Below are 53,670 nucleotides of genomic sequence, written 5' to 3'. Positions count from 1 at the left end.
GGAGAAAGGAGAATAATCCATTACCCTCAAAAGAGGATAATTGGATTATACGTAGATAGTATGAAAAGAATGAAATGTATGATAGTATTTCTTTTGGTTGCTGGGCTTGCAGTTTCAGCACCGAAATCAAATGCAATGTCAAAGAAGGTAAAAAAACAATATACTAAGGTCTTGCAGAAGTATGTAGGAAAAGGTAACGATGAATATTCGATACCTAAGTTTGCTCTTGTTGACATAGACCGAAATGGAATTCCGGAGCTTATGATTCAAAAAGATGGTCAAATAACAGGGGAAATGCTTTATTATACATGCAAAAAGAGCAATAAGAAACTGGTGAAAATAAAAGGACCTAGTTCAAAAGATAATTATCCGTGTTTTGGCGGACTTTCACGGATGCCTTCCAGAAAAAGTTATGCATTTTACAGAGGAGGCCCCGGATATACGGATGATAACGGAAATGGCATTATGCCTTATCTTTATGCAGAATATAAAATCAAGAAAAATAGAATTGTCTGTGTAAGCCTCGTCAACAAAAAAGAATACATGGACAAAAATAAGGTTGAGTACAGTGGAACATATTTAGGAAAAAAGAAAGTCACAAAGGCAGATTATAACAGAATAGAAAAAGCGTGCCGAGGCGAAATAAAATTTAAAAATATTACAAATAAAAATATTGCTAAAATGAAATAGCAAAAAAAAGCTGTTTGTAACGCAGATAGAGAAGTTTATCGCGTACAGGCAGCTCTTTTTTTTTGGCTCGCCGTTAAAAATTAGGAAAAAAGTTGAATACATGGCGTGATAAAATGGAACGAGAAAAAATGAGGGTGCTAGACTGGGATGAAAGTTAAAGGAGTTATAGATGAAAAAAACAAGTTATGAAATTTCCTATGATGTGATAACAAGCATAGGGGAACGAAAAACGAATGAAGATGCTTATGGAATCCTCGAACTGCCGGAAAAAAAATACTTTCTTGTATGTGACGGGCTTGGTGGACACGGTGATGGTGAAGTGGCGTCCTCTTTTGTTGTGGAGACCATGAAACAGTGTTTGGCAGAGGGACTTTCGGTAGCAGACAGTATTATGAAAAGTCAGAACCAATTACTGGAAAAGCAGCGGCAGGAACATAAAGAAAGCGGCATGAAAACGACATTAACTTGTCTGGAAATCAAGGATGAAAAAGCAAAGTTTTCTTATGTGGGAGATTCCAGAATCTACTGGTTTGAAAAAAATAAATATAAGCTGCGTACAAAAGACCACAGCGTTCCACAAATGTTAGTAAACAGCGGTGCAATAAAAGAGAAGGATATTCGCCATCATGAGGATAGAAGCCGCCTTTTGCGGGTAATGGGAACGGAATGGAATACACCCAAATATCAAATCATGGATGAATTTGATATATCAGCGAAAAGCAGTTTTTTATTATGTACCGATGGATTTTGGGAATTGATTGAGGAAAAAGAGATGGGGATGTGTTTGAAAAAATCCCGTTCGCCAAAGGAATGGCTGTCTTCCATGGAGCAGATTATCAGGCAGAACGGAAAAGGAACTAACATGGATAATTACACGGCAATTGCTGTTTTTGTTCGGTAAATAAACGGCAGAGAAAGGAGAAACCATGGCTGTTAAATGTAAAAATGGACATTGGTATGACCCGAATGTGTTTCGGAGTTGTCCACATTGTAAGAAAAAGAATGAAACGCTGAGTTTGATGGTTGACAATGTTGAGGAGGATGATAAAACGGTATCCATCATGGATGCAGATTTATCACTTGGCGAACAGTTAGGTGAAATCGTGCAGGAAAACATCGGGGGTGAAATACCGGTGGATGCACTTGGTGGATTTTCGGATGATGACAAAACCGTTTCCTTTGGATTCTTTGGCATGGCAGGTGTTCAGCCGGTAACCGGATGGCTGGTATGTCAGACGGGGGAGGAGAGAGGAAAAGATTACAGACTTCATGCCGGAAAAAATTTTATCGGAAGAAGCAATACGATGGATGTTGTGTTGATTGATGATAAAACGATTGCAAGGAATAAGCATGCATCGGTTACCTATGACCCGAAAGGAAATACCTTTTATGTGACGCCGGAGGGAGGAAATACCGTCTATGTGGCAGGTGAGTTAGCTGGGGAAGCAGTCAAACTTTCGGCAGGTGATGTTATTACAATTGGAAAAACGGAATTGGTATTCATTCCATATTGTGAGGAGGAGAGAAAATGGCAGGAGTAAAGAAAATATTACAAAACAGTTGTCTGATTTTTGCAGTGTGCCTGATTTGCTGCACAATCAAAGTGCAGGCAAAATATTTTAAAACACCGTATTTGTTGGAAATGGCAAAAAGTGATGCAGCACCTTATGTAACCAGTTACATTGTTGGAGCAAAGGCTTCTGACAGCATGGTTTTTAATGGAACAATCGGAAATACCATTTCTTTAAAACAGAGTGATTTGGCAGTCTCCTTTAAAGAGAGTAAAGAAGGACTCCATACCATTATTCTTGTGGATAACTCCGGGTCTGTAGATAAGGGGCAGTTTTCAGAGGCCAAAAAACATATTGCAGCACTGAGAAAGTCCATGAAAGCACAGGACAAAATGACATTATATACAGTGGGAACTTTGCGTGCGAGCGGTCAAAAGAGTAATGTGCTAAGAAATGGAAATCAGGCAGTGTCGGGAAATGAAACAAAGACGCTCAAATCAGATATCAAGAAAATAAACAAGATTCCGTATCATAAAGAAGCCAAAAGCAGAACGGTACTGTATCGTTCTTTAAATGAAGTGTTGACAGCATATGCCGATGCACAGCCAAGCCAGAGGACCGTTGTTTTACTGGTGACAGACGGGGAAGATGACTCTTTGGGAAAAGATAATTCCAAAGAAAGCACACTCGAAAATGTAAAAAAATCGATGGTTCCGGTGTATGGAATTCTATTAAAGAATAAAGCAAAAAAGCCAAACAAGAAAAAAATGAATGCGACCTATCAAATTTTAGAAGAAAAGAACAGTCGTGGCTACAATTTTGATAAGTGTCACTGGAATACGTCAAAAAAACAGGTAAAAGAAGGATTTAAAACATTTTCAGATATTGTGTGGAATCATACGTATGTTGTGAAAATGGAAGCACCAAACAATAAAAAACTGGATGGTATCAGTGCAATTACCTTAAGTGAAAAACGCGGCAGTGGTAATGTGAGCGGACGTATTGACTACAGTCGTTCGACACCGGATAAAGAAGCACCGGTTATTCGTAACATAAAAAAGAGTAAAAGCAATGCGATTACGTTTGAATTGACGGACAATTCGGGCAGTGTAGTTGGCGCGGACAAAGTTTCCAATTATGTTGTGAAATCAAAAAGTAAAGATGACAATGGCAGGGTGTGGGCAATTAACAATGTAAATTACAATAGCGTGGATAACACAGTTGTGCTTACGTTTAAGGAAGATTTGTATACGGGTGAATATACCCTGATATGTTCCAATATTCATGATGACACACAAGAGGCAAATCCGATTAATCAGGAATACAATTTTAAATTTACCGGTTTAGATGAAAAGTCTGAACAGACGAAACAGTTTGTCCGTTCGTATTGGTGGATTGCCCTTATTGCACTGGTTCTTATTATCGGTGTTATCGTAATTAACATTACAAAGCGAAAACCGGAAAAAGTTGTTGAAATAAATCCGGATGATTTATTAAAAGCAGATTCCAAACTAATTCGGCTTACCATTACCGACCGTGCCGGAAAAATTCAGGATGTGGAATGGAATGTCGAGGGCAGTTTGTTTATTGGGCGTTCGGATATATGTAATATTTATTTTGATGATGAGCGTCTTTCAAAACAGCATTTTGTGATAGAAGTAACGAAAATGGCATGCTACATTGAAGATTTGGAATCTACGAACGGAACATTTGTCAATGGTGTGAAAATGACGAACCGCCGGATGCTCTTGGATGGTGATATCATTACTGCCGGACGTGAAAAATTTGTTTTCCATACGATGAAAGCAGAAGCTGTTTCAGAGGCAGAGGAAGAATAGAGCGGCTAGGAAAGAGGGAAAAAGATGAAAACAAATTTGTTTTGCCCTAATTGTTTTCAAAGTGATTGTTTTAATGGTCGTTTATGTTACCAATGTGGTTATGAACAAAAGGCGGCTGTTGATTCACGGGCTATGCGAGCCGGGGTACTGCTGAAAAACCGATATTTTCTGGGGCGTGTACTGGGAATTGGCGGATTTGGAATTACCTATCTGGCATTTGACAGTCGACTCAGACAGCGGTGTGCAGTCAAAGAATATTTTCCTGTTGAATGGGCGGTGCGTATGGCAGGAACCAATCAGATTGAGCCAAACAGCCAGTTAAAGGATGAATTGTACTATCACGGGAAAGATGTGTTTGTGAAAGAGGCAAATATCCTGCTGGAATTTCAAAGAGAATCACACATTGTGAATGTCAGAGATTTTTTTGAGCAGAATGGAACCGCCTATCTTGTTATGGAGTATGTGCAGGGTGTTACATTGAGCCGCTATATGAGAGAACAAAACAAGCCCTTGTCAATTGCCCTTGCCAATCAGATGGTTCAGGAAATTGGAGATTCGCTGCATCGTGTACATAAGAAAAATCTTCTGCACCGAGACATCAGTCCGGACAATATTATGTATGACAATAAAGGGGAAATGAAACTGATTGATTTTGGTGCAACGAGAGAATTTGCACTCAATTCCCCACAAAGCATTTCCGTTATGGTTAAACCCGGTTTTGCACCGATTGAACAATATTCCCGTTCAGGCAGACAGGGACCGCATACGGATGTGTATGGTCTTGCTGCCACTTACTACTATGTGGTAAGTGGGAAGAAGCTGCCGACGGCACCGGACCGGGAAGCAGGAGTTGAAATAAAGCCACTTAAAGAATTGCTGCCTCACATACCAAGCCATATCAATGCGGCAATAAATCATGCACTGCAAAAAAAGTGGCAGACTCGTACAAGGAACATGAAAGAATTTGTACATGAAATGCATCTGTCACATCGAATTGTGTCAGATGGCAGACAGAAAAGTTTTGCTTTCATCATATTGCAGGGACAAGGAGAAAATCAAAGAATTGATTTGATACACAATCAGATAAAAATTGGAAGAAACCGAGCGAAATGCCAGTACGTCATAACGAATCCGCAAATCAGCGGCGAACATTGTGAGGTTACTTACGATACAGAAAACAATCAGTTTTATGTAAAAAACTATTCCAGAAATTACACATATACCAAATTTGGAGCACTTTTGATGGGACAATCCGTCACATTGAAAGCGGGGGAATGGTTTTATTTACAGACACAGAGTCAGAGATATTTATTTTTTTTGGAGGTGAATGAATCGTGTTTGGAAAGAAAAAAGAGGTAAAAAAGGAGCCGGTTAGCTCACCGTCAACCGGTAGAGTACAGCGTATGGTGCCGGAACTAGCAACGTTATCGTATACCGTTACCGGAAATCGTCAGTACCAGCAGGATGCTGTTTATGTATCCAAAGGCAAGAAACTGGCAGCAAATAAAAAGACCAGAGTATTAGCTGTGGTATGTGACGGAATGGGCGGGATGGCGGATGGCGGCAAAGCAAGTCAGACGGCAATCCAGATGTTAGTTTCAGCATTTAAGCAGATAGAGAAAAGTGCTTCAGTGGATATTCCTACATTTTTCAGACAAGGGATTTTAGCAATTGATGAGGCAATCTACAATTTTCCAAAAGAAAACGGAAAAGGTTCCGGTACAACAATGGTTGCGGTGATTGCAGAAGATAATAAATTATACTGGGCATCCGTTGGTGACAGTAGAATTTATATTATCCGTGGAAGCCAGATGAGACAGGTAACAAGAGACCATAATTACTGGCTCCGTTTACAGGAGATGGTTGCCAACGGTCAGATGACAAAAGAAGAAGCGATGGCAAAACGGCAAAAAGAAGCATTAATAAGTTTTCTTGGAATTGGAAATGTAAATCTTATGGATGTGAATACACAGCCATTTGAGATGCAGTACGGTGATGTAGTTATGCTTTGCAGCGATGGGATTACAAAGACCCTGTCGGATGAGCAGATTCACGGGATTATAGTGAGTGATATTGTTTCGATGGAAGATAAGGCAAAAACACTTGTGAATGCCGCTATCACAGGAAACACTCACTCGCAGGATAATACCCTCCGTAGCGATACTGCAATATAAAGAATCTATTATTAACAAAGAAAGATAAGCACAAAGGTGCAGGCGCAAAAGCGCAGAAAGGAGTAATTATGAATTTAAGCAGATGCGAAAAGGGGCACTTTTTTGACAAGGAAAAATATGCGGTATGTCCACATTGTCAGGGGGGAGCTGGTTCAGATGACAGCCTCACAACAGTATTTACAGAGGATATGACAACACCGTCACCGGTACCGGTGCCACAGGAACCGGTAAATCAGTGGGGGCAGGCACCGGTTATGCCGGCCGATGAAGTAACACTTCCGACCGGAGGAACGCCGATTGAACAGCCAACAATACCTTATGCAGATGATTATAATGAGCAGCCGACAATTCCGTTGACACAGGATACATTTGCCGCAACTGAAACAGTGCCGACTGTTAATCAGCCGGAGTGGACAGAAGATGATGACCATACGGTAGCATTTTATGATGATTTGTTTTCAGGTGTTACCGGCGCAAATGCCGCAAGCCCGAATCCATCCGTAGTAAATGCACCACAGGTGAATACCATTTCTTCTCCATGTGTGGGATGGTTAATTGCGATGGGTGGTGCTCATGTAGGTCAGGATTTCCATTTGAAAGTTGGTAAAAATTTCATTGGACGTGACATCCAGATGGATATTGCCTTAGTTGGTGATAAAAGCGTATCCAGAAACCGCCATGCCATTGTTGTATATGAACCGAAAAAACATTTGTATTTGGTTCAGCCGGGAGATTCCAGTGGTTTGGTATATCGAAACAATGAAGTTGTGCTCAGTCCGGTAAAACTGGAAGCTTATGACATGATTACGGTTGGCGATGTAAATCTGTTATTCATGCCATTGTGTGGAGAGCGATTTAATTGGAGCACTTTACTGGAAGAATTAAGTAAAAAAAATAACGAGTAATTCAAAGGAAAAACAGGAGGAAAATGATGGACCGTAGTGCAAAAGGAATAAGAATAGCAGGAGCATTACTGCTCTTTGTGAATTTGGCGGTATTTTTTCTGCCTATGACCAAAATTGTACATACCAATTATGGAACAAAGGAATTTTCAGCATTTCAGTATTTACAAAATGTAATTCACCCGGATTCGGCGAATCCGCATGTGTTTGGAGTTTCGGTCATGTTTGTTGTGTGGGGACTTTTAGTTCTGCCGGTGATATTGTCACTTGCTGCAGGAATTATTGGTTTAGTAGGGAGCGCCAAACAAATTTTATCCGGGATTTTCTCCCTTGTAATTGCGGGGGCTTACATTACGCTGTTTTTTGTGATTGATTCTCTGGCACCAATTTGGAATATTTCAGGGGAAACTTCTGTTAGCTGGGGATATGCCTTTTTTATCAGTTTGTCCGTTTCTATAGCAGCGGCGGTTCTTGGGATTGTGAGTTTCTTTGTGCGGCCACGCAGAAAGAAACCGGTCACCTCCGATGTGATTCCTAAGGTGCAGGAAATTAAAAATGAACAGCAAAATATGAGATATAACATTGTCAGTCCGGCAGAGAAAACCGGCGATGAAAATATGAAGATTGAGACGGTAAGAGGTGTTCTGGTCGGTCTTGCCGGTATTTATAAGGGAGCAGAAATTCCAATTCAGGATGGAGAAACCATTCGGATTGGACGAACTGCGGATAATGATTTAGTTTTTGAAAACCAGCAGAAAGTCAGTCGAAAACATTGTGTCATAAGTTTTCATAGAGATAAAGAGTGTTTTAAAATTGTTGACACATCCAGCAACGGCAGTTTTACAAATGGTTCGCAGGAGTGTCTTCCGCAGAACATGGAGATTTGCCTGAAACCGGGAACTATTCTTGATTTTGGTAGTGAAGAAAATCGGTTTCGACTGGAATAATGAAAGAGGTAGAATATGGCAAGCGAATTATGTATGAATTGTTTTAGCGTAAAAGGACAATATGAGGTATGTCCTTTTTGCGGATATGTAGAGGGAACAAAACCTAAGCAGCCTCATTATCTGACACCGGGTACAATCCTTGCAAATCATTTTATTGTGGGAAATGCCATTGGATTTGGTGGATTTGGAATTACCTATAAGTGTTTTGATACAACACTTGGTGTTGTTGTCGCGGTAAAAGAGTTTTATCCGGCAGGTTTAGTAAACCGTGCGCCGGGTGAATGTAGTGTAGGACTTTTATCAGGGGATAAACAAAATCAGTATCAGGCACAGTTGAAGCGGTTCCTTATGGAGGCTCAGAGTATTGCCCAGTTTGGAAAAGCAAAAGATATTGTGAATGTATATGACTTTTTTGAGGCAAATAATACGGCATATATCATTATGGAATATGTCGATGGTGTATTGTTAAAAGATTATTTGGATAGACAGGGGCGGATGGAGCCGGAAGTTGCATTAAATGTAATTCATCCGATTATTGAAGCGGTCAAAAAAATTCATGCAAAAGGAATTATTCACCGTGATATCAGTCCGGATAATATATTTATTTCGGATGAGAGAAATGTTAAAATATTTGACTTTGGTGCGGCTCAGTTAAATGACAGCTCTGAGGGAATGGCAGGAGAGAAAATCATCAAAGTCGGATATTCTGCACCGGAGCAGTACCGCGATAAAAGTAAGCAGGGATTTTTTACGGACATTTATTCGGTTGGCGCTATTTTATACCAGATGGTTACGGGTATCAAACCAATGGAAGCCACAGAAAGAGAATTTAAAGATAGTCTTAAATCTCCGGCAGAACTGGGAGTGGATATTGAACCGAACATTGACCGTGCTATTATGGAGGCAATGGCAGTTCGTCCGGAACTGCGTTTTCAGAGTATACAGCAGTTTGAGGATGCCTTAGAAAGTAAACGAATGGCGGAATATCCAAAAGTAAAACAGAAAAAACGCAGAAGGAGAAGAAACTGGACAATTAGTCTGGTATCCGTTTTGGTGTTAGCGGTTGTAGTAGGTTTTACACTTTTTTCTACCGTATTAAAAAAAGAAAGCAGGATTTTTAATACAACCTTACATAAGGATACCATTACAATCTGGGTGGAAAATGAAAAGCAGAAGGAGATGCTCGATTCCGTTGCATCGAAGAATTTTGTCTCAAGTGAGAATGCAAGTGAGCGGGTAAATCAGATGCTTCAGGACAATAAAAAAATCACAGTGAATGTCGTTAATATTACAAAGGATAATCCGGATGCAACGATGTCACAGGAATTGAAAAAGGCAAAAGAAAATAAATCAATGCCGGATATGTTTTTCTCTGATAATGTATCGGATTTGGATTCTTACAAACTGGTATCTTATCAGGATAACGTGTTAGAGGAACTTGAGCGGGAGGATTATTTGTACTTAACGGAGTATGAAAAATGTTTCCCACAAATGAATGAAATGCCTACCGGTATCAATACACTTTTGCTTTTTGGCAAACAGTATGAACAAAAACCGGAAAACAGCTTAAAGGACAGTGTTTTTTATACAGATGAAAAGTATAAAAACAGTGATGCCGTTGAGATAGCAGATGTAGTGAAAGAAAATAAAGCTGCTGATTCTACGGAATATACTTTTGCGAAGTATTATGGTGCGATTGCAAAGATGGCAGTTCTTGCCGGCCCGGATTGTTTTGATTTTTCTACCGGGAAATTGCAGCCGGATACCAATATGGTCACAAATCTTTCTTCTTACCTTTTTGATGTTTCGAGGCGTGGAGAGGCAACAAGCGGAATGGTGACAGCAGCAAATAATGTGCTTGACCAGGGAAATAGTACAATTGCCAATGTTGAGTACCGTTATTTTCTGTATAACTTTATTCAGCGCAAAGCAGTTTCTGAGGAAATTCAGAAAAATTCAGTCACGGATTACCGTGCGCATGTTTTAACACAGGATGGAAAGATGTTTGTGCAGTTTGATGAAAAATATGCCATTAGTGCACAATCGTCTGAAAACAAACAGAATGCCTGTATGCGTTTTATGTGGATTTTGATGAGTGAAGCGGCTGAGGGAAATTTCTATGCGGCAGATGGCACAACGCCATTTCCAATTCAGAAAAAAGCATTTGAAGAATTTTTTAAGTATAATGAGTCCTTAAGCTGTTTTCAGAAGCTGGTAAACCAGAAAAGAGATTGTGTGCTGGTTGGAAAAGGGATAGCGGAAATGGAAGAATTTCAGAGTAAGTTATATGTAAATGATGTAAGCGATTCGCTGGGGGTAAAAACTTTCTGCCAGCAGTACGTGAAGGAGAAAAAGGAAAACTAAGTCACTTGGATAAAGGGAGCAGGTTATGGAACAGCTACAACAAACACAATATGTAGGAAGTCCGCATTCGGAAAACAGGCAGACAAGCCGGATGATTGTACTTGCTGGTACAAACTTTTATGATTACGATTTGAAGGTATTTGGAAAAGACCGTATTTTGTTCGGAAGAGACCCAGACCGTTGTGATATTGTAATCCCCATGTCGACCATTTCGGGAGTCCATGGAAAAATTAAATTTGCAAATGGAAAAACCTATGTTGGTGATGTGGGAAGTACCAATGGAACGTATTTATACCGTGGTGAAATTTATGAATGTATGAAGCCGAGAAAGTATTATCAGAAAGAATCGGGAGACTGGATTCTCCGTATTGATGCAAAAAATCATGTGTCAAATCAATCGGCAGTTATTATACTGACAGATTCACTGCAAAAAAGTGCATGGCAGTGCCAGACTTTATCCGAGGGACTTACACTGATTGGACGTGGCAATGACAATACGATTGTGATGGACAGCCCTGGAATTTCGAGAAAGCATGCAGCAATCATGAACCAGAATGGTGTGTATACCATCATCGATTATGGCAGCATGAATGGCGTATATGTCAATGGCAAAAGAGTAAACCGCGATGAGCAGATTGCAGAAAAAGACATGATTCAGATTGCAAACTTTTTATTCTTTGTTGTCGATGGAAAATTGTTGTACCAAGGGGCTATGAGCGGTGTGTCTCTCCGGCTTGAAAATATTTCCAAAGAGGTAGGCAGAGGTGCCGGACGAAAGAAAATTCTTAATCAGGTTTATGGCGATATTGGCAGCAATGAGTTTGTAGCAATTATCGGAGGTTCCGGTGCTGGAAAAACGACGGTAATGAATGCTATGAGCGGCTTTGACCGAGATATTGAAGGAAATGTTTTCTGTAATGGAATTGACCTTAGAAGGAATTTCAATAGTTTGAAAAACATGATTGGCTTTGTTCCGCAGCAGGATATTATTTACGAAAATCTGAAACTGAAAAAGATGCTGTTATATACAGCAAAAATGAAAATGCCATCCGACACAACAAGGGCAGAAATGGAACTGCGGATTTATAAGGTGCTTGAGATGGTAGACCTTACGCAACATGCGGATACCTATATCAGAAAATTAAGCGGTGGTCAGAAAAAGAGAGCTAGTATAGCCGTTGAATTGCTGGCTGACCCCGGATTATTTTTCTTAGATGAACCAACATCCGGTTTAGATCCGGATACGGAACAAAGTCTGATGCATACATTGGCTTCGTTGTCAAAGAGTGAAGGCAAGACAATCATCATGGTAACACATACTACACAGAGTATTCACTTGTGCGACAAGGTGATTTTTATGGGACCGAGAGGAAAGATTTGTTATTGTGGACCACCTTCGGAAATGAATGAATATTTCGGAAAACAGGATTTAGTGGAAATCTACAATGAACTTGCTGTAAATACAGATAACTGGAATGGCTATTATCTGCAAAATTACTGGCAGAAAAGGCAGGAAGAACCCGCACTTACAAAGGCAGAAGATATGTTTATAAAAAATTCCGCAAGGCGAAATGTTTCGTGGTTTAAGCAGCTGCGAGTCTTGACGGCACGGTATATGAACTTAATTAAAAATGATTATTCAAGACTGCTTTTGTTATTGGTTCAGCCGGTTGCCATTGCACTTTTATTGTTTTTGGTGGCGCAGGAAGGAACTTTTGTAAACTTTGATGATACAAAGTCAATTTTATTTGCCCTTTCCTGTTCCGGCATATGGATTGGATTGTTTAACACGATTCAGGAAGTGTGTAAGGAGAGAGCCATTCTCAAAAGAGAGTATATGGGAAATTTGCGGTTGTCCGGCTATGTGTTGTCCAAATACATTGTTCAGGGAATTATTTGTCTTATACAGGCGACGCTTTTGACCACTATTTTCTTGAACTTATTAGAGCATACTGCCAAAGGAGGAACTATTTGGGGCAGTCATCCGGGAATGGAAATCTGGCTGACTATGGTGCTTACGATATTTGCTTCGGCATCGATGGGATTGATTGTATCGTCTCTTGTGCGCAATGCAGACCGGGCTATGGCATTTGCACCGTTTGTGTTAATTGTTCAGTTATTATTTTCCGGAGTTTTATTTGCGCTAGGTGACGGGGCACTTGTCATTTCCAAAATCACGGTCAGCCGATGGTCGATGGAGTGTCTTGGAAATACAGCAGATTTGAATGCTCTTCCGTATAAAGAAATTGAGACAGAAACCGGGAAATTGATGAAAATTCCGGCAAAACCATATGAAGACTTTTTTGTAAGAACATCGGAGCATTTATGGCATACTTGGCTTATTTTGCTTCTTATCATGCTGATATGCGGTGTGGCAAGTACCTTTGTTCTTAGAAATTTGAAAAAAGATAAACGTTAAAAGAAAGGATTGGTAAGAGAAATGAGAAAACAGATTTTATCAGGTTTTATGATGTTCGCCCTTGTGGCAGGCAGTTTAGCTCCGGCAGGTGAGGTACGTGCGGAAGAATTTCAAGTTGTAGATTCGGACAATGCCCCTGTTTATAATGAAGCGAAAGACCAGTTTGAGACTAAAGTTGAGTTGACGGGGGTTAATGCAGGCAAATTCCGTTTCCAAAAAGACGGAGGAAACTGGCTGGAAACGACTAAAAACAGTGCTGTTTTTGGTGTAGAGCCAATTGGTATATCCCTATATCGCTGTGCCTATACAGAAACCGATTCTTCGGAAGAAAAAGAGTGGCGCCTCATCAATGTTTCTTATATTGACAATGGAAAATTGACACTTAATAAAAATTTGTCATTAGAGTATTTCTTTGGAAAACTTCCGCAAAAAGAAAATTTATGGTTGGATGTTTCGCTTACTAAAGGTGATGAAAAATATCTTACTTACAGTAAATTGGGAAATTTTCTCCGTTTGAAAAAATGTTTTCTGGGAGAAAAAAATCTTTCTGTAAAACTGATGGAGACCAAAGAGGGAGAGACAAAAGAACTGGCGGCACTTCCGGTCACCTTATCCTGTAATCTGCCGACACCGAAAATTAAATATGTACGGGGAAAGGCAAAGCGATATATTGAAGGCGTGTACCGTTCATTCAAATTGTCGTATTCCTATGGGAAAGGTTTTGCAAAACCAGGGAAAATAGAAGTGTTAGTAGGAAAGAAAAAGAGTCAGTTAAAAGTAGTGAAATCCATAAGTAAGAAAAGCGGTGCAAAAATCAATATGAAAAAAGGAACTTACCGCTATTTCAAACTTCGTGCAAAATATGGAGATATAACCGTTGAGTCAAAACCGGTGAAGATAAAGGCATAGAAAAAGGAGGAAGTCAGACATGAAATTATGTATGGGTTGTATGACGAATATAGAGGATAATTGTACGACATGTCCGCATTGTGGTTACGATGAAACGACACTGCGTCAGGAGTCGTATTATCTAGACCCGGGAACCGTAGTGGGTGGAAAATATATTGTGGGGCGTGTTATCCGCTATGGTGGATATACGGTTACCTATTTGGGAATGGATGCTGAGCACAACCGGAAAGTGTTTGTGAAAGAGTATCTACCAAGCGATTTTTCAACCCGCGCAGAAGGGGAAACAGAAGTTACGATTTACTCCGGTGATGCGCTTGAACAGTTTGAGCAGGGACTTACGACATTTTTGAATGAGGCAAACCGGATACAGCACTTAAATGCGGTAGAAGGAATTGCCAAGGTATATGACTGTGTTGCGGAAAATGATACCGGTTATGTAATCTCTGAATATGTGGAAGGGGAAACGTTGCAGCAGATTCTTGATGATGGCAAGGTTTTTTCTGCTGAGGAAGCGAAAGCATTTATTGTTAAAATTCTCACCGGCTTATGTCAGGTGCATCCGCTTGACATTATCCATTGTGATATCTCACCGGAAACTATTGTTGTTACGGCGGAGGGAGAGATTAAACTGATGGACTTTGGAGCAACCCGTTATGTTACGACGGCAAATTCCAAGAGCCTTGCGATTATTTTGAAACAGGGTTATGCACCGGAGGAGCAGTATCGAAGCCGTGGCGTCCGCGGCCCATGGACCGATGTTTATGCACTGGGAGCAGTGATGTATCGAATGATTACAGGCAAGGTGCCGGTAGAGTCTGTCGATAGAGCTTTGTTAGATGAATTAAAAACACCAACGCAGTTAGGAATCTCCATTCCGCAAAATATAGAGAATGCGATGATGAATGCACTTAATGTGTATCAGAAAGACCGTACGCCGTCGGCACAGGTATTTTTAGAAGAATTAAACAGTGCTCAGGTTAAGCGGATTCATGTAAAAAATAAGAAAAATGATGTGGGTAAATTCCCGAAGTGGGCAAAAGGCTTAGTTGCTGTGTTAGCCTGTGTGATTGTCGGTGTTGGCGGAGTTGTTACTTACCAGAAAATGACGGATACCATTGACACGGGAGACAGTACGGAAGTGAGAGCTGCCAATATCATTGGTAAGACGTATGGAAATGCGGAAGAACTTGTGAAAAAAGATGGGGTTTCTCTGAAAGTAAATGCCGTTATGTATGACCCAAATCAAGAGGATGAAATTATATCTGTGCAGAATCCGGTAAGCGGAAGAACACTGGGAAAAGATAAAAAGATTCTGTGCTCTTTAGTTACGAGTAAACGCTGTAACTATGGAACGGTGGCGGAAAATATGAATGGTAACGTGGACTCGTTAGCGACGTATTTAAAACTTAGCAGTGACAAATGTAAAGAGGCAACGGAAGGGTTAGGTGAGGATGCGGTTGACAGTAACCGCCAGAATTACCGGGATGTTTATGGCATAACAGTTAAAGGAAAATTTATTTCTGCCAAAGAGATTCGCGGTCAAAAGAAAGATACCTTTTTTGATTTAAAAGATGTGGATGCCATTTACTATTATGTGAGCCCATATTTTAAGGATGTTATGAAGAATTTCCGTGGAAGATATATTAACAGTGTAAAACTTGCTAAGTACAGAGGCAAGAAATTCATTGGAAAGGAAACTCCTTCTTATAATGCTGCTTATGTATCGTTAGATTCCGTCAAAGGGGTTGGCTATATTGTAAACCAGAATATTGCAGCGGGACAGACGTTTGATGACAGTAAAACAAGTGAACTTCCATTTGATACGGTTTATAAACTGGTTTCCTGGTCCGGAAAAAGTCCGGTAGCGGTAAAGAGTGCTTTAAAGGATATTTCATATAGCTATGATGTGACGATAAAAGGTCCGGAAAGTAATGCGGTGATTACAAATGTATATGCACTTGTGGATGGAAAACCGGAAAAGGTATTTAAAAAGGATGGAAAGTATAAGATTGTGATTGAGACAAAGGCAAATGCAACGCCGGTGCCACAGGCAACTAGTGTGCCTAAGCAGAGGGATTCACAACCTGCAAAGCCAAAAACGACCCAAAAACCTGATAGTGCGAGTAAAGATGTTGATACTGTAATAAATGAATAGAAACTATCGTCAAAGAAAGGAATCTTATGAAACGATGTTACGGCTGTATGCAGCCAATAGAAAATGAAAAATTACATACTTGTCCACACTGTGGAGCATCTTTGGATTTGGAAGCCGTACCGCCGCAGTTTTTACAGCCGGGAACGGTGCTGCAGAACAAATTTATTGTGGGGAAGGCAATTGGTTCCGGTGGATTTGGAAACACATACATTGGCTGGAACGAGACGCTTTTATGCAAAGTGGCAATTAAGGAATTTTATCCCGGACAGATTTGTGAAAGGGATTCGGATGGAATTACCGTTCGACCAAAAGATGCAAAATCGGCTCACCATTTCCGGACAGGACTTCAAAGCTTTTTGGAGGAAGCAAGGAGTGTTGCAAACCTTCAGGACATCAAAGGCGTAGTGGCAATATATACGTTTTTTGAGCAGAATGGAACCGGTTATATTGTGATGGAGTATTTAGAGGGAATGGATGTAAAATCAATTCTCAAACAGTCCGGTAACAAGAAGGATTATGAGTGGTGCAGAAGAGTTATTCTTACGGTACTGCATACGTTAAAAGACATTCATAAAAGAGGTGTGCTTCATCGTGATATTGCACCGGATAATGTATTTGTCACCAATGAAGGTGTTATCAAATTAATTGATTTTGGTGCCGCAAAACATGCGTCAGAGCTTGCTAATATACGAACAGAAATCGTATTGAAACAGGGCTACGCACCGATTGAGCAGTACAGTAAAACGGCACCACAGGGGCCTTATACGGATTTGTATGCTGTGGCAGCATTGTTTTATCGTATGTTGACAGGAATGAAACCGATTCCGGCAAATAACCGGGTAAACGAGGACTCACTGATTCCACCATCCAGTATGGGAATTGAACTTCCGGAGCAGGCAGAACTTGCTATGATGTGCTGTCTTAATGTGAAGCCACAGTATCGTTTGCAGACGGCAGGGGATTTTATGGAGGCGCTTGGTGGACAGAACTTCCAGCCGGTATATGAGCCGGAGTGGATTTTACCACCGCCGCCACCGGAGCATGGGCGATTGGTTTCACATCTTTTGGCAATGAAAACAGGTACGAAAGTGCTCTTAATCTTATGCGTCATAGGACTGGCAGGTGCGATGGCAGGAGCGGTGACATGGTATGTGAAACAAAACAATGCGAAGGTTCAGACTTCAGAACAGATGAAGGCAATGCCGGACTGCACTGGAAAAAGTTTGGAGGAAGCCAAGCAGTTGTTAAACAATACGGGAATTAAAAATATTTCCGAGCCAATCTATGAGTACGATACACAAAAAGAAGAGGACACGGTAATTGAGCAGAGTGTAGTCGAAGGAAGTGCTGTGTCAGGCGATACATCGGTACAGTTTACGGTAAGTGGTGGTACGAATAAATTTACAATGAAGGATTGTGCTTCTATGACAAGAGAGGATGCGGTTCGCTATTTTGAGGATAAGGGAATTGCAGTGACGGTAGAAGAGACTTATTCGGATGAAATCCCGAATAGGTCACTGGTATCGCAGACCGTTGGTGCGGGAGAAGTGTATACCAAGGGAGAATCGGCTTCCCCGGTTGTGCTCGTTTATTCGGTTGGTAAAAAAAGTGATTACGAGAAAAAAATGCCAAAACTTACAGGACTGTCTGTAAATGAGGCTAAGGCACTTTTGAAGGCGCGAGGAATAACGGTTCCTGTTGTTGTAAAAAGTGGTAAGAATTATTCGACTGTATCAAAAGGAAAAGTGGATTCCCAGCTTCCTGAGAAAGGACAAATCATTAATATCCGGGAGGACAAACAGATTACCTTAGTAAAGAGCAAAGGGGTAGAGCCGACACCGGAGCCTACACAGACACCGGTGCCAAGTTCGGCTACAACAAAGCCCAAAAGCATGAAAAAGAAAAGTGTGAAAAAGAAACCATCCGATGAAGATGAAGTAGATTTTACAGAAGGAGATGCCGATGAAGTTGTGGATGGTTAATGACAGCAGACGGGAGAGTGAAAAATAATGGCAAAAAGACTGGTAGACCCCAATGTTTTATGCATGGGATGCATGAAAGAATTAAATATGCCAAAAGAACCCTGTCCATACTGCGGATTTTATTTGCCGGCGTATCAGCAGGTGAAAAATAGTCTGCCGCCTTATGAGATATTAAATGGTAAATATCTTGTAGGAAAAGTGATTGGTGTAGGTGGCTTTGGTATTACTTATATTGGCTGGGATTTTTATCAGAGCAAGCGGGTGTGTATTAAAGAATATTTTCCAAGAGGAGTTGCTTCGCGGGGAATTACGGAAACGATATCACACTCGTCCTTAACCGCCACCTTAAACGTTTTTACAGAAAATACGGAGCAGGCAAAATACGCGTATCAGCATGGGCTGCAAACATATATCAAAGAAGCAGAAAATTTATCGCATTTTTATACGATGTCCGGAATTGTTTCGGTCCGTGATTTTTTCTATGGAAATAATACGGCATATATTGTTATGGAATATATTGAAGGAATTGATTTGCGCCGGTATGCCAAGCAATTGGGCGGTAAGATTCCACCCGATGTTTTATTTCCGATGTTAAAAGAAGTGATTGCGGCACTCAACGAGGTACACAAGGAAAATATTATCCACCGGGATATTAGCCCAGATAATATTATGGTAACCAGAGAGGGAAGAGCAAAAGTTATTGATTTTGGTGCAGCCAAAGAATACCACTCAGGAAAGGATCATTCCGTTTTACTGAAGCATGGTTATGCACCGATTGAGCAATATGACTCTCATGGAAAACAAGGTCCATGGACCGATGTTTACAGTTTGTGCGGCAGCATTTTTTATCTGCTGACCGGCAGGAAACCACAGCGTGCCTATGAACGGGTGAGTGAAGACAAAATGGTTAGTCTGCAGCAAATGGGTGTGAATGTTTCGGAAGAAAAATCTCAGGCCGTTAAAAAGGGATTATCGGTGCAGATAGAGGATAGGTATCAGCGAATGGCAGATTTGTATTATGACTTATACGGTGAGGTACTTTCAGGAGAAAAGGAAAAACAATCATAGGAGGATGGCATGGAGGTAAAGGCTTGCATGGGCTGTTTTGTGGAATGGGACAGAGAAAGAGACGAATGTCCGGTTTGTGGCTGGAGTCCGCAAAAGCCCTTAGAAGAAGACAAAAACGGCTGGCATCAGGGGAAAATTATTGCTAAACGATTTTTGCTTGGGAATTGTTATTTAAAGAAAAAAGATTTTGTAATCTGGCGCACCTATGACAGTTTACTGGATATCCGATGCTATATGATAACTTCGGTTGGCGGAAGTCTTACACAATTGTTACAGATTGCGTGGGGATTTTCACAGCAAAGAGATAAGGAAGGATGTCCTGTGGTGCTCTCCATGTTTCCGGTTGAACAAGTCTATGTGCTGGTATTTTCCATGAAGGAAGATATGGATAAAAAAGATTTTTTGTCATGGATTATGCTGCCAAAAGAAAATCCCAAACAGGTCATTCAAAAACTGGAATACTTAAATGAAAAACAAAAGCCGGAACATGTACTTTCAGAAGATACTCTTTTAGATGAAAGATACCGGGTGATTGGCTGCATTGGTGTGGGTGGTTTTGGAATCACTTATCTTTGTGAGGATTTACTGCTTCAGAGAAATGTGGCGGTAAAGGAGTATTTTCCGTCGGAATGGGCAGAGCGGGAAGCGGATGCTTTGGAGGTGAAAAATTCCAGATATTTAAATGCTTTTCTTTATGGAAAAAAGAGTTTTTTGAAAGAAGCCAAAATAACTGCCAAATTCATTCATGCACAAAATATTGTTACGATATATGATGTGTTTTCAGCCAATGATACGGTGTACCTTGTGATGGAATATTTGCAGGGAGACAGTGTGGGAAGAAGAATGAAAAAAAGACAGTATGAGCCTTATTCCGAAAGGAAAGCGGTGGAGATTATTCTGTCGGTCATGAAAGCTCTTTGTACGATTCATGAAAACTATGTTGTGCATGGTGATATTTCGCCGGGCAATCTTATTTGTACCAAAGAGGGTACAGTGGTTTTAATTGATTTCGGAGCGGCAAAGTATATGACGGACAAACAACCGGTTTTGCAGGCTGCCTTTTTAAAAAAGAATTATGCTGCGCCGGAGCAGTATCGCACGGCAAAAGAAGGCATTCCGAAAGATGAAGGAGCTTGGACGGATATTTACGCTATGGGAGCAACATTTTATTATTTATTGACGGGGCATGTCCCGACAGACGCACTCACAAGATTGTCGTCAAAAAAAACAGAATTAATACCACCTAAAAAGCATGGAGTAAAAATTCGAAAAGGTTATTTTCAACTGATATGCCGGATGATGGAATTGGATAAGAATTTGCGGATTAAAAATGACCGGGTGGTAATCGATACGTTGGAAAAACTTTGTTGTAAGGAAAAGTAGGTGGTGTAAGTGACAGAAGGCAAAAAAATCGGACAGTGGATTGTTGGAATGGTGTTGTTATTTTTGTTTCTTGTAACCGCATTTATTCCATGGATAACATTATCCGGAAATGATTATGTGGATGCTGCGGTAAACGTACATGAATATGCAAGAAAACAGGATGCTGTTACAGCAGATGCCGCCGGTGCATTTACGTTTATTTCAAATTATCAAAAAGATAGTGAATTAAGAAATGCATGGGTAGCGTCTTATGAAAAAGAAATGAAAAGCAGGTTTGGAAATAAGACTTCATTTTCCGGCTTTACATGGGGAAGATGGTGTTTGAGAGAAAATACGCCGCTTGTGTTGCCGCAAATTCAGTTTGAAAAGTATTTTTCAAATCAAAAGAATGCAGGAAGAAAGATATTTTTCCTTATGGGGTGTTTCATTTATCTGCCGGTTCTCATAGCAGCCGGATTTCTCGTTTTTTGTATTGTAAAAAGACGGTTGTATTCTTTTGGCGTAATGCTTACCGGAACTTTGGCAGTTTTGTTTGACTTAATTTTGTATTTTGCAGTACCGGGAGCAATCTGGCGGGCGGCAGGAGGCAGTATTCATTCTTTTTCGCTGATTTCTGAAAAAATGCTTGCCATTCGCGGTGTCGGTTCACAGTTTATCAAAGAAGTTTATCATCATGCAGGGGGAATCGGTGCTTATGCCAATTTTATTCTGGCATGTATGCTGTGTGTTACAGGAAGTGTTTTCTTTATCCTTACTTGTGTTCAGAAAAGGCGGGAGAAGAAAGTGGAATTTTTTCAAAATCAAAGTTTAGAGAATATGCCATTACCGGGGGATGCAAAAGCAGCTGCTTGTGGAACTTTAACAGGAATCTGTGGACAATATGCAGGGCAGTCTCTCACAGTAAATGCAGGAGAGGAAATCGTACTGGGAAGAGACCCGGCATACAGTATGCTTGTTTTTGATAATCGGGGAATCAGCAGACGGCACTGTGGAATTCGCTACGATGACAAGACGGGGAATTATTTTGTGATTGATTATTCTTCAACAGGTACAAAAATGGCAGATGGCAGACTGGTAACGGCTTCTTCTTATTCGATGGCAGAACCGGGAACGGTATTGCTTTTGGGAGATGGAGAGGAACAGTTTTTATTAAAGTAATGGGAGGCTCTGAGATGAAACGCAGGATACTCAAAGTCTGGCAGTTTGTATTGCTGCTTGCGATGCTTATGCTGATACCGCAAACGATGTTCTTTTGCTTCAAGAGAACTAAGTTTGTACCTATTATTGCAGCCGGTGTATATGGGCTTTTTGGTATTATTTGCAGCAGTATTTTTTTGTGGGGTGTTCCTGGACAGATTTTATCAGGGTTTAAACCGGCAGAAAATATTCTCCGCTTTCTGTGGAAAGAAATACTTTCTGTGGGAATGTACATAACATTTAGTCTGTGTATTTTGCTTTTGGTTGTTTTAGTGCTTATAACTGTTACCGGCAATCAAGGCATAACGATTAAAAAAAGAGAATTATCCGCCTCCGCTGACAAAGAGGTGGCGGTAATCAATACATATTTTAAGGAGGAATTTACTATGAGTAAGAGTTGTCCAAAGTGTGGAAATGTGTTAAATGATAACGCAGCATTTTGTAATAAATGTGGTTATCAATTTGGTACGAATGCGCAGCAAAGAAATTATCAGCAGCAAGGGTATCAACAGGGATATCAGCAGCCGGCATCCGGAGGAAATGAATTAATCGTTGATTCGGATGAGCAGATTGTTATGAATCTTCAGAATTCATATGTCTCGACAATGGCTGCGGATGGAAGTATTGGTTCTACCAGAGTGTTTTTTACAAACAAAAGGTTTTATGCGAAAGAAAATCGGTTTACTCTATCGAGAGGACTTGATACGAAAAACACCATTGTAGAATTACAAGAAATTTCCGGCACACAGATTCTGCACGAAAATCCAATTTCGTATTTTATATGGGGTGGTCTTCTGCTTATATTTAATCTTATTATTGGAGCAATTGCAGGGGGTGAAGCTTTAGTGGGAGCTCTTATTTCGGGATTGTTCTATGCCGGTTTATTTACCTTGTTGTATTTTCTGCGGCGGGGAACTTATTTGCTTATATCCTTTGCCGGTGAAACTGTAAAACTGCGGGTAAAAATGTATAACTATAATTCGGTTGTTACATTTTTGCGAGGTTTGCAATCCTATATTGCAAGGTTGAAAAAATAAGAAGGTTTTAGAAAGCCGGGGGAGATGCTGTATGAAGAATGAAAAATCGAGTATACAATCAACATGTGCTGCTCTTGGGATTTTTTTGTTGCTTTTAGCTGCTGTTATTGTTTATCTGGCAATGTATTCTAAGAGTAATGAAAAAGTAAATTATGTGCAAAATAGAAAGACTCCGACTACTCAGTCACTTGCGTTTCGCGCGCCATCCTTTTGGGTGGATACCAAGCAAGAAATGGACATGACGAAATATTTACAGAGGGATGGCATAGAAGAAAAAGATGTTGTGTGGACATGTGATTCGAATCAGGTGATTGTAGGAAGTAATGGACATATTGTCGTAAATGATTATGGAGTTACCTGTAATTTGACGGCAAAAAGCAGGACGGACAAAAGTGTAAGTTCTACCTGCCAGATTCAGACACGTTCTAAACAGGATGATTTGCTGTGCTCGGTTCGGAATCTGAACGGTCAGTCCCCGGATTCTTCAAAAGAAAATGACAAACAGGAAATTATTTCTGCGGATATAAATAACAGCCGTCAGATTGATGTGGATGAATTAAACTATGTGCCAGGCAAAAGAAGTGGCAAGTATAAATGGGATAAGACGTTGTTTTATACATTGGAAGATGCAGATGAAAATAACGAGGAAGATAATCAGATTAATACTTACCGGGTAACACATAAAAAGTTTATTCACGCAAAAACAAAGAATGAAATCGAATATGAAATATATCATCATCCGGAGAGTGACAAAGTTCATAAGATGGTAAGTATTGAAAAAGATGAGACGGTATTACATATTACCGAGTATTATTTCACGGATGATGGAAAAGTAAATTTCATTTATTGTTACGAGGATACTAATTATGTACCGTCTTATGCGAAATTAAGCAAAAAAGGTGTGAGATATTTATTTCATAATGACACGATGGTAAACTGGCGAATTGTAAATGCGGAAGGTGAAATCAATTACTGTTATGGCAAAAAGGAAAAGAAGGCACTTTCAGAGCATAAAAAAGTAGTGGAGTATTCAAAATTGTCACAAGAAAAAAGAAAACAATATGATAATTGCGAGAAAGTTATGCTTAACCGTGCCTATAATACATTTGAAAAGGTGAATCATTTTGAAGGTGTCAGCAGTATATGCGGCTATGTGTGTGATGAAAATGGAACCGGTATGGCAGATGCTTCCGTAACCTTGAAATCAACAGAATATAACTGCGATGTTTATGGTGGTACAACAAATGACAAGGGTTACTATAATATTTTGGTGCCGACAAGAGAGGCTGGTTATGAACTTGCTGTTACAAAAGAGGATTTTACGGAGGAAGAAATTTATGATGTTGAAATAGACGAAGATAAGATAGACATCAGCCAGCAGCCAGTGTATCTATCGGAAAAATCGGATACAGAATATTCGTATGCACTGGAATTTTATGATGCTCTTAGTGTGAGTTCTCTGGAAGGCGTTTCGGTTACAATCCGTACTGGTGTTAATCATAGGGATGGTGAACCGGTTAGTCAGTTTTATTCTGAAAACAGCAGGGAAAACTTATCATTAGTTTCCGGAATGTATACGGTACAGATTTCAAAAGAAGGGTATGTGGATACTTATGAAACAATATTTGTTTCCGGCAGCTCGGAAAATTTAACACAACTCTATTTATCGAAACAGTTAAATGAAAATGAATTGAGAATCGTTTTAACTTGGGGAGAGACACCGAACGATTTGGATTCTCATTTGTTTACACCGGGAAATATGGGACAGCAGGATGAGGATTACCATGTTGCTTATTATCAGAAAGATTTACCGGATGGCTCAGCGTCTTTGGATGTCGATGAACGGGAGGGGTATGGACCGGAAACCGTTACAATTGATTCTGTTAAGGAAGGACAGTACAAATATTATGTGGCGGATTTTAGTAATTGTTCCAGCGGAAATGAGGACAGTTATGAGATGTCAAGGTCTCATGCGGCGGTTCGTGTTTACGGAAAGGATGGTTTGATACAGACTTTTTATGTTCCGGCAAATCGCAGTGGAGTGTTATGGGAAGTTTTTGAAATTCGAGATGGAACGATTGTTCCACTGCAACGGTATTATGATGTGATTGGTGATAAAACTTGGTGGTCAAGTGGAAAATAGAAATAAAAAAGAAAGTGAGGAGAGAAACATGAAGTTAAAAAGAGCAGTGGTTGTTTTGATGGCAGTTGGTTTGTGCATGCTTACCGGGTGCTCAAATCAATCTTATGTTGGCAAGTGGACAACAACTAAGCTTCAGGGAATGGAAAAGGAGGAAAAAGATTTTCAAAAAGAAAATGGTTATCAAATGATTCTATCTCTTAATGCAAATGGCAGCTATGATGTAGAGTATATAGCGAAAAAAAAGAGTGAAGAGGAAGAATGTAAGAAAAAGAATGATGATTTTAAAAAGCAGGTAAAGAATCCGAAATGGAAAGTTGTTGATGGATATGGTGGCGGTATTGTGTTATGGAATGGCAAACAAAAAGAACCGGAAAAAAACAGTAAGGCACAGTATTACTTAAAGGATGGCAGATTGCTGCAACATGAATCAACATGGATTTTTGAACGGTAGGAAAGGGGAAAATAAACATGAGTGATAAATTAAAAAAATGGAGTGTATTATCTTATGTTGCTGCTGTTTTGCATGCTATTGTTTTAGTGTTGCTTGTTATTGAATGGGTGGCATGGAAAGCAGATGCATTTCGGCTTATTTCAAATTTCATCTGGCGGTTTTTGACTACTAATTCCGCTGCATGGTTTCATACGGCAATGGCTCTTTTTGTGATTGTTTCCGGAGGCGGAAGTGTTGTGTTATTTTGTGAGGCAAAATTAATTCGGGAGAAAAAAAGAGAAACCAATGGGCTCTATGTATTTTGTGGAATTATAAATGTTGTTGTTTCCCTTGTCTGGATTGGTTCCAGTATTAATGGACTGATTCAAGGCTTTAACGCTTATGATAAGAGTTTTAAAAATTTATGTCTTGTATTAGCGGCTGTGACGTTTATTTTGACGGCAATGTTAATTATATTGGCAATTGTAATATCGAAAAAGCCGGCAGAAAAAGAAGAGCAGCTTAAGGAACATGGAATGCCGCCTTATCCTATAGATCAAGTGATTCCGCCTACAATAGACTTGGAATTTGAAAAACAGGAACCTTTGCAGGAGCAAAATCCATGGCAGGAAGTAAACATACAGCAAAATAATGTTACACCGCCAATGGGACGGGTTGTGGTTACGAGTGGTCCGGTTATTGGACAGGCAGGTTATAAACTGCCATCAGCCAATAAAATATTGGTGGGAAAAAGCAGACAAAGATGCCATTTGATTATACAAGATGAGCATATCAGTAATGTACATTGCAGTATTCGTTACAATGAAAAGACAAACGGCTATATTATAAAGGATCATTCTTTAAATGGAACTTTTGTTGGAACGAATCGTCTGCCAAAAGATATGTTTGTTGAATATCCGGCAGGAACGGTACTAACATTAGCAGATGGTAAAACAAGAATCAAATTAGGATAGAAGTTTGGAGGTAGAATTATGAGAAGTACAAGAAATACAGTTGGTGGAGTTTTTGCTGCGATAACAGCAGGTATTAGCTTGGTAATGGCAATTTGGGATGTGGTTTCGTGGATTATGACAATGTCATTAGGAAACATTTTTGCCGGAAGACCGTTTTTGTCATTTTTTGTAGCGTTGTTTCAAGAGAGTATTTTTGATTTTGGAGATACTCAAATGCACTTATTGTTTGCAGGAACTATGTTGTTTTTCGTGATTGGTGCATGTGTAAATTTTCTTGCTGCAATTGTACTTTTAAAACGTGGGAGTAATCATAAAGGAGCGTCCATTACCTTGGGTATTATTAATGAAGTCGGAATTATATTCTGGATTATTTTTTCTGGGAGAGCAGGGTTTTATGTTGGAAAATATATTATTGGAAATAGCCATATTTATTTGAGATGGTATATATTAGAATCGGTAGTGATAATTTCTTTGGTGTGTTCCTTTTTGGCAGCCGCTTTTTTACAGCTTATTTCAACGATTTTATTTAAGAATGCCACAGATAATTTTGTGACCGGACAGGCTGCTATGCCATTGCCGGTACCAACACCGGTACAACAGCCATTTCCAATACAGACACCGCCACAGCCGTCACCTGTGCCACAGCCGGTACAGACACCGGCACCACAGGCGGTGCCAACACCACAGCCGGCATCTGCACCCGTATTGACACCGCAAAAAAATCCGATACCGGCACAACAGCAGGTAAAAGAAAAAATGGGAAATGTATGTGTATTGAAAGGAGAAGTGCGTGGAAAAAGAGATTATGTAATACCAAAAAACTGCAAAATTATATTGGGTAAAAATCCAAACAAGGCAAATATAGTATTTCGTAATCCGCATGTAAGTAACATTCACTGTTCTATAAGTTACAATGCACAAACCAATCGTTACATAGTAAAAGATCATTCCTCAAATGGAACTTTTATAGCAAACAAACGGCTTCAGAAAGAAGTACAGACAGAGTGTCCGGCAGGAACGGTTTTGTATCTGGCAGATTCAAATACCAGTGTAATACTGAAGTAAACAAGGGGCGGCTAAAGCCGTCCTTTTTTCTCTTTCGTTAAAAATTAGGAAAAAATATAATAGAGGTGTGTGTTAAAATTGCAATATGTGTTATAATTAACCAAAAGCGATTGATTCGTTTGTTGAATATAAATAAGGCGAGAGAGGTGTGTTATGAGGATGAAAAGAAACAAATTAATATCTATTATTCTTATTATATCACTTATAGGCATATTTGTAGTCCCTCAGCCAGCGCAGGCGTTTGAAGAGGATTCTGATAATGATTGGAAGTATCTTTGTAATTGGGTGGATTGGGACGGTGAAAAGCTGGTTAATAATAGTTCTGAAATGTATCAAATGAAAACTTATGAGGGGCTTGAAGTAACGCCATCTAATTTACAGCGGGAAGATGGCATTACAACAATGAAAATCAAGGTGAAGAATGCTTCAAAAAAGGATTATAAAGATTTAAAAATTTCAATTGGTGTTACAAATGGATATTATGATACGGTGTATAGTTGTTTTGTTGCTGAAATTGGTAAATTGCCTAGTGGTTCTGTATGGTCATCGGGCAAGCTGCAGATGAATTCGGATGGTTACGCGTATAATGAAGATACAGCAATATTTGCAAAGTCATGGTATATGGAATATATTTCAGAGGATGGAGAAAGAATTTATCAAATGAAAATAGGAGATATACCGGCAGGTTATCTTGAGTATCAAAGACGTGTAGACTGGGTTGAACAGTATTCAGATGATATGTGGATTAATTGTTCACCGAATATTGTTTGTTCCAAAATTATGGGTGGGTATAAGTTTTCCAACATGCGGATTATATATAGCGGCGGTCAAATATCAATTTTGGCAGATGTGACCAATATAACAGATATAAATTTGCCTATCCTTACGTTTGATATGCATTTTGAAAATAAGAAAGGGGAGGAAATTATTACTTATGGAGGAATTGTAAGTCCTGTAGAGTCAGGACAAACAGTGCCGTTTTATGCGAGTGCAACGCTTGATCATGCACTTTATGCATATGATTGGTATGCATCAGGCTGGCATAGTAAGAATTTAGATGTAGATAAAGAATATCTCAGTGATGAGATATGGGATGATAATAGAATTTCAAAGACAGAAGAGCCACTGCCGACGAGAACAGATTTTGTAAAAGATAATCCATGGTTTACGGGAGAAGAGACAAAGTTATCAAATAATTCTTCGGAAATGAGTAAAAGCTTTATAATTGATGACAGATGGGTTGCGTTAGATGAGGTAAGAATAAATTTGAAAAATGGGAATATGTCTGCTCTTCTTCGGGTGAAAAATGAATCAAAGCAGTGGAGACGTCCGGTAAAGCCTCAAATTGCATTTTATGATAAACAGGGAAATCTGCTTGAAACCGTGTACGGTGCATGGATTCCAGCGATGAACCCAGGAGATTTTATATCGGTATACAACAGTTGGTACAATAGAAAGATTTTAGGTGCGTACTCCTATAAGATTGTTGCTTGGGAGGAAAAGGTAGACAGCAGGGAGGATTTTAGTCAATATGATCCAGTGCCTACGCCATCTCCAACACTAATATCGACGGCAACGCCGACTGTGACACCAACGCCAACTGTGACGGCAACGCCGACTGTGACACCAACGCCAACTGTAACGGCAGTGCCGACTGTAACACCAACGATAACATCAACGGTAACTCCGACAGTGATGCCGTCTAATATGCCGACGGAAGTACCAGTTGTCATGTCAAACACACAGAAAACAGTTAAAGGAATAAAAGCAAAGTGCATGAATAATAACAAAATTAAATTATCATGGAAACTTCTTAAAGGTGTGGATAAATATGAAATATTTCGGAGTGCAAAAGCAGAAGGAAAATATAAGAGCATAGGAAAAACAACAGGTAGAATTAAAACCTACATAGATGGTTCTGTTAGAAAAGGAAAAAGGTATTTTTATAAAATTATACCGGTCGTTAATTTGAAAACTGGAAAGGAGAAAACTGCTAAAATTGTTTCCGCCAAAACTTTTTCTTATAATCAACCAAAACTTTTTGTGACAAAAAAGAAAACATATGCCGGTGAACGATATTTAGAAATCTGTTTCCAAAAGTATGGAGGAAAATATGCGGAAATTTATACTGGAAAAGATAAAAAATATACTAAACTTAACTTTAAGAAGAGGACGATTAAGAAAAATAGAGGACGTTATCGGTTTCGCTATATTAGTTCAGGATATATGGTTTATATAAAGGCAAGAACTTATACAGGAAAACAAAAAAGAAGTCCTTGGTCTAAAATATACAAAATAAAATTATAAAGGTGAAAAGATATCATGAAAAAAGGATACTATCATTTAGATGACTTTTTGTTAATGAAAATGCTGGGATGTAAAAAAGATCATAATGTTTTTTCAGAGGAAGAACGCTATCAGGCATACCGCATGTTCTTAAAACTTACAGGAGAAAATGGTAAACGAATTGCAGCAACGCAAACAATTCAGAAGTGGTTTGGAATAGGAGGACAAAAAAGGCCAAACCGTGAGGGATTGTTTAAACTGGGATTTGCTTTAAAATTATCGGATAAAGAAATGAGGGAATTATTGGTTTATGTGACTTGTGAACCGGATTTTCAAGTAAATGATTATAGAGAAATGATTTATATGTATGGGTTTTATCACCATTTGTCCTATGTACAATGTTTGGAAATAATAGAAAAATTTGAAAAATCCATTCCTTATGAATTTTCTCTAAAACAGAAAAATTGTACCAATAATATTTGGAAAGAATATGGAAAAAATTGTGAACTTGGAGTGGATGATTTTTTGCAGTGGATGCTGGAACGTGTAGAAGATTTTAAAGGATACAGCAAAACCGTTTTAGATTATTTTATGACAATCAAAGAAGAAGTGATACATGAAATAAAAATAGACGCTAAAGATTATTTAGAAACTTTACTGGCGGAAACTTCTTTTAAACGCTGGGAACAGAAATGGCATATGAATATCCAAAACCGCAAAAAAACAATTCCGAAATATTTGAAAAGTGTTTATTGCAGTAAGAATGATAATCTTTCTGAGCAAATGAAAAAAACAATTCATGAGTTAGTGGAAATTTCAAATATTTCTGTAAATTCAAATACAGAATTGCTGGCTGAATTGTATACAGACTTGAAAAAAAGGACAAGACAGGAAAACAAAAGGAGAAAGCAGGGAGAAATTCGCCTTATGGATGATAAGTATCTATCAGATTTATTAAATGTTGCGGGACAAAAGGAAAAATTGATGCGTTTGATTGTTACTCCCAGTCTTGAAAATCGGAATGAATTAATTAAACAACAGAAAAGAAGGTGTTTATTAATCTCAAGGCAGGATTTGCTCCCCTTGATTTTGTGCCTGTCGCAAAAAAGATATGTTAGACGTATGGAAAGTGAGAATTATGATTGGGTAAAAGCAAAAAGTGAGTTTATCAGTTTTGCAAATCATATTTTAAATGCGTGTCAGATGGCAGCTATAGACGAAAATAAGTATGAACTGGATGGGATATTGTGTAATTGTTTTCAAAAAGATGAGATGTATTCTCTGGCAGATGCTTTAGAAAGGTATTTTGATATGGAGAAAAAGAATAATGCGTGAGTATGAAAAATATTGGTTGAAAAAAGGGACAGAATTAAATGGTAAATATGAAATTCTGGATGTTATTGATGAGGGCGGGAGTGGAATTGTATATTTAGGTTTTGATAAGATATTGCAGCAGCAAGTGTCAATTAAAGAATATTTTCCAAGACGTTACGCAATGCGTATGAATGGTGAAAAAGAAATTGCCGTTTATAAAGGAAATTCAAGAGAATTGTACCGCCAGGGGCTTAGTAAATTTGTAAACGAAGCAAGAACTTTAGCACATTTTGAGGGGCTGGACAGCATTGTCATGGTAAAAGATTTCTTTTATCAAAATCAAACGGCATATATGGTAATGGAAAGAATTTTAGGTGAAAATGTGAAACAGATTGTAGAACGCGATGGCCCTATGAGTCCGCAAAAGGTCTTTTCAATTATGAAACCGATACTTTATTCGATGAATGAAATCCATAAAGAGGGATTACTTCATCGAGATATTTCACCAGACAATATTATTTTGACAAAGAGTAACAAGGCGGTGCTAATCGATTTTGGAGCCGCAAGGTTTTCAGAGATGCGCGATAATAAAACTATGACGGTTTTCTTTAAAAGAGGCTATTCAGCAGAGGAACAGTATGTAGAAAATTCAGAAAAAGGAGCATATACAGATGTATATGGCGCAAGTGCAACAATATATTTTATGCTTACTGGGATAAGACCGGATGAATCAGTAAGAAGACTGATTCGTGACCAGGTTGTGCCACTTTGGAAGTTTAAAGATATTGATATGGAGAGATACAAGAAACAGGCTATTATGAAAGGAATGGCTGTGGACGCAAAAAAAAGATATTCATCCATGCAGGAGTTGTGCGCAGTTTTGTATCAAAAGAAGAAAAATTTTTCAAGATGGATAAAATTTTGCAGTGTGCCAGGACTCATTTTGTGTGGTGTGATTGTCAGTCTGATAAATTATAAAACACTAGAAAAAGGTGGAATGGTGTCAATACCGGCAGAGGTTGTTGTAACGGCGAGTCCTAAAGTAAGTGAAGTGCCGGTGTCTAAGACATATCAAATGTGTAATGTGGTTGGTATGAAAAGAAAAGCAGCTGTTAAAAAACTTCATGCCCTTAATGCTAAATTGGAAGTTAAGATTCAATGGAAGAACAGTTCAAAAAAAAATAAGGGACACATAATTTCGCAAAAAATAAAGGGTGGAAAAACGCTTTATGAAAACAAACAGTATACTCAGATAATTGTTGTTGGAAAAGGAATAAAGCCGACAGCAACTGTGAAGCCTCAGCAGACAAGGAAACCGGCAGAATTTGATGGCACTCTGCCATGGTAGTTATTAAGGCTTGCCGTCACATAGAAACAATGTTATACTATTTATAATCTTGTAATTATATCACGAAGGGAGGAGTAACAGAAAGCGGTAACAAGGGAAAATACAAGTTTAGAGATTCCGGGAAATGAAATTTTATTAGGGAGGATATTAAATGAATAGAAGATTAACAAAAGCATTTATTGGCGCGTTAAGTTTTGCTGCAGCACTTTCAACAGCAGTTGTATGTAACGCAAGTGATGCTCAGGCGAAAAAAGCCAGTGTAAAGAAAGTGACAGCATCCGCACCATCAGGGAAAAATGTATATGTGGCAAAAGGTAAAAAAGTTAAAATTACAACGACCGTAAAGGTAAAACCGAATAAGAAAGCAAATAAAAAAGTCACTTATAAATCGGCAAACAAAAAGATTGCTACGGTATCAGCCAAAGGTGTTGTAAAGGGTGTAAAAGCGGGAAAAACAAAAATTACGATTACATCAAAGAAGAACAAGAAAAAGAAAACCGTATTAAAAGTTTATGTAAAAAAAGCGGCTGTTAAAAAGGTAAAAATTAACAGCAAGAATTTTGTTTTGTCAGCGGGCGGAACAAAAAAACTGACAGCAAAAGTAACACCTAAGAAAAATGTTTACAAGAAAGTTGTTTGGACAAGTTCCAACAAAAAAGTGGCTACTGTGACATCAAAAGGTGTTGTTAAAGGACTTCGGGAAGGTTCTGCAAAAATTACGGCATCGGCAGTTGAGGGAAGTAAGAAAAAGGCTAGTGTTACCGTTAAAGTCGGTGCTGGAATTGCGAGTGTTTCTGCTGTGAGAAAAAATGTGATTCGTGTTATTCTGACTGGTAAAAAAGCATTGTCTGCAGCTGATTTTCAGGTTCAGACTCGTTCCGGTGCTTCGTCTACGAAATATTTAACCAAGCATGTGGAAAGCGTGACAACAAATGATCAGAAGATTTATGATATTACATTAAAAGAGCAGGTATATGCGACAGATTATTTGAAAGTGACAATTTCTGCTCTGGCAACGAATAAATCGGTTGAAATCTATATTGACAATATTTCAGGATATGGAGATGCAGGAAATACAGAGGTTTATTATGTCGAATTCAATAAAGACAGAAAAGACCGCTACAGCAACAATTTTAAAATTGGCAATTCCAATGCAGTAGGGTCGATTACGTATACCTCACTGACAGGACTTCCATCAGGCTTGAAAGCTTATTTTAGCGAGGATAAGACAGAAGTTTTAGTACGAGGCAAATTTGCTAATATCGAGCGTGGAACGACGGCTGTTTTGAGTGGATATGATGAAAAGGGAACCGTATTTACAAAGAAAATTATCTTTGTTGTAGGTTCTGATACTCAGATTGTTACTGTAACGGAGCCTGTTTCAACGGAAGTGGCATATCGTCCGAATGACCCAAAAACAATTCAAAATGAAGAAAGTGGTTTTAATATTTATTCTTCGAATATCCGCGAAAAAGTACATGTAGCCGGAGGAAGCGGAGACTACTCATATGACGTGACATATAACGGAAAAAGCCTGTCTGAACTGCGTTATGACAAAGACTACAATCTGGTTGCAATTAATCCGGGAACCTACAGATTTGATGTAATGGTGACGGATGACAATAATGAATCATTGAAAGTAAGTGATGCGGTTACCTTTAATTTTGTTGCCGGTGTTACCATATCCGGTAAGGTTGTAGATGCGGCAGGTCAGCCTGTTAAATACGGTTATGTGACCGGTTTTACTAAAGCAGATGAGTATGGAAGATATGGTTCATTCTATGTAAGGACAGAAAAAGACGGAACATATGTAGCCAGAACATTGCCGGGTGACTATTATACCTATGCCGGAGATAAATATTACGGTGGTAATGCCTATGATTATTCGGTTGGAAATATGTTCTATGCAAATGCAGTGAAAAACTTTAAACTTCCGGTATACAGGGTAAATATTGCAACGAATATTGCCGGAGCAGCCGGATATTCTGTATCGCATCTGGATGTGATTAGTTCCTATGGAGTAACATACCGCGTCTCTGATTATGATGACAGTTATGATGCAGATCATTCCATGTTTGTATATCTGCCGGCTGGAAGTTATGAAGTAGTAACATATGATTATGATTCCAGTGATAATGACATTACCGCTTATGGAAAAGTTGAGGAAAGCACCGAAGGAACATTTAAAGAGTATAGTCTTTTGAATTCTTTGGGAGATTACAAAGTATCCGGAAACTTTACTGTAAATGGAAACAGCACCGTTGTATTGAATGCAGAAAAGAAAGCGGAGCAAGAGGGGTAATGAAGAAGAGGTAATGAAAAAAAGGTAGTTTAAAATTTCCCGGAATCTCTAAGCTTGTATGGAAAATTCAAGCAAAAAATAATAGGAGGAATGCAGTATGCAGAAAAAAAGAATTTTGTGCACATCGGCGGCACTGTTTGCGGCGATTTCTTTGATTATGCCAAATCAGGGATATGCAAAAGCGAAAAAGCCGGTACTAAGTAAAAAGAAACTTACAATGAGCGTGGGCGAAAGTAAGACACTGAAAGTGAAGAACACGAAGAAAAAGGTAAAATGGTCTTCCGGTAAAAAAAGTGTTGCAAGCGTTTCAAAAAAAGGCAGGGTAAAAGCAAAGAAAAAAGGAACGGCAGTTATTACGGCAAAGGTTGCTAAGACTAAATTAAAATGCAGGGTTACGGTTAAAGCAAAGGCGTCAAAGAAGAATACGGTGCAGAATACGAAACCGAGTAATCCATCAAACAATACACCAAACCAGAATTTGCAGGATCAAACGAAAAGCATGTCGATTACATCGTTTCGGATTTTGAATTCAACGATGGTAGAAGTTGTATTAAGTGAAGCTCAACAGCTTCCGGCTTCTGCATTTACGGTTATGATGAAAGAATATTCTTCCGGAAAATATAATCATAAATGTGCGGTTACTAAGATTTCTACATCCGACCAGAAAGTGTATACGCTGACCATTGATAATGAAGATTATATTAGAAAAGGCTTTACTGTAAAGATTTCTGTTATGACAATGACCGGAGAATTGTCAAAAGAAGCGGTTTATACGGGGATAAGTTCAGGCAGTTATATACCGGAAACCATCTATACATATGAAGTGGGAGATAAGGTGTCTGAGTATTGTTATCTTGAAACGGAAACAGCAGGATACCTCAATGTAAAATCGGTTCAGGTTCCGGATGGTATTACTTATCATTATGAGAAAAGTGAAGTCGATGGATACTGTCTTAATTTCTCAGGACAGCCAACAAAGGCAGGCATATATCCATATCAGATTCAATATGAGGATGAACTGGGATGTCAGTATACATATAAAACAACATGGATAATCGGAGACAATAATACACTCGTGGCAAGTATGGAGGATTCTTATCTTTTATATACAAAAGGAAATGTATATCAGGAATCAAACCCGATTGAAGTTGCGGGAGGAAGCGGAAGTTATACATTTGAAATTGCAGATAACTCGGATCCGGGTGCATACATTGATGAGGATTATTATTCAGATGATACTGATGAGGCTGCTAGAATTGGATTTCACAATAGTACGCCAGGGAATAAAACCGTGTATGTAAAAGTGACGGATACAAAAGATACGGCGAAGTCGGTTGTTGTTAAATGGCAGATTCATGTGAAAAATACGTTCCGGATTATATGTAATGTTTTAGATTCCGCCGGAGGGACATATAAACAGGCGCGTTCTATGATGCTATATGATAAAGAACCAAATAATTATCAAACCAAATTTTATGCAGAATATGATTCATCAAAGGAGCAATGGTATGCAGATGTAATTGAGGGAACTTATTCTGTTGAAATGTCAGGAGAAAGTGCCAGTGAGGTATTAGAAGAAAACTGCATTATTACAAAGGCAGAGGAAAAAACATTTGTTTTGAAAAATATCTATCCGGTTGAAATTACATCAGCAGACGATTTATCAGGTGTTTTCTGGTATGATGAAGAGGGTGGTTCGCAGATCGGAAGAGGATCTTTGCTGTATTTACCGAAGGGAACTTATTATCTCATAGGAAAAGCTATTAATGGAATGGAAGTAATCAGCCAAAGTATATCATTTCAGATTGTGGACAGTAAAGTTGCCGTAAAAGCAGAGAATTTAAAAAAAAGTAACATGCTGAGTGGAACAATCACTTTGGATCAAGCGGTTCAAGTGTCTTTAAAGGCCGGAAACTCTCAAATTTACAATTATTATAAATTTGTTCCGGAAGAAAGTGGAACATATGCTTTTTACTCGGGGTCGTCATACGATACATATGGACAGCTTTTGGGAGCGGATTATGAATTGCTTGCAAACAATGATGATAGTGGTACAAATGAAAATTTCAGGATCATTTATTCGTGCGAGGCCGGTAAAACATATTATATTGGAATTCGTGCATATGACGCTTATGCCAATGGGAAGAATGCTGAACTTTATGTGGAAAAGACAGATGAAGATGCAAATACAGACGATAGCGAATAGATGAATTGTATAAAATAATTTTTGGCGTAAAACGCTCCTTTTATTAGAGGGGGCGTTTTCACTTTTTTTTGTACCGGAATTTGGTGCGTTTGGCTTTGTTTTATCGGTTTTTTCATGGGCGTAAGTTGCTTTCAAGGTGTTAGAGCAAAAAGTGTGTGACAAATGTTCGCTGCCAGTTCCTTTGGATTCCGGTAATTCCGTAGAAAAACTTTGTGACTCGTGGGTACAAACACGTGGGTATGAGGCTTGCGTATTTTGCATGCCCATACCCTTTCGCGTTTGTTAAACGGGAGTGCCCACGAGACGCAAAGCTTTTCTACGGAATTACGGAAAACAAAAAAAGTGCCAACGAACACTTGACACAAACTTGGAGAAAAAGAATAGTTTTCATTTGTATTCACTTATGGTAAAATAAATAGGACTGGGGGTGAAAAGATGAATCCAATAGGTGTTGTAATTTGTAACTACAACAAAAAGGACTTTGTACTGCAATGCGTACAGAGTGTTTTAGAAAGCAAAGAGAAGAATTTTGATATTTATGTTGTGGATAATGCATCGTCTGATGGAAGTGCAGAGGCATTAAAAAAGGCATATGGAAACCGGATTACCGTAATTGAAAATAAAGAAAACCTTGGTGGCTCCGGTGGATTTAATACCGGATTACGAATCGTCAGGGATAAAGGGTATTCTTATTTTATGTGCTTAGATGATGATGCAGCCGTGGACGAAAATGCACTTTCTGTTTTATATCATTACATGGAAGAGCATACAGATACCGGTATGGCAGGATGCCGTGTTTACCACACACAGATGCCGGATTATATTCAGCAGAGTGGACTGCTCATTGATTTTGACAACTGCACGGCAAAAACGATTGGAGCGGACATGCCGGAAGATGGCAGTTTGCCTGATGTGATTGAATGTGACACGGTGGCAACCTGTGCCGTTATGGTACGGGCAGATACAGTGAAACAAAAAGGTGTCGGGATTATGCCGGAAGATAATTTTATATACTGGGATGATATGGAATGGGGATATCGTATAAAATTGGCAGGATACCGTGTTGTTACGTTGGCAGAGGCAAAAGCGCTACATCAAATGGGGGCGAATACAAAGAAGGAAAATACCTTTATCAATTATTATATGTGGAGAAACCGGACCAATTTCTTTATGCGGTTTACGCCGGAGGCGCAGATGGAGGCAATGAGTGTTAAAGTGCTGGGGGCAGTGTTTGATGCGATGTATGAGAGTATGTTTCGTGAAGAACATAATGTCCGACAGACAATTTCCTATGCGTTTTATGATGCACTGGCTGGCGTGCGTGGAAAGGCGGATTCGTACAAAATCATGAAAAATGATGCCAATGATAATAAGCTTATACAGACTCTGCAGGGCAGGAAAAGTTTTGCAATAGAAGAAAACAATCAGGAAGAAGATGCTTATTATCTTCGCAATTTTATTGCTTCGGTTTGTCCGGATTTGAGGGAAGAAGAGCAGACAAAGGCAGAGATTGTATTTCGATTTTGTGACTATATTTTTTATAGTGAGAAGATGCCGGATGGAAAGGAAATTTTAATTGATTCTGAACGAAATTGCGTCGTGGATGAAAATGATATAGAAATATGCAAAAATTACGGTTATTCCAAATGGTTGTTTATTTACATGAATCAAGGAGTTTTTTTAGCGGCAGCACGCCGTATGAGAGGAGAGATTGTTGATGAATAAGAGATTTATGCGTTTCCCGGAGGGAAAGAAAAAATCAGTGACACTTAGTTATGATGACTGCATGGAAGAAGATGCAGATTTGATTGAGCTACTTGAAAAGTATCAGATGAAGGCTACTTTTAACTTGATTCCCGGATGGTTTGCAAAAGAGGGAACGACTTATCCGGAGGGGGAAACTTATCGTTTGGTTACGAAAAAGAAAGCCAAAGAAATGTATGAACATCCGCTTGTAGAAGTGGCAAACCATGGTAATGAGCATAAATATATGACCTCATTAACTCCGCTTGAAATGGCGGAAGACACGATTTTGTGCCGCAAATCTCTAGAAAGTTTGTATGGAAAAATCATACGGGGGATGGCGTATCCGTATGGATGGTACGACGATACTTTAATTGATGTTTTAAAACAATGCGGAATTACTTACTGCCGTACGGTTGAGAGTACAGAAAATTTTGACTTGCCAGAGAATTGGCTTGCTTGGAATCCGACATGTCATCATGATGATGAAGCTTTGTTTGATTTGGCAGACGAGTTTGTTTCGAAACAAAACGTAGAAAGACCACTTTTGTTCTATGTGTGGGGACATACGTTTGAATTTGAGAGAAATAACAACTGGGAGCGCATGGACCGTTTTATGGAGAAAGTAGCAAAACAGGATGATGTCTGGTATGCGACAAACGGCGAAATTTATGATTACGTAAATGCGTATGAAAATCTTGTATTTTCCGCAGATGGTAAACGTATTTACAATCCATCTAAGATGCCGGTATGGGTTGAAATCGATGGAACATGTTATAAAATTGAAGATGAATTTGTGATGGAGTAATGGAGGAGATTGTATGAAAAAAAGGCCGTTATGGCTTCTTACTTTTGGTATTTGTTTTGTTTTCCTTTTTATGAGTGCAAATACAAAAGCAGCGACGCCGGTTCAAAAATGGGGACAGCTAAAGGTGTCTGGAACCAACATTGTTAATAAAGATGGGAAAAAAGTTCAGTTAAAAGGGGTTAGCACGCATGGTATTGCGTGGTTTCCTCAGTATGTAAATAAGAGCTGCTTTCAGAGTTTTAAAAAGATGGGAGTGAACACGATTCGTCTCGCTTTATATAGTGATAAAGGGGCTGGCTATTCGAAATCTTTATATCAGAAAGTGGATGAGGGAATTCGATATGCCACGGAACTAGGCATGTATGTTGTCCTTGATTGGCATATATTAAGTGACGGAAATCCTAAGACTAGTCAGAAACGGGCCTTTCAGTTTTTTACCCGGTATGCAAAAAAATATGGTAAGCAAAATAATATATTATACGAGATATGTAATGAGCCAAACGGAAATGTAACCTGGGCAAAGGATATTAAGCCTTATGCAAAAAAAGCAATTAAAAAAATAAGAAAATATGACAAGAAAAATATCATTATTGTGGGAACTCCAACGTGGTCGCAGGATGTTGATGTGGTGGCAAAGAGTCCGCTGAAAGAGAAAAACATTGTGTATTCGCTTCATTTTTATGCGGCAACGCATACGGATTTTTTGCGTAATAAATGTAAAAGTGCTTATCAGTCGGGGCTTCCTATGTTAGTATCGGAGTTTAGCATTTGTGATGCTTCGGGAAATGGTGGAATCGACAAAAAAAGTGCGTCAAAATGGATGAAACTTCTTAAAAAATATAAAATTGGACATATTGCATGGAACATTTCAAATAAGAATGAAACTTCCGCACTCATTCAATCGAAATGCGGAAAAACAGATAAGATAAGCTATAAAAACTTATCAAAATCCGGTAAGTGGATTGCAAAATGGTGGAAAAAATAAGAGAGGAATTCATGTACATGGACGCTGTAAATTACATAAGTGATGTGTTACAAAAAAAAAAAGGAAAAGAACTTAAGGTAGCATTTTTAGGAGGCTCTTTATCAAAGGGAGAGCGGGTAAAAAGAGAACTTTGTTTTGTTTCTCTCTTTGAACAAAAAATTGAAGAGAGGCTTAGTAATGGGCGAAAAGTTTCGGTTCTTCGCTATGGACAGTCCGGGACAATGTCTTCAAATGGTTTATATAAGGTTAAGGAATTAATTGAGGAAAAACCGGACCTTGTTTTTTTGGATTATGCGATGAATGATACCGGAGACCGTTATTTATGGGAGTCTACGGAAGGCATTTGCAGCCAGTTAATTCAGGCAGGTGCGCATGTAGTTATTCTTTTGTTTTGCAATGACCAGGGTCATTGTACAAGGGGAGCAATGGAAAGAGTGGCTTCTCATTATCATTTACCGGTTGTTGATATTGGGAAAACTATTACGGACAAGATTCAAAAAGGGGAATTGACCTGGGAAGAATATGGTTTGGATTATGTGCATCCGACACCACTTGGACATGAGATAATTACTTCTGAGCTGCTAAATTTATTTCAGGAGAAAGAACAAAAAGAAAATGTGATGGAAGATTATTATCCGGAACCCCCCGCATTTTTAGGAGCATTCCGAAATTCCTATATTATGGATTTGTCTGAAAAAATGGTTGATACCAAACCGGGTGATGTAATATTGGATACTGAAATTACCATGAAAATGATGCTTATGGAGTTTTGGCAGGACAGTATCAAAAATGAGGCGGGCTTGGTATTTATGCTGGACGGTCAGAAAGTGTGTGGAGCGGATGCTTATGCGAGTATGGCTTGGGGAAATCCCGTATGTCATTACGTAGGGGGAGATGGTAGCGAAGAAACGTATCATCTTGTTATTTATGCAGGAAAAGGAAAGCCGCCGGCAAATTGGGATTACTCACAATTTCACCTGCGGCTGATGATTGGATGTTAGTATTAGAATTTCCAAGTTCCCTGACCAATCAGTTGTTTCAGTAAGTCGATGTAGATTGGGGCTGTCTGTGTTAAAAAGTGTTTTTTACTATAGGCAACCACAATCTTTTTTTCCGTAATGCCAAAGCAGCCCTTTGGCTCTTTGATTTTGTAGTAAATCGGATGATTCTCAAAGTTTCCAAAACGAATCAGCGTATCCGGGATAATACCCATTCCTAAATTAGAATTTACCCAGTGAAACATCGTTTCGATGTTGTAGCATCGCAGGTTGATTTGTGGAATCTGTTTCATATGCTGGAACAAATCTACAGTAATATCCGGATCATTATTTTTTGTGTCAAGAACAATGAAAGATTCATTCAAACAGTCGCTTAATGAAATTTCTTTATTGTTATACAAAGCAGAAGAATCCGAAACAATATCGGATGTTTTAAGTTGTTGTTCTTTATGTGTCTCATTAAACGGATTTTCTTTGCTTACTGCTAAATAATAATGTTCGGTTGCAAGGTCTTCCGTGTAAAATAATTCAGTATCAAAGTCTGTTGCCTCAATGCAGACATCAATTTCTCCGGACAGGAGAAGATTCTGAAGTTCTTTCACATTATCTGTGATGACATCTAATTCTACATCCGGGAATTTCTTCGAAAAAGCGGCAAAACTTTTTGGAAGCATACAGGAGCCACGAAAAGGTGTAGTACCAATCGTCAAAGAACCGGTTTTTAAGTTGTTAATATCGGAAATACGGTTTTCTAATTCGCGCTCCGTCGATAAGATTTTTTTGGCTGCATCGTAGTAGGCCTGTCCGATAGGAGTTAGCTGAATTGGAGAAGAAGACCGGTCGAACAACGGCGCACCAAGCTGGGTTTCCATATTTTTTATAAGCTGACTAATGGAAGGCTGTGTAACAAAAAGTTTTTTTGCTGCTTTGGAAAAACTGCCTTCTTCGGCTAAAGTTATAATACATTGAATTTGTTGTGTGGTCATATAATATCTCCTTCCATATAGTGTAATAATTATAACAAAAAGATAATATTGTGACAAGAAAAATCTTGCAGGTCATTTTATTGACATCCTTTCGATAAGTCGTTATAATTGAGAAAAACAATCGATTTAGGAGGTATTTTTTAATGAGTATTCAAATTCAAAAAGTAACAGACAAAAGTTTTCGCAAATACGGAAGAATATTGACCGGAGAGTATGACGTGGCTGAGTTGATGACGGCGATGGAAAAGACAGAGTGTCCCGACGATGCGGTTATTTATATCCCATCCGATAAAGAGATTGAAAAATTGCCAGTCATGAAAGCATTTACCGATAGTTTGTATGGCGGACTTCCAATTCAGATTGGTTACTGCAACGGAAATAATCATTTATTGAATGCTGTTGAGTATCATCGTTCATCCGAAGTAAATGTTGCCTGCACCGACTTGATTCTTTTGATTGGAAGCGAGCAGGATATTGAAGATGATTATACATATGATACATCGAAAATTGAAGCATTTCTTCTTCCAAAAGGAACAGTAGCAGAAGTTTATGCGACAACACTTCATTATGCACCTTGCAGTGTAGATGGAAATAACTTCCGATGTGTTGTTGTTCTTCCAAAAGACACAAACTTGGATTTGGAAGTAAAACCGGAAGGAGCAAAAGAAGACCCATTGCTTGTAGCAAGAAACAAATGGCTCATTGCTCATGAAGATGCTAAGATTGAAGGAGCATTCAATGGTTTAAAGGGCGAGAACATCAGTGTCGAGTAAATAAAAGATTAGCAGATAAAAAATAATAAACCGGTGAGAAACATGACGAAAGCGTTTTTGTTCTCACCGGTTTTTGTATTTTCATTTATTAAATGTTATTCAACAGTAACACTCTTTGCTAAGTTACGTGGCTGGTCAACATTAAGACCTTTTTCAACGGATACATAGTAAGCGAGATACTGTAAAATGACAGTAGCTACAAATGGTGCAAACAGTGGGTCTGTCTCCGGTAAAACAATGTGATAATCACATAAAGCGGCATCGACACTGGCGTCAGCGCCGGTAATTAGGATAACTTTCGCACCACGGGAGCGTACTTCCTGTACGTTAGAAATAATTTTTGCATAAACATCCGGCTGTGTTGCCAAAGCGATAACCGGAACATTATCCGTAATCAATGAAATTGTTCCGTGTTTCAATTCGCCGGCAGCGTAAGCCTCCGAATGAATATAGCTGATTTCTTTTAACTTCAACGAACCTTCACAGGACAATGCGTAATCCAATCCGCGTCCAAGGAAAAAGATGTCCGTAGCGGATGTCAGACGTTTGGCAATGCGCTCCGTCTGCTGGTCGTAAGTAAGGGCATCCTCCACTTTGTCAACCGTATCTATCATGGTTTTCATGAAGCCAGCAGCGTCTTTTTCTGAAATCTTTCCGTTTACCAATGCAAAGCGGAAAGCAATCAAGTACATAATAGCAACCTGAACACTGTATGCTTTTGTACTGGCAACTGCGATTTCCGGACCGGCATGAGTATAAAGTACATAATCACTTTCGCGGGCAATGGAAGAACCTTTTACATTTACAACAGAAAGTGTTTTGGCACCACGTTCTTTTGCCAGACGGAGAGCAGCAAGTGTGTCTGCGGTTTCGCCGGACTGTGAAACGGTGATTAGCAAGGTATGTTCATCAATAATCGGATTCTGATAGCGGAACTCCGAAGCAATATCAACGGTAACCGGAATGCGGCAGAGACGTTCAATCATGTTTTTGCCCATCAGTCCGGAATGCATTGCCGTACCGCAGGCAGTGATAACAATTCGGTTGACATCAGTGAAAAGTTCATCACCAACGCCGTCTGCAGAAAAATCAGGAAGTCCGTTTACCATACGAGGACGAATGGTGTTGCGGAGTGCTTCCGGCTGTTCGTGGATTTCTTTCATCATGAAATAATCATAACCGCCTTTTTTTGCGGAAGCCATATCCCAGCTGATGTGATGGATATAAGGTCCGTACACTTCGCCATTTTCGTCTTTTACAATGATTTCATCTTTTGTCAACTTCGCAATATGACCTTCTTTTAATACGAAATAATGTTTTGTGTGGCTGACCAAAGCAACCATATCAGAAGCGATGATAGAGCCACGGTCTGTATGAGCGGCAACTAAAGGACTGCCGTTTCTTACCGCATAGATGGTTTCCGGGATATCGGAAAAAATAATACAAAAACCATAGGCACCAACCAGTTTTGAAATGGCTTTACGAATAGCAGCTTCCGGGTCACCGGTATAACAGTCATTAATTACCATTGCGGCGATTTCTGTATCAGTCTGGGAGATTGGTTCTTTTCCCTTTGCAGCAAGTTCTTCCTGTAATTCCTTGTAATTTTCAATGATTCCGTTATGAATCAAAGTAACTTTTCCGGCAGTGTGAGGATGGGAGTTTGTATCCGATACGCCACCATGTGTTGCCCAGCGGGTGTGGCCGATACCGCAGGTGGTTACATCATCCGCAGCCTCTTTGGCAACTTTATCTTTTAAACAAGATACTTTTCCCACCGTTTTGATTGTTTTTATTCCATTTGGCTGGCAGTAAGCAATACCTGCACTGTCATAGCCACGATATTCCAATGCCTGTAAGCCTTTTAACAGTTCTTTTTTTGCATCATCAAGACCTACATATCCAATAATTCCGCACATAGTAAATATCTCCTTTAACGCATGTTTTTGAAATAGGCAAACGACGCCTTTTCTATCATTTTCTTATTCTATGAAATAGTATCATTTCTTGTGAATAATGTCAAGAAATGCGATAAGATTAGTTGCGCTAAAAGGCAAGATACGGTATACTGAAAATGAATATGGCAAAGGAGAAAATGACATATGAGTAATTTTCATGTTGCACTGAAAAAAGTGGTAGATGACTCTTATGATGTTCAGATTGGCTGTGGACTGATAGATGATATGATTCAGGACATAAAAGAAGGTCTTGTTGGAAATAAAAAGAAGTTTGCTGTGATTACGGATTCGAATGTGGATGAAGTTTATGGCAGACCGGTTTTAGAGAAAATCCTTGCAGCCGGATATCAGGGAGATTTATTTGTGTTTGCGGCGGGAGAAAAAAGTAAAGTAAGAAAGACAAAAGAAGAGATTGAGGATGCCATGTTGGCGAAGGGGTACCGCCGTGACTGTTGTGTCATTGCAGTCGGTGGTGGTGTCGTGACGGATTTGGCCGGTTTCTTGGCTGGAACGTTTGGCAGAGGTGTGCCGGTGATTCATTATGCAACGACGCTTCTTGCTGCGGCAGATGCTTCAATTGGTGGAAAGACAGCGGTGGATACCGATTTGGCTACGAATCTGATTGGTTTGATTTATCAGCCGAAGAAAGTCTATGTGGATATTGATGCGTGGAAGACACTTCCGAAACGTCATTTAATCAATGGACTTGCGGAGACGATTAAGCATGCTTGTCTTGCGGATTATGAATTGTTTACTTATTTAGAAGAACACTGGCAGGATATCCTTTCCTGCGACAAAGAAGCCTGTACATACATTTCCGAGCATAACTGTAAGGTCAAGTATGAAGTCGTGATGAAAGATGAAAAGGAGAATAATCTTCGTGAGATTCTTAATCTCGGACATACGGTAGGGCGTGCCATTGAGACTGTGAGTGATTACCGGCTTTTGCATGGTGAGGCATTGTCAATTGGTATGACGGCGCAGGTTTTGCTTGGATATCGATCCGGCTATCTGTCAAAAAAAGAGTGTGAACGGGTGATTACACTTCAGCAGGCAGTGGGACTTCCGGTTCGAATTCCGGAGTACATTGACCGTGAAGAATTAGTGAAAAAATTGTACACGGACAAAAAAGTAAGAGATGGCAGACTTCGCTTTGTTTTCCAAAAAGGAATCGGCGATGTCATGACATTTGGAGAAGAAACGTACGCAAGATGCGTATCGGAGGAAGAAATTCGTGCAGTGTTAATGGATGATACTGTACTTTAAAATAGATTTATAATAACCCCGGAAAAACCGGAGAAAGAGGGATAACATGTTAGTAGGAATTATTATTGGTGCTGTTGTATTACTTTTAATTATTTTTGTAATCAGTAGTTACAACAAACTTGTGAAACAGAAAGTAAATGTCGAAGAGGCATTTGCTACGATGGATGTTTATTTAAAAAAGCGTTTTGATTTGATACCAAATCTGGTAGAAACTGTAAAAGGTTATGCAAAACATGAAAGTGAAACTCTGATTGCTGTTATTGAAAAGAGAGGAAGCAATTACGACAGTATGACTGAAGAACAGAAAATTGAGAGTGGAGCCGCTATTTCCAGCGTAATACCTAACATTATGGCGTTGGCAGAATCTTATCCGGATTTGAAAGCAAACCAGAACTTTATGAATTTGAGCAATCAGTTGGAGGCAGTGGAAGAGGATATTGCCAATTCCAGAAAATATTATAACGGTACGGTAAAACGTTATAATATGTCGGTACAGACGATTCCGACAAATATTATTGCCGGTATGTTCCACTTTGAGAAGAAACCGATGTTTGAGGTTGAGAGCCAGGCAGAGCGCCAGAATGTGAAGGTGAAATTCGATTGAAAATAAAAGGTTTTCTGCTTGCTGGTGTTTTTATTGTTCTTTCCCTTTTCTTTGCTGCTCCAATGAATGCGAAGGCGGCAAATTTTACTATTGATAAATATGAGGTAAATATGAAGGTGACAAAGGATAACACCTATCAAATAAAAGAGCATATAGAAGTAAATTTTAAGTCAAAAAGTCATGGTATATACCGTGATATTCCACTTGTTAATGATGTAAAGCGTGAAGATGGCAGTTCGAACCGCATTGTGGCAAGAGTGGAGAACCTTGACTGCGGAGACGAGGAGTATGAATCTTCCAGAGAAGGTAATAATCTGCATGTTCGCCTTGGTGATGAAGACGTAGAAATTACCGGAAAATATGAATATAATATTTCCTATAATTATGTGATGGGGAATGATGTGCTGCCAAATGAGGACGAGTTTTATTTTAATGTAATTGGTACGGGATGGGAGACTACCATTTCCAATGTATCATTTTCCATTGAGATGCCTGAAACTTTTGATGAAAATAACCTTGGAATGTCTTATGGTGCTTACGGTGAATCAAAGTTGGATGGTTTGTATTATGGGATTGATGGAAACACGATTTATGGAGAGCTGGATACGAGCGTTGCCCTTGGTGCCGGAGAAGGCGTGAATGTCCGTCTTTCATTGCCGGAAGGTTATTTTATAAAGGTAAAACATACACCGTGGATGGCATATGTAGGAATTGTTTTTGCTGCATTAGCTTTTATTGTGGCATTTCTTCTTTGGTTTGTTTTCGGCCGTGATGACCAGGTTGTTGAAACGGTTGAATTTTATCCGCCGGATGGCTTAAATAGTGTGGAACTTGCATTTGCCTATCGGGGATATGTGTCTTCAAAAGATGTCGTTTCTATGATTGTTGATTTGGCACAAAAAGGCTATATTGAAATTCATCAGGGACCAAATAAAAAAGATTTTACGCTGATTAAGAGATTAGAGTATAATGGTATGAATAAGGCAGAGAAACTCTTTATGGACGGTTTGTTTAGTTCTTTTGATCGTGTTGACAAAATTGATTTGGAAGATTCCTTCTATAAAACGATTAATTCGATTAAATCGGAAGTGAATTCCAGGGAAAACAAAGAGAAACTTTTTTATGCGAATTCCATTAATAAGGGCTGGATTTTGTGGATGCTGTCGATATTAGCTTGTCTTTTTGCCGGTTTTTATCCGGTCAAAAATTATGAGTATTCCACGATATTTGGACTTTTGGTTCCACTTGGCATTGGTGTTGCCGTGATGTTAGGTTCCTTTTTCCTATTTCGAAAAGGGAAAATACTGCCTAGAATCGGTATCTTTTTGGGATTGTTAGCAGGTGCGGCAGTTGCATATTATTTCTTTATGAACTCGGCAATGCAGTGTGTTGACCCATTGTACCGGATTTCCTACTTTATTGCTTTGGGAGCTTCTTTTGTGGCAATGTTCTTCCATGATTTCTTGTCTAAACGAACACCGTATGGCACAGAAATCCTTGGACGCATTTTAGGTTTCCGCAATTTTCTGATTACAGCAGAAAAGGATAAACTAGAGGCTCTTGTGGAAGAAAATCCGGAGTATTTTTATGATATACTTCCGTATACTTATGTCCTTGACGTGTCGAGTAAGTGGATGAAGAAATTTGAGTCTCTTACGATGTCAGCACCGAATTGGTATTCGAGCGAGGATGACCGCGCATTTGATTATATTATGTTTAGTCATTTTATGTCTTCGACCATGTCTACGGCGATGACAAGTATGACTTCGACACCAAGTTCCAGCAGTGGCGGCGGATTTTCCGGTGGTGGTTCCGGCGGCGGTGGCGGCGGAAGTTGGTAAAAAATAAAAAAATGTTGCGTTTCTCGTATAATTATGCTATAGTTTGGTAAACTACGAATAAAGGGGAGTAGCTTGCGTTTTTAAAAACGTAATATGATATCGTCAATACACGAGCGGGTATCAAAAAAGATAGCCTGACTCCGGTACATATTCTACGAAGCGAGACTTTTATTGTGGCACAGTGTTTTATTTGTGTTGCGGTAAAGTCTCGCTTTTATTGTGGCATAAGCTAAACTTACTTGGCTGAGACTTTATGGTGGCAGGAAAAAGAATGGAGGAATGAAAATGAAAATGTGGTTAGACCTTTTGTTACTGGTGATTGGCTTTGTCTTGCTGCTTAAAGGAGCAGATGTCTTTGTTGACGGAAGTGCCGGAGTGGCACGGATTTTTAAGGTGCCCGGAGTCATTATCGGACTTACGATTGTGGCGATGGGAACGAGTGCACCGGAACTTGCGGTCAGTGTATCAGCGGGAATTTCCGGTTCCAATGCGATTGCAGTCAGCAATGTGGTTGGCTCGAATATTTTTAATCTTTTGATGGTTCTTGGTATTTGTGCGATGATGAAAGCCCTGCCGGTAGATTCCGGAATTAAGAAGAGAGATTATCCGATTTCTTTGGTGGCAACGCTTATTTTGTTAATTCTTGCCGGTAATCTGTTTTTTGTCGGTAAAGTGCCGGATTATCGAAATATGAATGCGTCTGGCGGTGTGCTGTACCGCTGGAATGGAATTATCTTAATTGCGTTGTTTGTATTATATCTCGCATATACGATTTATCTCGCAAAAAAGAATAAAGAAACAGAAAATGATGAGGCAAAAAAGATGCCGATGTGGCAATGCCTTCTTTATATTATATTGGGCCTTGCAGCAATTATTATTGGAGGACAGCTTGTGGTAATTCATGCAAAAAATATTGCACTAGCGTGGGGCATGAGTGAAACATTAGTCGGTTTAACGATTGTTGCAATTGGGACAAGCCTGCCGGAACTTGTGACATCAATTGTTGCGGCATCCAAAGGTGAGACCGGAATGGCTGTCGGCAATGTGGTTGGCTCGAATATTTTTAATCTTTTGTTGATTTTAGGAGTTTCCAGTGCCATACATCCGATTGCGATTTCAATGGCTTCTTTCGTGGATTTGTGTGTACTGCTTGCAGTAAGTTTGATTGCCTTTGGCTTTGTGATTACCGGAAAGCGGATTAACCGGGCAGAGGGCTTTACCATGATTGTAATGTATTTAGCTTATACCGCCTTTTCAATCTGGCGCGGATAATGAATTTTTCAGGAGGAGATACGGTAGATGAAAGAAAATATTGTACTGATTGGTATGCCGGGAGCGGGAAAAAGTACAGTTGGTGTTGTACTTGCAAAAAGATTAGGACTCTCTTTTCTTGACTCTGATTTGGTGATTCAGGAGAGAGAGGGGTGCATTCTTCATGAAATTATTGAAAAAGAAGGGCTTGACGGATTTAATGAGATAGAAAATCAAGTAAACGCATCTATTGATGTGAAAAGAACAATTATTGCAACCGGCGGAAGTGCAGTGTATGGAAAAGAAGCTATGCAGCATCTGCATGAAATCGGTGCGGTTTTTTATTTGAAATTATCTTATGAGGAGCTGAAAAATCGTCTGGGAGATTTGTCGGAGCGCGGCGTTTCTATCCGCAAAGGACAGACTTTACTGGATTTATATGAGGAAAGAAAACCGTTATACGAAAAATATGCTGATTATGTAGTAGACTGCGAAGGAAAATCGATTCGTGAGGTTGTAGAAGAAATGACTAAACTTTGGAAGAAGGAGATAAAAAAGTGAGATATCCCATTGTACTATTTGATTTAGATGGAACATTGACAAATCCCGGACTTGGAATAACCAATTCGGTGATGTATTCTCTGAAAAAATATGGAATTGAAGGACAGCCACGGGAATCTCTTTATCGTTTTATTGGACCGCCACTGCACGAGTCTTATGAGAAATTTTATTCTTTTTCAAGGGAACAGGCCATGCAGGCCGTTTCCTATTACAGAGAATATTATGAAGAAAAGGGAATGTTCGAAAATGAAGTATATCCGGGAATAAAACAGCTCCTTCGTGATTTAACAAAACAGGGTGTTCTCTGTCTCGTTGCCACTTCAAAACCAGAGATTTATGCGAAAAAAATTCTCGATTATTATGAATTGAGCAACTATTTTTACTATATCGCCGGGGCTAATATGGACGGAACCCGCACAGACAAAGCAGAAGTTATTGCTTATGCCTTAAAACAGATTCCAGCAGAATATAATAATAAGAAAGTTCTTATGGTCGGCGACCGCTCCCATGATATCATCGGGGCAAAGAAAAACGGAATCGATTGCGCCGGTGTATTATTTGGTTACGGCAGTAGAGAAGAACTGGAAGAGGCCGGAGCTGACTTTGTTGCTGATTCAGTAGAAGCAGTTAGAAATATAATTCTTCTCGACACTGCTATGAATTAGTGTAAGATACAGTTGATATAGTTTGTGATAAATATTTATGGATGCTTATTTCAGTTTCCACAATTCACAAAGAAAAGTTTATGTCTCATGGGCGCTCCCGCTAAGACGAATACGCAGGGGTATCGGCATGCAAAATACGCATAGCCTGATACCCGCGCATTCGTACCCATGAGACGTAAATCTTTTCTTTGTGAATTGTTGGAACCCTGAAAAACTAACATAAATTGTTTGATACAAACCATAACATATAATTTTTATTAAACTAACATTCCTTACCCAAATCCCCATTTTATGCAATCTGTCAAACCCATTACATCATCAAACCAACTGTTTTCCCTTGTTTTTGCCCTCATAAGACCAAAACAAGGGAAACTTTTTTAATTACCGCCCACCACCTTATCCAAAAGCCTTGCGGAAGTCCGTTTCGCCTCTCTGGTGGCATGGGCATAAACATTCATTGTGGTACTTATGGAATGTGCAGACGGAACAAGCCATAAATGTTTTGGAAATAAGGGACGAGATTACACTGGAGAACCGGATATGCACGCTGGGACAGGCAGAGGTGTATATGAAGGCGGTGGAGAGTTTCGTTGAGGATATGAACACACCAGAACGTGCAAGGGATAGTTGCCCTGTTTATAAGGCAGATAAAGATGAATGGAACAGATAAACTAATAGACAGTGTAATGAAATGCGGGGCAAATTGCTTCGCATTTTTCAAGATTTGGTGTACATTGAAAGATATATATCCGTATGTTATAATTTTTAATCAGAATAATAAAGGGTGCTTAAACAATGAGAGGGGGAAATGCCAACTGGCTGTTGGGTACTGAACCCCTACTCTTATATATTAGGAGGTTTTATATGGCATCGGATGATAAATTTAACCAGATTTATGAGCTGTATTATAAACTTATGTACAAAGTCTCCTATAGTATTTTACAAAATTTTGAAGATACAGAAGATGTTTTGCAGGAGGCATTTATTCGTATTGATAAAAATATTTCAAAAGTTTCTGATCCATCTAGTCCAAAAACAAAAAATTTTGTGGTTATTATAACTAAGAGGCTGGCTCTAAATATGCTAAGGAAGAAGAAAGGAATACAGGTTGAAGAACTTTTGGCTACGCTAGAGGATGTCCGTATTGAGGCATCACCAGAAAGAGCAAATGAAACTAAAACAGTCCAAGAACTAGTTAAAATGGCCATACGTGATCTGCCAGAGCGATACCGGGATTGTCTGTTTTTGGCTCTAATTGATGAGTATACACCAAAGGAAATTGCTGATATATTAGAGATGAAAGAGCAGAGTATATATAAAAGATTGAAACGAGGCAAAAAAATGTTGCAGGATAGACTGGCAGATATGGGGGTGACTTATGAAGATTAGCACAGAGGAATTGCGTCAGGCATTAAAAGAAGTTAGGGAAGAAGAACTAAATTTATTGTTGAAAATCTGCGAAGATAAAAAGATAGAGCAGCGGATTGAAACCTCCCAAAAAAGAATGGATCAGAAAAAGATACACAGGCTGGCGCATAAAAAAAAGCGTTGGGAAAAGTGGTCAAGAATTGCGGCGGCTATTCTTATCGTATCGCTTGTAGGTGCTGTTTCTACATATGCGATGGAAAAAGTCCGTCAGGCAATAGTAAACTGGGATGTGAATTTAGGTAAAAATGAAGATGATTTTCATTTTAATGTAGAAAATCCTGTGCAGACTGCATCCCCAAAAGAAAAAGAAAACATCCCGGCAAAGATCGAGCGAAGATACCATCTGACATATATTGCAGAAGGATTTCAAGAGCATGGCGAAGATTGGCAGACACAGTCCTATAAAATAGTTTACAAAAAGGAGAAGCAGCGTATCTGCTTTGAGCAATTGATTAAAACAGAGAAAACGACTGCTGATTTAGAGTTGGCAGATCAGGAGATTCTTGCCATTAATGGATATAAAGGACAGTATGGATACGAAGGAAAAGAAAGCATTTTAAGATTTGTAACAGAGGAGTATGTATTTCAGTTGTCAACAAAAGCAGCAGTGGAACGGGATGAGATGATTCGCATGGCTGAGTCGGTGGCTCAAATGCCACCCGATGAAATTGAGACATATTATAGTCCGGCATATATACCAGATGGGTATTCAAAGTGGGAAGAAGGCTGTCTTAAGGAAAATTGGACATACGATATGTATTATGCCAAGAATAAAAAACAGTTTTTGACATTTGGACAAAGCACAATGGGAGGAACAATATCAATTGATTCAGAAAATGCAAGCAGAAAGGAAGTAACAATTAATGGTTGGAAGGGACAATTAAATAATAAGAAGAAGAAAAAGACAATTATATGGGCAACGGATGAATATGTATTTACGGTGACAGGTGTCGGGAATATTTCGGCAGAAGAATTGCTGAAAGTGGCCAAAAGCGTTACACGGGAAAATTAGCTGAAAAAAACTTTATAAAAAATGTGATTTTTTGTCCAAAAATGATTTTGTTGAGGGTTATTATATATGAATATTAAATTTAAGGAGGATATCCATGAAAAAAATTAAAATAATTTCAATGATATTAATTTTATGTATGTTATGTTC

Annotated in this window: 41 protein-coding genes; 39 read left to right on the top strand and 2 right to left on the bottom strand. The window is 39.1% G+C overall.

From position 1 onward, the window contains the following. The 30 genes from DW019_RS12060 to DW019_RS11915 form a co-directional block, all read left to right on the top strand. On the top strand, positions 1 to 690 hold a 690-nt coding region (locus DW019_RS12060), incomplete at its 5' end, for a hypothetical protein (protein ID WP_207663934.1). Positions 691 to 859: 169 nt separating this feature from the next. Beyond that, positions 860 to 1,591, top strand: a complete 732-nt coding sequence (locus DW019_RS12055; protein ID WP_118443610.1) for a protein phosphatase 2C domain-containing protein — start codon at positions 860 to 862, stop codon at positions 1,589 to 1,591. Positions 1,592 to 1,616: 25 nt separating this feature from the next. Continuing rightward, on the top strand, positions 1,617 to 2,231 hold the full coding sequence (locus tag DW019_RS12050) for an FHA domain-containing protein (protein WP_118443609.1): 615 nt from the start codon (positions 1,617 to 1,619) through the stop codon (positions 2,229 to 2,231). Further along, a complete protein-coding gene (locus DW019_RS12045) occupies positions 2,219 to 4,039 on the top strand; it encodes an FHA domain-containing protein (RefSeq protein WP_118443607.1) in 1,821 nt (606 codons plus the stop codon). The genes DW019_RS12050 and DW019_RS12045 overlap by 13 nt, the downstream gene beginning before the upstream one ends. Positions 4,040 to 4,063: 24 nt before the next feature. Further along, entirely contained in the window at positions 4,064 to 5,398 is a 1,335-nt protein-coding gene (locus tag DW019_RS12040) for an FHA domain-containing serine/threonine-protein kinase (protein WP_118443606.1), read from the top strand. After that, positions 5,374 to 6,213 (top strand): protein phosphatase 2C domain-containing protein, encoded by an 840-nt coding sequence (locus tag DW019_RS12035; RefSeq protein ID WP_118443605.1) that lies wholly within the window; start codon positions 5,374 to 5,376, stop codon positions 6,211 to 6,213. Before DW019_RS12040 ends, DW019_RS12035 begins: the two co-directional genes overlap by 25 nt. Before the next feature lie 68 nt (positions 6,214 to 6,281). Then, positions 6,282 to 7,118, top strand: coding sequence for an FHA domain-containing protein (locus tag DW019_RS15310; RefSeq protein WP_207663933.1), 837 nt, complete (start codon positions 6,282 to 6,284; stop codon positions 7,116 to 7,118). A gap of 23 nt (positions 7,119 to 7,141) precedes the next feature. Further along, entirely contained in the window at positions 7,142 to 8,062 is a 921-nt protein-coding gene (locus DW019_RS12025) for an FHA domain-containing protein (protein WP_118443603.1), read from the top strand. Between the two features lie 15 nt (positions 8,063 to 8,077). Further along, entirely contained in the window at positions 8,078 to 10,426 is a 2,349-nt protein-coding gene (locus tag DW019_RS12020) for a serine/threonine-protein kinase (RefSeq protein WP_118443601.1), read from the top strand. 25 nt (positions 10,427 to 10,451) lie between these two features. After that, positions 10,452 to 12,845: an FHA domain-containing protein gene (locus DW019_RS12015; protein ID WP_243024155.1), complete on the top strand. Its 2,394-nt coding sequence runs from the start codon at positions 10,452 to 10,454 to the stop codon at positions 12,843 to 12,845. 21 nt (positions 12,846 to 12,866) lie between these two features. Next, entirely contained in the window at positions 12,867 to 13,754 is an 888-nt protein-coding gene (locus DW019_RS12010) for a hypothetical protein (RefSeq protein ID WP_118443599.1), read from the top strand. 19 nt (positions 13,755 to 13,773) lie between these two features. Further along, complete coding sequence (locus DW019_RS12005; protein ID WP_118443597.1) at positions 13,774 to 15,909, top strand: serine/threonine-protein kinase; 2,136 nt, start codon at positions 13,774 to 13,776, stop codon at positions 15,907 to 15,909. 26 nt (positions 15,910 to 15,935) lie between these two features. Continuing rightward, positions 15,936 to 17,891: a PASTA domain-containing protein gene (locus DW019_RS12000; RefSeq protein ID WP_118443596.1), complete on the top strand. Its 1,956-nt coding sequence runs from the start codon at positions 15,936 to 15,938 to the stop codon at positions 17,889 to 17,891. A gap of 27 nt (positions 17,892 to 17,918) precedes the next feature. Next, positions 17,919 to 18,959, top strand: coding sequence for a serine/threonine-protein kinase (locus tag DW019_RS11995; RefSeq protein WP_118443595.1), 1,041 nt, complete (start codon positions 17,919 to 17,921; stop codon positions 18,957 to 18,959). Between the two features lie 9 nt (positions 18,960 to 18,968). Beyond that, positions 18,969 to 20,342: a serine/threonine-protein kinase gene (locus DW019_RS11990; protein ID WP_118443593.1), complete on the top strand. Its 1,374-nt coding sequence runs from the start codon at positions 18,969 to 18,971 to the stop codon at positions 20,340 to 20,342. 9 nt (positions 20,343 to 20,351) lie between these two features. Continuing rightward, positions 20,352 to 21,500, top strand: a complete 1,149-nt coding sequence (locus DW019_RS11985) for an FHA domain-containing protein (protein ID WP_118443591.1) — start codon at positions 20,352 to 20,354, stop codon at positions 21,498 to 21,500. 14 nt (positions 21,501 to 21,514) lie between these two features. Beyond that, positions 21,515 to 22,576 carry a zinc ribbon domain-containing protein gene (locus DW019_RS11980; protein WP_182431126.1) on the top strand — a complete coding sequence of 354 codons (1,062 nt, stop codon included), beginning with the start codon at positions 21,515 to 21,517 and terminating at the stop codon, positions 22,574 to 22,576. A gap of 31 nt (positions 22,577 to 22,607) precedes the next feature. Continuing rightward, positions 22,608 to 24,719, top strand: coding sequence for a carboxypeptidase regulatory-like domain-containing protein (locus tag DW019_RS11975; protein ID WP_118443587.1), 2,112 nt, complete (start codon positions 22,608 to 22,610; stop codon positions 24,717 to 24,719). A gap of 28 nt (positions 24,720 to 24,747) precedes the next feature. Further along, complete coding sequence (locus DW019_RS11970) at positions 24,748 to 25,170, top strand: hypothetical protein (RefSeq protein WP_118443585.1); 423 nt, start codon at positions 24,748 to 24,750, stop codon at positions 25,168 to 25,170. 17 nt (positions 25,171 to 25,187) lie between these two features. Further along, positions 25,188 to 26,123 carry an FHA domain-containing protein gene (locus DW019_RS11965; RefSeq protein WP_118443583.1) on the top strand — a complete coding sequence of 312 codons (936 nt, stop codon included), beginning with the start codon at positions 25,188 to 25,190 and terminating at the stop codon, positions 26,121 to 26,123. Between the two features lie 18 nt (positions 26,124 to 26,141). Beyond that, the gene (locus DW019_RS11960; RefSeq protein WP_118443581.1) at positions 26,142 to 27,188 is read left to right on the top strand and encodes an FHA domain-containing protein; all 1,047 of its coding nucleotides are present in this window, start codon (positions 26,142 to 26,144) and stop codon (positions 27,186 to 27,188) included. Positions 27,189 to 27,341: 153 nt separating this feature from the next. Beyond that, a complete protein-coding gene (locus DW019_RS11955; RefSeq protein WP_118443579.1) occupies positions 27,342 to 29,495 on the top strand; it encodes a hypothetical protein in 2,154 nt (717 codons plus the stop codon). A gap of 15 nt (positions 29,496 to 29,510) precedes the next feature. Beyond that, entirely contained in the window at positions 29,511 to 30,809 is a 1,299-nt protein-coding gene (locus DW019_RS11950) for a hypothetical protein (RefSeq protein WP_118443577.1), read from the top strand. Beyond that, positions 30,802 to 32,136 (top strand): serine/threonine-protein kinase, encoded by a 1,335-nt coding sequence (locus tag DW019_RS11945; protein WP_118443575.1) that lies wholly within the window; start codon positions 30,802 to 30,804, stop codon positions 32,134 to 32,136. Before DW019_RS11950 ends, DW019_RS11945 begins: the two co-directional genes overlap by 8 nt. 151 nt (positions 32,137 to 32,287) lie before the next feature. Then, complete coding sequence (locus DW019_RS11940) at positions 32,288 to 34,438, top strand: Ig-like domain-containing protein (RefSeq protein ID WP_118443573.1); 2,151 nt, start codon at positions 32,288 to 32,290, stop codon at positions 34,436 to 34,438. Positions 34,439 to 34,535: 97 nt separating this feature from the next. Beyond that, positions 34,536 to 36,644 carry an Ig-like domain-containing protein gene (locus DW019_RS11935; RefSeq protein ID WP_118443571.1) on the top strand — a complete coding sequence of 703 codons (2,109 nt, stop codon included), beginning with the start codon at positions 34,536 to 34,538 and terminating at the stop codon, positions 36,642 to 36,644. 435 nt (positions 36,645 to 37,079) lie between these two features. Continuing rightward, positions 37,080 to 38,369, top strand: coding sequence for a glycosyltransferase family 2 protein (locus DW019_RS11930; RefSeq protein ID WP_118443569.1), 1,290 nt, complete (start codon positions 37,080 to 37,082; stop codon positions 38,367 to 38,369). After that, positions 38,362 to 39,195: a polysaccharide deacetylase family protein gene (locus DW019_RS11925; RefSeq protein WP_022377960.1), complete on the top strand. Its 834-nt coding sequence runs from the start codon at positions 38,362 to 38,364 to the stop codon at positions 39,193 to 39,195. Before DW019_RS11930 ends, DW019_RS11925 begins: the two co-directional genes overlap by 8 nt. A 13-nt stretch (positions 39,196 to 39,208) precedes the next feature. Beyond that, the gene (locus tag DW019_RS11920) at positions 39,209 to 40,180 is read left to right on the top strand and encodes a glycoside hydrolase family 5 protein (protein ID WP_118443567.1); all 972 of its coding nucleotides are present in this window, start codon (positions 39,209 to 39,211) and stop codon (positions 40,178 to 40,180) included. Beyond that, entirely contained in the window at positions 40,165 to 41,181 is a 1,017-nt protein-coding gene (locus tag DW019_RS11915; RefSeq protein ID WP_118443565.1) for an SGNH/GDSL hydrolase family protein, read from the top strand. The genes DW019_RS11920 and DW019_RS11915 overlap by 16 nt, the downstream gene beginning before the upstream one ends. Before the next feature lie 2 nt (positions 41,182 to 41,183). Here DW019_RS11915 and DW019_RS11910 read toward each other — a convergent pair whose 3' ends face one another. Beyond that, a complete protein-coding gene (locus tag DW019_RS11910; protein ID WP_022377957.1) occupies positions 41,184 to 42,164 on the bottom strand; it encodes a LysR family transcriptional regulator in 981 nt (326 codons plus the stop codon). A 149-nt stretch (positions 42,165 to 42,313) separates the two neighbouring features. Between DW019_RS11910 and DW019_RS11905 the strand changes: the two genes are divergently transcribed. Next, on the top strand, positions 42,314 to 42,937 hold the full coding sequence (locus tag DW019_RS11905) for a DUF4867 family protein (RefSeq protein ID WP_117478105.1): 624 nt from the start codon (positions 42,314 to 42,316) through the stop codon (positions 42,935 to 42,937). A 95-nt stretch (positions 42,938 to 43,032) separates the two neighbouring features. Here DW019_RS11905 and glmS read toward each other — a convergent pair whose 3' ends face one another. Then, on the bottom strand, positions 43,033 to 44,856 hold the full coding sequence (glmS, locus tag DW019_RS11900; RefSeq protein WP_118443564.1) for a glutamine--fructose-6-phosphate transaminase (isomerizing): 1,824 nt from the start codon (positions 44,854 to 44,856) through the stop codon (positions 43,033 to 43,035). A gap of 183 nt (positions 44,857 to 45,039) precedes the next feature. Here glmS and aroB point away from each other — a divergent pair, with 183 nt between their 5' ends. From aroB to DW019_RS11855, 8 genes are all read left to right on the top strand, one after another. Further along, positions 45,040 to 46,161: a 3-dehydroquinate synthase gene (gene aroB / locus DW019_RS11895; protein ID WP_117477983.1), complete on the top strand. Its 1,122-nt coding sequence runs from the start codon at positions 45,040 to 45,042 to the stop codon at positions 46,159 to 46,161. A 46-nt stretch (positions 46,162 to 46,207) separates the two neighbouring features. Beyond that, positions 46,208 to 46,765: a LemA family protein gene (locus tag DW019_RS11890; protein ID WP_117477982.1), complete on the top strand. Its 558-nt coding sequence runs from the start codon at positions 46,208 to 46,210 to the stop codon at positions 46,763 to 46,765. Then, positions 46,762 to 48,606, top strand: coding sequence for a DUF2207 domain-containing protein (locus DW019_RS11885; RefSeq protein ID WP_118443562.1), 1,845 nt, complete (start codon positions 46,762 to 46,764; stop codon positions 48,604 to 48,606). The genes DW019_RS11890 and DW019_RS11885 overlap by 4 nt, the downstream gene beginning before the upstream one ends. Positions 48,607 to 48,891: 285 nt before the next feature. Next, positions 48,892 to 49,878 carry a calcium/sodium antiporter gene (locus tag DW019_RS11880; RefSeq protein ID WP_022377951.1) on the top strand — a complete coding sequence of 329 codons (987 nt, stop codon included), beginning with the start codon at positions 48,892 to 48,894 and terminating at the stop codon, positions 49,876 to 49,878. Between the two features lie 27 nt (positions 49,879 to 49,905). Beyond that, entirely contained in the window at positions 49,906 to 50,418 is a 513-nt protein-coding gene (locus DW019_RS11875) for a shikimate kinase (protein WP_117477980.1), read from the top strand. Next, complete coding sequence (locus DW019_RS11870; RefSeq protein WP_118443560.1) at positions 50,415 to 51,083, top strand: HAD family hydrolase; 669 nt, start codon at positions 50,415 to 50,417, stop codon at positions 51,081 to 51,083. The genes DW019_RS11875 and DW019_RS11870 overlap by 4 nt, the downstream gene beginning before the upstream one ends. An 864-nt stretch (positions 51,084 to 51,947) precedes the next feature. Beyond that, positions 51,948 to 52,472: a sigma-70 family RNA polymerase sigma factor gene (locus DW019_RS11860; protein ID WP_182431124.1), complete on the top strand. Its 525-nt coding sequence runs from the start codon at positions 51,948 to 51,950 to the stop codon at positions 52,470 to 52,472. Then, positions 52,462 to 53,523: a DUF4367 domain-containing protein gene (locus tag DW019_RS11855; protein ID WP_118443556.1), complete on the top strand. Its 1,062-nt coding sequence runs from the start codon at positions 52,462 to 52,464 to the stop codon at positions 53,521 to 53,523. Before DW019_RS11860 ends, DW019_RS11855 begins: the two co-directional genes overlap by 11 nt. The last annotated feature ends 147 nt before the right edge of the window (positions 53,524 to 53,670 follow it).

This window comes from Clostridium sp. AF37-5, from assembly GCF_003477605.1.
In the GTDB taxonomy this organism is placed as follows: Bacteria; Bacillota; Clostridia; order Lachnospirales; family Lachnospiraceae; genus Eubacterium_F.
The sequence above is the reverse complement of the archived record's forward strand: the minus strand, read 5'-3'. Positions and strand labels throughout refer to the sequence as shown.

Bases quoted from the DNA above. Each gene is read 5' to 3' on its own strand.
- DW019_RS12025 (WP_118443603.1), top strand. From the start codon at position 7,142: ATGATGGACCGTAGTGCAAAAGGAATAAGAATAGCAGGAGCATTACTG.
- DW019_RS11880 (WP_022377951.1), top strand. From the start codon at position 48,892: ATGAAAATGTGGTTAGACCTTTTGTTACTGGTGATTGGCTTTGTCTTG.
- DW019_RS12045 (WP_118443607.1), top strand. From the start codon at position 2,219: ATGGCAGGAGTAAAGAAAATATTACAAAACAGTTGTCTGATTTTTGCA.
- DW019_RS11925 (WP_022377960.1), top strand. From the start codon at position 38,362: ATGAATAAGAGATTTATGCGTTTCCCGGAGGGAAAGAAAAAATCAGTG.
- DW019_RS11910 (WP_022377957.1), bottom strand. From the start codon at position 42,164: ATGACCACACAACAAATTCAATGTATTATAACTTTAGCCGAAGAAGGC.
- DW019_RS12005 (WP_118443597.1), top strand. From the start codon at position 13,774: ATGAAATTATGTATGGGTTGTATGACGAATATAGAGGATAATTGTACG.
- DW019_RS12040 (WP_118443606.1), top strand. From the start codon at position 4,064: ATGAAAACAAATTTGTTTTGCCCTAATTGTTTTCAAAGTGATTGTTTT.
- DW019_RS12050 (WP_118443609.1), top strand. From the start codon at position 1,617: ATGGCTGTTAAATGTAAAAATGGACATTGGTATGACCCGAATGTGTTT.
- DW019_RS12000 (WP_118443596.1), top strand. From the start codon at position 15,936: ATGAAACGATGTTACGGCTGTATGCAGCCAATAGAAAATGAAAAATTA.
- DW019_RS11950 (WP_118443577.1), top strand. From the start codon at position 29,511: ATGAAAAAAGGATACTATCATTTAGATGACTTTTTGTTAATGAAAATG.
- DW019_RS11855 (WP_118443556.1), top strand. From the start codon at position 52,462: ATGAAGATTAGCACAGAGGAATTGCGTCAGGCATTAAAAGAAGTTAGG.
- DW019_RS11930 (WP_118443569.1), top strand. From the start codon at position 37,080: ATGAATCCAATAGGTGTTGTAATTTGTAACTACAACAAAAAGGACTTT.
- DW019_RS12010 (WP_118443599.1), top strand. From the start codon at position 12,867: ATGAGAAAACAGATTTTATCAGGTTTTATGATGTTCGCCCTTGTGGCA.
- DW019_RS12055 (WP_118443610.1), top strand. From the start codon at position 860: ATGAAAAAAACAAGTTATGAAATTTCCTATGATGTGATAACAAGCATA.
- DW019_RS11955 (WP_118443579.1), top strand. From the start codon at position 27,342: ATGAGGATGAAAAGAAACAAATTAATATCTATTATTCTTATTATATCA.
- glmS (WP_118443564.1), bottom strand. From the start codon at position 44,856: ATGTGCGGAATTATTGGATATGTAGGTCTTGATGATGCAAAAAAAGAA.
- DW019_RS11920 (WP_118443567.1), top strand. From the start codon at position 39,209: ATGAAAAAAAGGCCGTTATGGCTTCTTACTTTTGGTATTTGTTTTGTT.
- DW019_RS11935 (WP_118443571.1), top strand. From the start codon at position 34,536: ATGCAGAAAAAAAGAATTTTGTGCACATCGGCGGCACTGTTTGCGGCG.
- DW019_RS11860 (WP_182431124.1), top strand. From the start codon at position 51,948: ATGGCATCGGATGATAAATTTAACCAGATTTATGAGCTGTATTATAAA.
- aroB (WP_117477983.1), top strand. From the start codon at position 45,040: ATGAGTAATTTTCATGTTGCACTGAAAAAAGTGGTAGATGACTCTTAT.
- DW019_RS11990 (WP_118443593.1), top strand. From the start codon at position 18,969: ATGGAGGTAAAGGCTTGCATGGGCTGTTTTGTGGAATGGGACAGAGAA.
- DW019_RS11980 (WP_182431126.1), top strand. From the start codon at position 21,515: ATGAAACGCAGGATACTCAAAGTCTGGCAGTTTGTATTGCTGCTTGCG.
- DW019_RS11915 (WP_118443565.1), top strand. From the start codon at position 40,165: ATGGTGGAAAAAATAAGAGAGGAATTCATGTACATGGACGCTGTAAAT.
- DW019_RS12020 (WP_118443601.1), top strand. From the start codon at position 8,078: ATGGCAAGCGAATTATGTATGAATTGTTTTAGCGTAAAAGGACAATAT.
- DW019_RS11875 (WP_117477980.1), top strand. From the start codon at position 49,906: ATGAAAGAAAATATTGTACTGATTGGTATGCCGGGAGCGGGAAAAAGT.
- DW019_RS11965 (WP_118443583.1), top strand. From the start codon at position 25,188: ATGAGTGATAAATTAAAAAAATGGAGTGTATTATCTTATGTTGCTGCT.
- DW019_RS15310 (WP_207663933.1), top strand. From the start codon at position 6,282: ATGAATTTAAGCAGATGCGAAAAGGGGCACTTTTTTGACAAGGAAAAA.
- DW019_RS11890 (WP_117477982.1), top strand. From the start codon at position 46,208: ATGTTAGTAGGAATTATTATTGGTGCTGTTGTATTACTTTTAATTATT.
- DW019_RS12015 (WP_243024155.1), top strand. From the start codon at position 10,452: ATGGAACAGCTACAACAAACACAATATGTAGGAAGTCCGCATTCGGAA.
- DW019_RS11945 (WP_118443575.1), top strand. From the start codon at position 30,802: ATGCGTGAGTATGAAAAATATTGGTTGAAAAAAGGGACAGAATTAAAT.
- DW019_RS11975 (WP_118443587.1), top strand. From the start codon at position 22,608: ATGAAGAATGAAAAATCGAGTATACAATCAACATGTGCTGCTCTTGGG.
- DW019_RS11940 (WP_118443573.1), top strand. From the start codon at position 32,288: ATGAATAGAAGATTAACAAAAGCATTTATTGGCGCGTTAAGTTTTGCT.
- DW019_RS11970 (WP_118443585.1), top strand. From the start codon at position 24,748: ATGAAGTTAAAAAGAGCAGTGGTTGTTTTGATGGCAGTTGGTTTGTGC.
- DW019_RS11995 (WP_118443595.1), top strand. From the start codon at position 17,919: ATGGCAAAAAGACTGGTAGACCCCAATGTTTTATGCATGGGATGCATG.
- DW019_RS11960 (WP_118443581.1), top strand. From the start codon at position 26,142: ATGAGAAGTACAAGAAATACAGTTGGTGGAGTTTTTGCTGCGATAACA.